This is a genomic window from Marinobacter pelagius, assembly GCF_900114925.1.
Classification (GTDB): Bacteria; Pseudomonadota; Gammaproteobacteria; order Pseudomonadales; family Oleiphilaceae; genus Marinobacter; species Marinobacter pelagius.
In genome coordinates this window covers 1-56,117 of sequence record NZ_FOUR01000011.1, presented here as the reverse complement: position 1 = coordinate 56,117, position 56,117 = coordinate 1, and the positions used below count along the sequence as shown (strand labels likewise).

General features: G+C 60.2%; 61 protein-coding genes (1 of these 61 running past the window's edge). 43 read left to right on the top strand and 18 right to left on the bottom strand.

Features of this window, described 5'->3' with window-relative positions; translation table 11 throughout:
• Together BM254_RS17265 and BM254_RS17260 are read right to left on the bottom strand one after the other, a co-directional pair.
• Positions 1-1,042: the 5' portion of a hybrid sensor histidine kinase/response regulator gene (locus tag BM254_RS17265; protein ID WP_092006801.1), read on the bottom strand. It extends 707 nt beyond the left edge of the window; the window shows 1,042 of its 1,749 coding nt (coding positions 1-1,042); its start codon is at positions 1,040-1,042; its stop codon lies off the left edge, out of view.
• Positions 1,043-1,052: 10 nt separating this feature from the next.
• Positions 1,053-1,556, bottom strand: coding sequence for a hypothetical protein (locus BM254_RS17260; protein WP_092006797.1), 504 nt, complete (start codon positions 1,554-1,556; stop codon positions 1,053-1,055).
• Positions 1,557-1,747: 191 nt separating this feature from the next.
• On the opposite strand from BM254_RS17260, the gene BM254_RS17255 reads away from it, so the two are divergent.
• Positions 1,748-2,581, top strand: coding sequence for a DUF6544 family protein (locus BM254_RS17255; protein WP_092006795.1), 834 nt, complete (start codon positions 1,748-1,750; stop codon positions 2,579-2,581).
• 37 nt (positions 2,582-2,618) lie between these two features.
• Here BM254_RS17255 and BM254_RS17250 read toward each other — a convergent pair whose 3' ends face one another.
• Positions 2,619-3,038 carry a universal stress protein gene (locus BM254_RS17250; protein ID WP_092006793.1) on the bottom strand — a complete coding sequence of 140 codons (420 nt, stop codon included), beginning with the start codon at positions 3,036-3,038 and terminating at the stop codon, positions 2,619-2,621.
• A gap of 162 nt (positions 3,039-3,200) precedes the next feature.
• On the opposite strand from BM254_RS17250, the gene BM254_RS17245 reads away from it, so the two are divergent.
• The 5 genes from BM254_RS17245 (at position 3,201) to BM254_RS17225 (ending at position 8,315) form a co-directional block, all read left to right on the top strand.
• Positions 3,201-3,533, top strand: coding sequence for an antibiotic biosynthesis monooxygenase family protein (locus BM254_RS17245; RefSeq protein WP_092006791.1), 333 nt, complete (start codon positions 3,201-3,203; stop codon positions 3,531-3,533).
• 79 nt (positions 3,534-3,612) lie between these two features.
• A complete protein-coding gene (locus tag BM254_RS17240; protein WP_092006790.1) occupies positions 3,613-5,109 on the top strand; it encodes a CoA-acylating methylmalonate-semialdehyde dehydrogenase in 1,497 nt (498 codons plus the stop codon).
• Positions 5,110-5,192: 83 nt separating this feature from the next.
• Positions 5,193-6,245 (top strand): TRAP transporter substrate-binding protein, encoded by a 1,053-nt coding sequence (locus BM254_RS17235; RefSeq protein WP_092006788.1) that lies wholly within the window; start codon positions 5,193-5,195, stop codon positions 6,243-6,245.
• A gap of 83 nt (positions 6,246-6,328) precedes the next feature.
• Positions 6,329-6,970: a TRAP transporter small permease subunit gene (locus tag BM254_RS17230; RefSeq protein WP_092006786.1), complete on the top strand. Its 642-nt coding sequence runs from the start codon at positions 6,329-6,331 to the stop codon at positions 6,968-6,970.
• A complete protein-coding gene (locus tag BM254_RS17225; protein ID WP_092006783.1) occupies positions 6,960-8,315 on the top strand; it encodes a TRAP transporter large permease in 1,356 nt (451 codons plus the stop codon). Before BM254_RS17230 ends, BM254_RS17225 begins: the two co-directional genes overlap by 11 nt.
• Here BM254_RS17225 and BM254_RS17220 read toward each other — a convergent pair.
• Positions 8,312-9,289, bottom strand: coding sequence for a ribonuclease Z (locus tag BM254_RS17220; protein ID WP_092006780.1), 978 nt, complete (start codon positions 9,287-9,289; stop codon positions 8,312-8,314). The genes BM254_RS17225 and BM254_RS17220 overlap by 4 nt on opposite strands.
• A 69-nt stretch (positions 9,290-9,358) precedes the next feature.
• Between BM254_RS17220 and BM254_RS17215 the strand changes: the two genes are divergently transcribed.
• Positions 9,359-9,994, top strand: coding sequence for a phosphoribosyltransferase (locus tag BM254_RS17215; protein ID WP_092006777.1), 636 nt, complete (start codon positions 9,359-9,361; stop codon positions 9,992-9,994).
• Positions 9,995-10,045: 51 nt separating this feature from the next.
• Here BM254_RS17215 and BM254_RS17810 read toward each other — a convergent pair whose 3' ends face one another.
• A complete protein-coding gene (locus tag BM254_RS17810; protein ID WP_175497302.1) occupies positions 10,046-10,549 on the bottom strand; it encodes a hypothetical protein in 504 nt (167 codons plus the stop codon).
• 273 nt (positions 10,550-10,822) lie between these two features.
• Here BM254_RS17810 and BM254_RS17205 point away from each other — a divergent pair, with 273 nt between their 5' ends.
• Both BM254_RS17205 and BM254_RS17200 read left to right on the top strand, forming a co-directional pair.
• Complete coding sequence (locus BM254_RS17205; protein ID WP_092006774.1) at positions 10,823-11,677, top strand: crotonase/enoyl-CoA hydratase family protein; 855 nt, start codon at positions 10,823-10,825, stop codon at positions 11,675-11,677.
• Positions 11,678-11,680: 3 nt separating this feature from the next.
• On the top strand, positions 11,681-12,277 hold the full coding sequence (locus BM254_RS17200) for a CPBP family intramembrane glutamic endopeptidase (RefSeq protein ID WP_175497301.1): 597 nt from the start codon (positions 11,681-11,683) through the stop codon (positions 12,275-12,277).
• 5 nt (positions 12,278-12,282) lie between these two features.
• Here BM254_RS17200 and BM254_RS17195 read toward each other — a convergent pair whose 3' ends face one another.
• The gene (locus tag BM254_RS17195; RefSeq protein ID WP_092006771.1) at positions 12,283-12,687 is read right to left on the bottom strand and encodes a DUF2721 domain-containing protein; all 405 of its coding nucleotides are present in this window, start codon (positions 12,685-12,687) and stop codon (positions 12,283-12,285) included.
• Between the two features lie 14 nt (positions 12,688-12,701).
• Positions 12,702-13,577, bottom strand: a complete 876-nt coding sequence (locus tag BM254_RS17190) for a LysR family transcriptional regulator ArgP (protein ID WP_092006768.1) — start codon at positions 13,575-13,577, stop codon at positions 12,702-12,704.
• 88 nt (positions 13,578-13,665) lie between these two features.
• Here BM254_RS17190 and BM254_RS17185 point away from each other — a divergent pair, with 88 nt between their 5' ends.
• The gene (locus BM254_RS17185; RefSeq protein WP_092006765.1) at positions 13,666-14,271 is read left to right on the top strand and encodes a LysE/ArgO family amino acid transporter; all 606 of its coding nucleotides are present in this window, start codon (positions 13,666-13,668) and stop codon (positions 14,269-14,271) included.
• Between the two features lie 26 nt (positions 14,272-14,297).
• On the opposite strand, the gene BM254_RS17180 is transcribed toward BM254_RS17185, so the two are convergent.
• Complete coding sequence (locus BM254_RS17180) at positions 14,298-14,801, bottom strand: C40 family peptidase (protein WP_245777471.1); 504 nt, start codon at positions 14,799-14,801, stop codon at positions 14,298-14,300.
• 95 nt (positions 14,802-14,896) lie between these two features.
• On the opposite strand from BM254_RS17180, the gene BM254_RS17175 reads away from it, so the two are divergent.
• The 3 genes from BM254_RS17175 to BM254_RS17165 are packed head-to-tail and all read left to right on the top strand — an operon-like array spanning position 14,897 to position 17,449.
• A complete protein-coding gene (locus BM254_RS17175) occupies positions 14,897-16,816 on the top strand; it encodes an intermembrane phospholipid transport YdbH family protein (RefSeq protein ID WP_175497300.1) in 1,920 nt (639 codons plus the stop codon).
• Between the two features lie 35 nt (positions 16,817-16,851).
• The gene (locus BM254_RS17170) at positions 16,852-17,073 is read left to right on the top strand and encodes a YnbE family lipoprotein (protein ID WP_175497299.1); all 222 of its coding nucleotides are present in this window, start codon (positions 16,852-16,854) and stop codon (positions 17,071-17,073) included.
• Between the two features lie 31 nt (positions 17,074-17,104).
• Entirely contained in the window at positions 17,105-17,449 is a 345-nt protein-coding gene (locus BM254_RS17165) for a YdbL family probable chaperone protein (RefSeq protein ID WP_092006756.1), read from the top strand.
• A 15-nt stretch (positions 17,450-17,464) separates the two neighbouring features.
• On the opposite strand, the gene BM254_RS17160 is transcribed toward BM254_RS17165, so the two are convergent.
• Entirely contained in the window at positions 17,465-18,136 is a 672-nt protein-coding gene (locus BM254_RS17160) for an SOS response-associated peptidase (protein WP_092006753.1), read from the bottom strand.
• Between the two features lie 8 nt (positions 18,137-18,144).
• Complete coding sequence (locus tag BM254_RS17155; protein ID WP_092006884.1) at positions 18,145-19,203, bottom strand: alpha/beta hydrolase; 1,059 nt, start codon at positions 19,201-19,203, stop codon at positions 18,145-18,147.
• A gap of 109 nt (positions 19,204-19,312) precedes the next feature.
• On the opposite strand from BM254_RS17155, the gene BM254_RS17150 reads away from it, so the two are divergent.
• From BM254_RS17150 to BM254_RS17105, 10 genes are all read left to right on the top strand, one after another.
• A complete protein-coding gene (locus BM254_RS17150; protein WP_092006750.1) occupies positions 19,313-19,630 on the top strand; it encodes a putative signal transducing protein in 318 nt (105 codons plus the stop codon).
• A 37-nt stretch (positions 19,631-19,667) separates the two neighbouring features.
• Positions 19,668-20,339: an SDR family oxidoreductase gene (locus BM254_RS17145; RefSeq protein ID WP_092006747.1), complete on the top strand. Its 672-nt coding sequence runs from the start codon at positions 19,668-19,670 to the stop codon at positions 20,337-20,339.
• A gap of 12 nt (positions 20,340-20,351) precedes the next feature.
• Complete coding sequence (locus BM254_RS17140) at positions 20,352-21,110, top strand: SDR family oxidoreductase (RefSeq protein ID WP_092006744.1); 759 nt, start codon at positions 20,352-20,354, stop codon at positions 21,108-21,110.
• 3 nt (positions 21,111-21,113) lie between these two features.
• Positions 21,114-21,683 (top strand): RNA 2',3'-cyclic phosphodiesterase, encoded by a 570-nt coding sequence (gene thpR / locus BM254_RS17135; RefSeq protein WP_092006741.1) that lies wholly within the window; start codon positions 21,114-21,116, stop codon positions 21,681-21,683.
• Positions 21,684-21,725: 42 nt separating this feature from the next.
• On the top strand, positions 21,726-23,294 hold the full coding sequence (locus tag BM254_RS17130) for a bifunctional GNAT family N-acetyltransferase/carbon-nitrogen hydrolase family protein (protein WP_092006738.1): 1,569 nt from the start codon (positions 21,726-21,728) through the stop codon (positions 23,292-23,294).
• A 107-nt stretch (positions 23,295-23,401) separates the two neighbouring features.
• Entirely contained in the window at positions 23,402-23,794 is a 393-nt protein-coding gene (locus BM254_RS17125) for a hypothetical protein (RefSeq protein ID WP_092006735.1), read from the top strand.
• A 17-nt stretch (positions 23,795-23,811) separates the two neighbouring features.
• Positions 23,812-24,420, top strand: a complete 609-nt coding sequence (locus BM254_RS17120) for an ABC transporter ATP-binding protein (RefSeq protein ID WP_092006732.1) — start codon at positions 23,812-23,814, stop codon at positions 24,418-24,420.
• Entirely contained in the window at positions 24,407-25,210 is an 804-nt protein-coding gene (locus BM254_RS17115; RefSeq protein ID WP_092006729.1) for an ABC transporter permease, read from the top strand. Before BM254_RS17120 ends, BM254_RS17115 begins: the two co-directional genes overlap by 14 nt.
• Positions 25,211-25,273: 63 nt before the next feature.
• Entirely contained in the window at positions 25,274-26,263 is a 990-nt protein-coding gene (locus BM254_RS17110; RefSeq protein WP_175497298.1) for a CobW family GTP-binding protein, read from the top strand.
• A 2-nt stretch (positions 26,264-26,265) separates the two neighbouring features.
• On the top strand, positions 26,266-26,919 hold the full coding sequence (locus BM254_RS17105; RefSeq protein WP_175497297.1) for a class I SAM-dependent methyltransferase: 654 nt from the start codon (positions 26,266-26,268) through the stop codon (positions 26,917-26,919).
• Positions 26,920-26,931: 12 nt separating this feature from the next.
• Here the strand turns inward: BM254_RS17105 and BM254_RS17100 are convergent, their stop codons facing one another.
• The 3 genes from BM254_RS17100 to BM254_RS17090 all read right to left on the bottom strand — a co-directional run bounded on the left by BM254_RS17100 (position 26,932) and on the right by BM254_RS17090 (position 29,477).
• On the bottom strand, positions 26,932-27,927 hold the full coding sequence (locus BM254_RS17100) for a PA2778 family cysteine peptidase (RefSeq protein ID WP_092006726.1): 996 nt from the start codon (positions 27,925-27,927) through the stop codon (positions 26,932-26,934).
• 12 nt (positions 27,928-27,939) lie between these two features.
• Positions 27,940-28,341 (bottom strand): PA2779 family protein, encoded by a 402-nt coding sequence (locus BM254_RS17095; RefSeq protein ID WP_092006723.1) that lies wholly within the window; start codon positions 28,339-28,341, stop codon positions 27,940-27,942.
• A 71-nt stretch (positions 28,342-28,412) separates the two neighbouring features.
• Positions 28,413-29,477, bottom strand: a complete 1,065-nt coding sequence (locus BM254_RS17090) for a hypothetical protein (protein WP_092006721.1) — start codon at positions 29,475-29,477, stop codon at positions 28,413-28,415.
• A gap of 156 nt (positions 29,478-29,633) precedes the next feature.
• Between BM254_RS17090 and BM254_RS17085 the strand changes: the two genes are divergently transcribed.
• From BM254_RS17085 to BM254_RS17075, 3 genes are read left to right on the top strand one after another with little or no spacing between them, the layout of a single operon-like run.
• Positions 29,634-31,229, top strand: a complete 1,596-nt coding sequence (locus tag BM254_RS17085; protein ID WP_245777470.1) for a serine/threonine-protein kinase — start codon at positions 29,634-29,636, stop codon at positions 31,227-31,229.
• Entirely contained in the window at positions 31,229-31,981 is a 753-nt protein-coding gene (locus BM254_RS17080) for a PP2C family protein-serine/threonine phosphatase (protein WP_092006718.1), read from the top strand. Before BM254_RS17085 ends, BM254_RS17080 begins: the two co-directional genes overlap by 1 nt.
• Before the next feature lie 11 nt (positions 31,982-31,992).
• Complete coding sequence (locus tag BM254_RS17075) at positions 31,993-32,343, top strand: FHA domain-containing protein (protein ID WP_092006715.1); 351 nt, start codon at positions 31,993-31,995, stop codon at positions 32,341-32,343.
• 18 nt (positions 32,344-32,361) lie between these two features.
• Here the strand turns inward: BM254_RS17075 and BM254_RS17070 are convergent, their stop codons facing one another.
• A complete protein-coding gene (locus BM254_RS17070; RefSeq protein ID WP_092006712.1) occupies positions 32,362-33,087 on the bottom strand; it encodes a glutamine amidotransferase in 726 nt (241 codons plus the stop codon).
• Between the two features lie 251 nt (positions 33,088-33,338).
• On the opposite strand from BM254_RS17070, the gene BM254_RS17065 reads away from it, so the two are divergent.
• Positions 33,339-33,833, top strand: a complete 495-nt coding sequence (locus tag BM254_RS17065) for a CAP domain-containing protein (protein WP_245777469.1) — start codon at positions 33,339-33,341, stop codon at positions 33,831-33,833.
• A gap of 21 nt (positions 33,834-33,854) precedes the next feature.
• Here the strand turns inward: BM254_RS17065 and BM254_RS17060 are convergent, their stop codons facing one another.
• The 4 genes from BM254_RS17060 to BM254_RS17045 form a co-directional block, all read right to left on the bottom strand.
• Positions 33,855-34,577 (bottom strand): YebC/PmpR family DNA-binding transcriptional regulator, encoded by a 723-nt coding sequence (locus BM254_RS17060; protein ID WP_092006709.1) that lies wholly within the window; start codon positions 34,575-34,577, stop codon positions 33,855-33,857.
• Positions 34,578-34,709: 132 nt separating this feature from the next.
• Positions 34,710-35,510, bottom strand: a complete 801-nt coding sequence (locus BM254_RS17055) for an oxygen-binding di-iron domain-containing protein (protein WP_092006706.1) — start codon at positions 35,508-35,510, stop codon at positions 34,710-34,712.
• 147 nt (positions 35,511-35,657) lie between these two features.
• Positions 35,658-36,086: an SRPBCC family protein gene (locus BM254_RS17050; RefSeq protein ID WP_092006703.1), complete on the bottom strand. Its 429-nt coding sequence runs from the start codon at positions 36,084-36,086 to the stop codon at positions 35,658-35,660.
• Positions 36,087-36,178: 92 nt separating this feature from the next.
• Entirely contained in the window at positions 36,179-37,099 is a 921-nt protein-coding gene (locus BM254_RS17045; RefSeq protein WP_092006701.1) for an AraC family transcriptional regulator, read from the bottom strand.
• Positions 37,100-37,214: 115 nt separating this feature from the next.
• Between BM254_RS17045 and BM254_RS17040 the strand changes: the two genes are divergently transcribed.
• The 16 genes from BM254_RS17040 to BM254_RS16965 all read left to right on the top strand — a co-directional run bounded on the left by BM254_RS17040 (position 37,215) and on the right by BM254_RS16965 (position 55,783).
• The gene (locus BM254_RS17040) at positions 37,215-38,708 is read left to right on the top strand and encodes a CoA-acylating methylmalonate-semialdehyde dehydrogenase (protein WP_092006698.1); all 1,494 of its coding nucleotides are present in this window, start codon (positions 37,215-37,217) and stop codon (positions 38,706-38,708) included.
• A 79-nt stretch (positions 38,709-38,787) separates the two neighbouring features.
• Entirely contained in the window at positions 38,788-39,954 is a 1,167-nt protein-coding gene (locus BM254_RS17035; RefSeq protein ID WP_092006695.1) for an acyl-CoA dehydrogenase family protein, read from the top strand.
• A gap of 121 nt (positions 39,955-40,075) precedes the next feature.
• Positions 40,076-40,855, top strand: coding sequence for an enoyl-CoA hydratase (locus BM254_RS17030; RefSeq protein WP_092006692.1), 780 nt, complete (start codon positions 40,076-40,078; stop codon positions 40,853-40,855).
• 20 nt (positions 40,856-40,875) lie between these two features.
• Positions 40,876-41,946, top strand: coding sequence for an enoyl-CoA hydratase/isomerase family protein (locus tag BM254_RS17025; RefSeq protein ID WP_092006689.1), 1,071 nt, complete (start codon positions 40,876-40,878; stop codon positions 41,944-41,946).
• 64 nt (positions 41,947-42,010) lie between these two features.
• A complete protein-coding gene (gene mmsB / locus BM254_RS17020; RefSeq protein ID WP_092006686.1) occupies positions 42,011-42,898 on the top strand; it encodes a 3-hydroxyisobutyrate dehydrogenase in 888 nt (295 codons plus the stop codon).
• Positions 42,899-43,255: 357 nt separating this feature from the next.
• Positions 43,256-45,202 (top strand): type VI secretion system Vgr family protein, encoded by a 1,947-nt coding sequence (locus BM254_RS17015; protein WP_092006683.1) that lies wholly within the window; start codon positions 43,256-43,258, stop codon positions 45,200-45,202.
• 68 nt (positions 45,203-45,270) lie between these two features.
• On the top strand, positions 45,271-46,374 hold the full coding sequence (locus BM254_RS17010; protein WP_092006680.1) for an AI-2E family transporter: 1,104 nt from the start codon (positions 45,271-45,273) through the stop codon (positions 46,372-46,374).
• 102 nt (positions 46,375-46,476) lie between these two features.
• Positions 46,477-47,619, top strand: a complete 1,143-nt coding sequence (locus tag BM254_RS17005) for an alcohol dehydrogenase catalytic domain-containing protein (protein WP_092006677.1) — start codon at positions 46,477-46,479, stop codon at positions 47,617-47,619.
• Positions 47,619-48,680, top strand: a complete 1,062-nt coding sequence (locus tag BM254_RS17000) for a proline racemase family protein (protein ID WP_092006674.1) — start codon at positions 47,619-47,621, stop codon at positions 48,678-48,680. Before BM254_RS17005 ends, BM254_RS17000 begins: the two co-directional genes overlap by 1 nt.
• Before the next feature lie 142 nt (positions 48,681-48,822).
• Positions 48,823-50,472, top strand: coding sequence for an AMP-binding protein (locus BM254_RS16995; RefSeq protein ID WP_092006671.1), 1,650 nt, complete (start codon positions 48,823-48,825; stop codon positions 50,470-50,472).
• Positions 50,469-50,894, top strand: a complete 426-nt coding sequence (locus BM254_RS16990; RefSeq protein WP_092006667.1) for a PaaI family thioesterase — start codon at positions 50,469-50,471, stop codon at positions 50,892-50,894. Before BM254_RS16995 ends, BM254_RS16990 begins: the two co-directional genes overlap by 4 nt.
• Positions 50,895-50,972: 78 nt before the next feature.
• A complete protein-coding gene (locus BM254_RS16985) occupies positions 50,973-51,779 on the top strand; it encodes an ABC transporter ATP-binding protein (protein ID WP_092006664.1) in 807 nt (268 codons plus the stop codon).
• Positions 51,776-52,498 (top strand): ABC transporter ATP-binding protein, encoded by a 723-nt coding sequence (locus BM254_RS16980; protein WP_092006661.1) that lies wholly within the window; start codon positions 51,776-51,778, stop codon positions 52,496-52,498. Before BM254_RS16985 ends, BM254_RS16980 begins: the two co-directional genes overlap by 4 nt.
• A gap of 81 nt (positions 52,499-52,579) precedes the next feature.
• Positions 52,580-53,791, top strand: coding sequence for an ABC transporter substrate-binding protein (locus tag BM254_RS16975; protein WP_092006658.1), 1,212 nt, complete (start codon positions 52,580-52,582; stop codon positions 53,789-53,791).
• A gap of 106 nt (positions 53,792-53,897) precedes the next feature.
• Positions 53,898-54,785, top strand: coding sequence for a branched-chain amino acid ABC transporter permease (locus BM254_RS16970; protein ID WP_092006655.1), 888 nt, complete (start codon positions 53,898-53,900; stop codon positions 54,783-54,785).
• 2 nt (positions 54,786-54,787) lie between these two features.
• Positions 54,788-55,783: a branched-chain amino acid ABC transporter permease gene (locus tag BM254_RS16965; RefSeq protein ID WP_092006652.1), complete on the top strand. Its 996-nt coding sequence runs from the start codon at positions 54,788-54,790 to the stop codon at positions 55,781-55,783.
• The last annotated feature ends 334 nt before the right edge of the window (positions 55,784-56,117 follow it).

Here is a 56,117-nt window from a genome sequence, read left to right as displayed (position 1 = left end):
AGCGGGTATACCGGATGGCGTTGGCAATCAGGTTGCGCATGACGCGTTCGAGGAGCGTCCGGTCCACCCTAACCACGGCAGGTCGGGTGTGGAGTCTGAGGATCAGGCCCTTCTGTTCCGCTTTCTCCTGGAATTCCTCCTTTAGCTGAACGAGAAAAAACTCGATATCAAAATCCACGGGCTCGGGCTGGATAATATTGGCATCGAGCCGGGACATGTCGAACAGGGCATCAAACATTCTGCGCATGGCATCCAGGGAGGCATCGATCCGGCCGAGAATGCGTTGTTCTTCCTGGGGGCTGCTGGCGCCCTTGAGCGCATCGAAGAACAGGGAGAGTGCATGCAGAGGCTGCCGGAAATCATGGCTCGCTGTTGCCAGAGTGCGGGACTTTGCCCGGATCGCGGTCTGCAGTTCCTGGGAGCGTTGCCTGAGCTGATCCGCGAGGTTGTCGGTCTCGAAGCGAAGGTGCATTTCCGACCGCACGATGGAGTTGAGCTTTTTGGCAAAGCTGTAGGATGCCAGAATCGCGAATGCGACCATCATTGCCAAGGCGAACCAGGCGACTTCGCCGAGGCTGATAAAGTATGCCACCAGGGCGCCCTTGATGGGCATGCCGTAGCTGTAATAGAGCGGAAGCCAATGGGTTCCCGCAGAGATGGAGCCAATGCCCAGGATCAGGGCCAGGGTGATCATGAACACCTGGTGCGGCACGGATTCGGTGCTGGCAAACAGAAAAACCGCGATTGCCCAGAGGGCTCCGAGGTAGATCTGTAACAAAAGGAGCTTACGATGCCAGGGTTCGGCACTGGCGTGGGTGACAACCTGCTTCTGATAGGCGGTGGTGAGGAGATAGCGGGCGCCAATGCCGGCGAGAACGAGGACGAACCACCCTGACAGCAATACCCGGTCCATCTGGTTCCACAGGACCAGAACGACGGTCAGGGGAACCAGGATGGTTATGGCGGCCCACTCGCGCATCTTGTTGAAGTGAGGGGCCAATGCTTCGAACGTGATGCGTTGCTCGATCTCCGTGGCATTCATGGGTGGCCGGTTACCTCAGCGCCTGTATGGTTCGCTGGTCTTCCTGGTGTCGTTCCACGAGAACCGAGAAGGTTTGCGGACGACACTGAACCCACCAGGAGCCGACAAAAGGCCTCTGGCGGTGCGGATGTGCCACTTCGCGACCGGTGTTAACGAATCCCCAGTTGGTTGCTTCATCCAGAAGCATGGCCCGTTGCCCGGAGAAAGCAAATGGCTGGGTTCTGGCGGGGCCACCCCGGGGATCGCTGGTTTTCATGTTGCCGCAGACCACCATGTCTCCGCCGGGGCCCGCGCCGGCAACGCCGTAGACGTTGAAAAACTCGACTTCTCCGGCATCCGCCAACAACTCGGCAACAGAGCTGGTGGCTGCGGCTTTCTGCTCGGAAGAGAGAACCACCAGCAGTGATTCCGAAGTATCGGAAGCCGGCGGGTCCAGTGATGCATAGCGCTGGGTATCGGTGCTCGCACAGCCGGTGATAGCGGCAAGCGCGAGCAGTAAGGGTAAGGTTTTCATTGTGATCTCCGCTATTCCCTGTTCGGGCTCTGGTTGAGCCGTCTCCCGGAACTGAGATGAGCTCCGGATCCTTGCGTGAAGCTGCAATGAGCGTCACATTTCAAGTATTGGGAATTGATAGCGGTTCTTGTATTACTCAAAAGAGCTAATTTCATGGCCCGGAACGAACAGACACGGAAAGTCCTGTAACCATGATCATCCACGTACTGAGCACATTGATCTTTCTCGTCCTTGCGGGACTGTCTGCCCGCCGGTGGGCAGACCACGGGGCAGATCGCCGGATTATGGAATCACTGGTCCGGAACCAGCCGCGGGATCCCGCCCGGTTTGACCCGGCCATGGTCGACCACCTGCCGGAACCGGCACGGCGTTACTTGCTTTACACCATCGCCCCAAAAACGCCGCTCTACACCGTGGCAACGCTTTCCATGCAGGGAAAATTCGGCATGGGAGACCGGGACAAGCCAAATTACCTGGCGATGTCGGCCCGGCAGACTCTGGCGGCGCCGGTCGGTTTCATCTGGAGTATGAGTGCCCGGCGCGGCTGGATCCGGATCTCCGGTTCGGACACCGCGCGCTGGACACGATTCTGGTTAATGGGTCTGCTGCCGGTGGCCCGCATGGGAGGTACGAAGGATCACGCCCGATCGGCGTTCGGGCGGTACGTGGCAGAAGCCGTGTTCTGGACACCCGCGGCGCTGCTGCCCGGGCCGAACGTGCACTGGGAACTGGTGGATGTGAACGCCGCCCGGGTAACGCTGCGCCATAACGGGTTATCCCAGTCGGTGGATGTGACGGTGGCAGAGGATGGCCGGCCGCTTCAGGTGCATTTTGACCGCTGGAGCAATGCCAATCCTGAAAAGGAATACCGCTGGCAGCCTTTTGGCGGCTATCTTTCCGAATTTCGGGAAGTAGAGGGCTTCCGGTTGCCGATGCACGTGGAGGCCGGCAACCATTTCGGAACCGAGCGCTATTTTCCGTTTTTTGTGGTGGATGTAACGGAGATTGCCTTTCCCCATGACTGAAATAACGGATCGCACGGGCAATCTCCGGGCCTGACCATCAACGGACCACAAACACCGAGATATCGCTGTGCTTGACGATGTTCGCGCCATTGGAGCGCAGCAGGTGCAGCTTGTCACCGATGCCCGGCGGGTGTGAGGCCATGATCACCAGGTCTGCACCCGTGTCCTTGATGGCCTCCAGCAGCTTGTCGTCCAGTTCGACTGCGGTGTCTACCGACTCCAGCACTTCCGCGTCGGTTTTGATGCCGTGGGCGTTGCCCTGTTCTTCGGCAAATTCCTTCATCTTGGCGCGAAGCTCGTCCGGGTTGTGGGCGGCGGCGCCGGGCGTGCTGTTGGTTACGGTGACATAGCAGAGGGTGGCGTTGTAATGCTTGGCCATGTCGATGGCAGTGTTCAGAGCCTTGGGCATTTTGTCCAGGTGGGACAGGTCTACCGGAACCAGGATTTTGTGATACACGGCGGTACTCCTTTTTTTGAGGGAGGAAATGAACGATGTGTTCCATACTTCAAGGGTGGCACTGAATGCCGGCTGGTGCCAACCTCAGTGGCGCAGGCTTGATTCCAGACAAGTTTGAGCAGATCCCGCCACTTGAACAGTGTTTCAAAGGAGGCAAGAACGATGAAGTATATTTTCGAAGTGCGAGTGCAGGAAGGACACACCGCGGAGGAGTACGCCGACGCCTGGGTGCGGGCCAGTGAGCTGATCCAGAAAGCGCCGGGTGCCCGCGGTACCATGCTTCATCGAAAGATTGGCGAGCCGAATACCCTGATTGCCATCGCATCCTGGGACAGCAAGGAAGCGCGGGATGCCATGGAATCCGACAAGGACCCCAAGATCACCGAGATCATCCGCAGCGCGGCCCCGTTTGTGGAGATCACGCCACTGGGGGAGTTCGAGGAACCTGAGTGGGTGGTGATGCCTCCGGACTCCGGGCAGGAATGGGGGATGTGAACGACAGCTGAACCGGCGAGGAACGATCAGGTGGTCTATATTTATCCGACGCCCAGTATCGTTCATCCGGAGGTCAGTCATGTCTGTTCGTGAAATACCCCTTTTCATTGATGGTAAGCCAGTCCGTTCGGAGAGTTCGGAGTGGCGCGATGTCGTCAACCCGGCTACCCAGGAGGTGGTTTCCCGGGTGCCGTTTGCCACCGAAGCGGAAGTAGAGCGGGCAGTCGCCTCTGCCAAAGATGCGTTCCGCGAATGGCGAAAGGTGTCGCTGGCTCAGCGCATGCGCATCATGCTCAAATTCCAGGCCCTGGTGCGTGAGCATACCAAGGAGCTGGCAGCCCTGATTACCGAGGAACACGGTAAGACTCTGCCCGATGCGGAAGGTGAGGTGGGTCGTGGCCTTGAGGTCATCGAGCATGCCTGTTCGATCACCTCCCTGCAGCTGGGAGAGATCGCCGAGAATGCCGCAGGTGGCGTGAATGTCTATTCACTGAACCAGCCGCTGGGTGTGGGCGCCGGTATCACCGCGTTCAACTTCCCGGTGATGTTGCCCTGTTTCATGTTCCCGCTGGCCATTGCTACCGGCAACACCTTTATCCTCAAGCCTTCCGAGCAGGATCCCAGCTCCACCATGCGTCTGGTGGAGCTGGCCCATGAGGCCGGCATTCCTGCCGGGGTATTGAACGTGGTTCATGGTGGTCCTGATGTGGCGAATATGATCTGCGACCACCCGGACATCAAGGCAGTCTCCTTCATTGGCTCCACCCACGTCGGTACCCACATTTACAGTCGCGCCGGTGCAGCGGGCAAGCGGGTGCAGTCCATGATGGGGGCGAAGAACCACTGCGTCATCATGCCCGACGCCAACCGCAGCCAGGCCATCAACAACATGATCGGTTCGGCGTTTGGTGCGGCGGGCCAGCGTTGTATGGCCAACTCGGTGCTGGTCCTGGTGGGCAAGGCCCGGGAATGGTTGCCGGAAATTATCGAGAAATCGAAAAACCTGAAGGTTGGCCCGGGCATCCAGCGGGATGCGGATCTGGGCCCGCTGGTTTCTCCCCAGGCGCTCAAGCGGGTCGTTGGTCTGATCGACAAGGGCGAGAAGGAAGGCGCTACCCTGGCGCTCGACGGTCGTGGTTGCACGGTTGACGGGTACCCGGAGGGCAATTTCGTGGGGCCGACGATCTTCACCAATGTGAAGCCGGAAATGACCATCTATAAGGAGGAAGTTTTCGGGCCGGTACTCTGTGTGGTGGAAGTGGATACCCTGGATGATGCCATCGAGTTCATCAACCGGAACCCGAATGGTAATGGCACCTCCATTTTCACCGGCTCCGGCTGGGCCGCGCGCCGCTTCGAGAACGATATCGATGTGGGGCAGGTGGGTATCAACGTGCCGATCCCTGTACCGGTCGCCTTCTTCAGCTTCACCGGGTCACGGGGCTCGAAGCTGGGCGACCTGGGGCCCAACGGCAAGCAGGCGATCCAGTTCTGGACCCAGACCAAAACCGTCACCGCTCGATGGTACGAGCCTGACAATTTGTCTGACGAGGTCAATACTACTATCTCGATGTAGTAGAAAAATCGGGCCGGGAAACCGGCCCATCGGTTCATGTTTCGATAACCAATGAACAAACCAACAAGAAAGGAAGAGAAACCATGAGTCAAAAATTCAATATACCTTTAGCGCTGACTGCCGGCTTCACCGCGCTGACGCTGTCTACCGCCATTCATGCAGCCGGTCCTGCCAAACTCGATGTTGCCAATACCTTCAATACCAATATTTTCATTGGTGAGGGCGCGCTGCGTTTTGCGGAAGAGCTGAAAACCGTCACGGATGGCAAGGTTGAGCTGGAAGTGCACAACCCGGGTGATCTGGTGCCTGCATTCGAGGTATTCAACTCGGTGTCATCCGGTGCCATTCCCGCGGGCTGGGACTGGATCGGTTACTGGGCCGGTACCGTCCCGGTGACCAACCTCTACGGTGCACTGCCTTTTGGTCCCACTCCGGAGGCGTTCATGTCCTGGATGTGGTCAGGCGAGGGTACTGAACTGCTCCAGAGTGCCTATGATGACTACAACGTGAAGGTGCTGCCTTGTTTTATTTCACCCCAGGAGACCGGTGGCTGGTACAACAAGGAAATCAACAGCATCAAGGACTTCGATGGCCTGCGTATCCGGATTTCCGGCCTCGGTGCCAAGGTGCTGAACAAATACGGCGCGTCCACCCAGCTGATTCCCGGCGGGGAGATCTACCTGGCCCTGGAGCGGGGGCGGATCGATGCCACCGAGTTCTCGGTGCCCCAGGTGGATCAGTTGATGGGCTTCGAGGAAATTACCAAGTACTACTACTTCCCGGGTTGGCACCAGTCGGCCAGCTGGTTCTCGTTCATCATCAACAAGGATGTCTGGGACGAGTATGACGACGCCACCAAGGCCAAGTTCGAGACCGCCTGCCGCGCCACCCTGCAGTGGTCCATGGCCGAGGCTCCGGCTGAGCAGATGCGTGTTATCGGCAAGCTGAAGGAGAAGGGCATCGAGGTCAAGCGCTTCCCGGATGAAGTTGTTAGGGAACTGCGCAAGGGCTGGGACGAGGTCCGCGCCGAGGAAATGAAGAACAACCCGCGCTTCAAGGAGGCTTACGAGTCCCTGATGGAACATACCCAGTTGGTCAACGACTGGTACGACCTGCAGGCCATCCCCCGGGATTGAGCTTGTAATGTTCCTGCCGGCGGTGATGTGTGTCACCGCCGGCTCTTCACTACTCATTCGGGCCTGACGGATACACCTGCAGTATGAACTCCAAAACTGGTCATTATTCCGATTCCCTCCCACCCTGGCGCAACGGACTCGCCAGAATTCTCGCAGCAATCGCTGTTCCCCTGATCGCTATTGGCGTCTGGCTTGGCCGGGTGTCGAGCTGGCTTGTGCTGGCCATCATGTTTGTGGTTCTGACCACGGTGGCCATGAATGCCGTGGGCTGGAATGAGCTGTTTCGCTGGGATGACGAGGTACTGTTGCTGGGCAACGCCATCACCATCAACTCTGTTACGGAAATGCAGTGGCATCTTTTCGGCCTGATGACGCTGATCGGTGGCAGTTACGCGCTTCATTCCGACACCCATGTCCGGGTGGACATACTGCATCATCGCCTTGGCCCTGCGGGCAGGCACTGGGTTGATATTATCGGCCACCTGATCTTCCTGATTCCTTTCTGTGTGCTGATCGCCTGGCTATCAAAGCACTTTGTCCAGATGTCCTACCTCTCGGGCGAACAATCCAACTATGGCGGCCTGACCGACCGCTACCTGATCAAGGGGGCCTTGCCTGCCGGTCTGGCGCTGCTGGCGATCAGCGGCGTGGGGCAGATCTTCGACCGCCTGGCCAGAATCCTGGATCCGCGCCGTGATGCAAAGGAGGCCGAGCATGCTCGATGAGTACGGTCTCGCCATTGCCATGGTGGTCGCCCTGTTGTTGGGCATTTTCAGTGGTTATCCGGTTGCCTTCCTGCTGGGTGGGCTCGGTATCGTTTTCGCGTTTATCGGTGATATTCCCCTACCGTTTCTGGGCACTGTAGGCTCACGGATTTTCGGGGGTGTCATCGAGAACTGGCTGTTGATCGCCATTCCCCTGTTCGTGTTCATGGGGCTGATGCTGGAAAAGTCCGGGGTGGCAAGGAACCTCCTGCTGACCCTGCAGAGATTGTTTGGCCGGGTGCGCGGTGGCCTGGCCATTTCGGTGGCGCTGCTGGGTATCGTGATGGCGGCGAGCACCGGCATTATCGGTGCGTCTGTGGTGATGCTCGGACTGCTTGCCCTGCCGGTAATGGCCCGTCAGGGTTACAAGCCGGAACTGGCTTACGGTGTGGTGGCGGCCTCGGGTACTCTCGGGATCCTGATTCCGCCCTCGATCATGCTGGTGCTGATGGGGTCCATCATGAACCTGTCTGTGGGCGCGCTGTTCAAGGCGGCCCTGTTCCCCGGGTTGCTGCTGGGCGGCCTTTATGCACTGTATCTATTGGTGATTGCACAAGTTAGACCCGACTGGGCGCCGTTAGCGGAAGAGGGCGGTGAAGCGCATCTTACCGAGGAGCACTCGCCCCTCGTGATCGCCCTGCTCAGGGACCTTGCCGGACCGGTGGTTTTGATCGTGGCGGTACTTGGATCAATTATGGCGGGTATTGCGACCCCGACTGAGGCTGCCGCGATCGGGGCCGCCGGCTCGCTGATCCTGGCCCTGGGCCTGAGGCAGCTCAACTGGGGCGCACTCCGGCAGGTGTGCCGGGATACCTCTCGAACCTCTGCCATGATCCTGTTTGTGGTCATTGGCGCCACCTGCTTCAGCGTGGTGTTCAAGCGCCTCGGCGGCGATGACATGATCGTGGACATCATCACCGGTACCGGCCTTGGCCCCTATGGCCTGTTGCTGCTGCTCATGGGCCTGATCTTCATCCTCGGGTTCTTCCTGGAGTGGATCGAGATCAGCTTCGTGGTGCTGCCGCTGTTGCTGCCGGTGGTAGAGGGGCTCGAGTTTGCCGGGGTGAGTAGTACCGGCCTGATGGTGTGGTTTGCCATCCTGGTGGCGATCAACCTGCAGACCAGCTTCCTGACGCCGCCGTTCGGTTATGCGCTGTTCTACCTGAAAGGCATTGCGCAGGGGAATGTCAGTATCGGCGTTATCTACCGGTCGATTATTCCGTTCGTGCTACTGCAGCTGACGGGCCTGATTCTGTGCATCGTCTTCCCATCGATTGCACTCTGGTTCCCCGGGTTGACGGACTAGTCCCCGGGGGCCGGTTCTGGCCGCAGGGTGAGATCCTTGTGCAGGCGGTAGCTGTGAAGATCCCGGGCCAGGTACAGAGTGCCCCGGTACAGACCCGTCGCTTCGGCTTCGACTTCGCCGATGTGCGGGTAGGCATCACGACTAAGCTGATAGCGGGAGCTGAAATGCGTCAGTACCAGGTTGGGAATGCCCACCGCCTCCGCAAACCGGGCGACCTGGGCTGCCGAGCTGTGCTGGGGCCAGGCGCCAACGCGGTCGGCCACTTCCTGGGTGTAGGTGGCCTCGTGGATCAGCACGTGGGCGTCCTGGCAGGTGGCTTCGAGTAATTCCGGGTTGTCGTTGTCGCCGCCCACCACGATTTTTCTGGGCTGCCGGGTAATGGCGGTGTACTGGTCGCTGCGAAGTACCGTTCCGTTCTCCAGCACCACATCCCGCCCTTGCTGTAACTCTCCCCAGGCCGGGCCGGGTTCGACACCGTCAGCCTCGAGTCTGTCCTTCAGCAGCTGACGCTCCAGGTTCTTCTCGGTAAAGGTGAAAGCACGGCTGGAGACCCGGTGGGAAAGCGGGGTGGCCATGACCTCCACGGCATCGTCTTCCCAATAGAACTCGTCGGCTTCCGAGTCGATGTATTTGAGCTCATAGCTCAGGCTGGAATCGCTGTTGCCCAGCGCGGTTTCCACAAAGGTTTTCACCGGCCTCGGTGCAACCAGGAACAGGGGCTCGGTGCGGCCCAGCATGGAGGCGCTGGTGAGCAGGCCGGGCAGGCCGAAGGTGTGGTCGCCGTGCACGTGGGTGATAAAAATCGCCTGCAGCTGCATCACCGAGTGGCGGGTGTGCAGCAACTGGTGCTGGGTGCCCTCACCGCAATCGATCAGGTACCAGTGTTTCGGTTTGCCATGCATCAGGGCCAGGCCAGTGACATTTCTGGCCTTTGTCGGCGTGCCGGCTGATGTGCCGAGGAAGGTGAAATCCATGGGGTTTCCTGTTGGGGCTTTTGAAAGAGTATAAAATTGAAAGACAGGATCACAAGGCAGGAGTCACTGATGGCAGAACCGACGATCATGCAGGTCCAGTTGCTCAGCCCGGATGAGGTGGTGGATGCCTGTGACGAAGTCGCGAGGCACATCCTGGCCAGCCGGTTCCGCCCGGATATGATCGTCGCTGTCGCCCGGGGTGGCTTCATGCCTGCCCGTTTCCTGTGTGATTTCCTGAACCTGGGTGCATTGTGTTCCATCCGCGTCCAGCATTACGAGGCTGGAGCCAGCAAGGGTGAGGAGGCCCGGGTGACCATCCCCCTGGCCACGGACATCCGCGGCGCCCGGATACTGGTGGTTGACGATGTCAATGACAGTGGCGATACCCTGCGGGCGGCGCGCTCTTACCTGGAGCCCCTCGGCCCGGCGGAGCTCCGGACTGCCGTACTCCATGAAAAACTGGTGACCACCTGCCCGGCGGATTTCAGTGCCGGCGAGGTGCGAAAGTGGCGCTGGATTCTCTATCCCTGGGCCATGGTGGAGGATATCGCCCAGTTTATCCGGGAAATGGCCCCGGCTCCCCATGACGCAGAGGAAACCCTGCAGCGTTTACAGGCCTGTTATGGACTGGAGCTGACGCCCACCCAATTGTCCCGGGTGGTCTATTTCGGTGGCTTATCCCACGCCCTTTTGCCGGATGCCTGAACAAAACGAACCCGCACCTGACTGGCGCGGGTTCGCGTCAAGCCAACGGCCTTACCAGCCCTGGTAGTACTGGCGCTGGCGATCCCGGAGCCGCTGACGTTGCTCGTCGGTCAGCACCTCGTCCATTTCCTGCTGGAATTTCTGGCGCCGCTCGTACATCTCCTGCATGCGTTCCTGCTGCTGTTGCCAGTGCCGGCTATGGATTTCCTCCATGCGCTTTCTCTGGTCATCCGTCAGGTCCAGACCGGCTCCTGGTCCCATGCCCGGGTAGCCGCCCATCATGCCCGGCCCCATTCCAGGGCCCATACCACCTTGCATGCCAGGCCCATAGCCCATGCCTGGTCCCATGCCGCCGTGCATGCCGGGCCCGTAGCCCATACCCGGCCCCATGCCGTGCATGCCGGGGCCGTAACCCATGCCAGGACCATAGCCCATGCCGGGGCCATACCCCATTCCCGGCCCGGGGCCGTATCCCATGCCGGGTCCCATACCTGGCCCCATGTAACCCTGGGCCGCCGCAAGGCCGGAAAGGCCGAGACCTAATATGGAAACCAACAATGTTTTCCTGAATGCTTCTGAAGTGCGCATTCCGGCTTCCTCCCTGTTGAATCAGATCATGAATCCCGAAGAGGGACTTTCTCACTTTTAAGCTTGGCACAAGTTTGGGTGTGAGCAAGGAGGGGCGGGGCGGAGTAGTAATGCGCCGCTTTCGTCTTTGGCAGTTGAGCGGTATATTCGGAGGCAATCACGGAAAATCATCAGAAAATAGCTGAAAATATTACGAAATTTCCCGTTCTTATCGCTTTCAATGACAAACGGAGACAAAACGTGACCGAACCCTTCTCCTACCAGAGTTTCTCGGTTGATGTGTCCAATCACATCGCCCATGTCCAGTTCAAACGGCCAGACGCCCTCAACACCATGAACAAGGCCTTCTGGCTGGAATTGCCACGGTGCATGCAGGATATTGAAGCCAACACCGATGCCCGCGTGATCGTGATCTCGTCTACCGGCAAACATTTCTCCGCTGGCATGGATCTGGGTGTGTTTACCGATTCAAAGGCCGTACCCATGGGGGGCGACCCGGGCCGGATGGCCGAGAACCTTCGCCGGGTGGTGTTGCAGCTGCAGGACACCCTGAGCTCGCTGGAGAAGGTTCGTCTGCCGGTGCTGGCGGCGGTGCATGGCGGTTGCATCGGCGGTGCCCTGGACCTGGTGTGTGCGGCAGACAGCCGGTACTGCACAGCCGATGCCTACTTCACCATCAAGGAAACCGAGCTGGGCATGACCGCGGATGTCGGCACCCTGCAGCGCCTGCCCAAGCTGATCCCTGAAGGTGTGGTGCGTGAGCTGGCCTATACCGGCCGGAAGTTTGGTGCGGATGAGGCCCACCGCCTGGGGTTTGTGAATACCGTATACGACAATCACGAGACCATGCTGGAGGGCGTGATGGAGATCGCCGCCCGGATCGCTGCCAATTCGCCGCTGGCGGTTACCGGCTGCAAGGAAATGATCAACTACAGCCGGGACCACTCGGTGGAAGACAGCCTGAAGTACATGGCCACCTGGCAGGCCGGCATGTTCCGCCCCAATGACATGATGAAGACCTTCCAGGCCAAGGGTCAGAAGCAGCCGCCAGAGTATGACGACCTGTTCCCCGTGAAAGATCTGTTCAGCCAGTAAGTCATGGCGAGAACGGGAGGTTCTTCCATCTCTACCCGGGCCGCCCTGGTTTTTCAGGGCGGCATCGGCGTCGTTGGCCTGTTGGCGATCTGGCTGTTCGATATTCCCGTGCAGTGGGGTGGTTTGGGCGGGTTCGAGATCGTGCTGTACGGCGCTCTTGGCGCTGTCGGCACTTATCTCACGCTGATTCTGATAACCCGGATCCCGGGCCTGTTCCCGGACAACCTGGAACAGCAGATGCGCGGGCTGCACCGTTTCGCCCGCAGCTTTTCCTGGACGGTGCTGGTGGCATTATCGGTGCTAGCGGGTGTCGGAGAGGAGCTCCTGTTCCGGGGAGCCGTCCAGGGTTGGCTGATTCAGCACACCGGGCCCTGGACCGCCGTTATTGCGTCGTCAGTCCTGTTTGGCCTGGTTCACTACGTGTCATTCACCTATTTCCTGGTGGCCACCGGGCTGGGTCTGGTTCTGGGCGCCGCCTACCATCTCTCCGCGAGCCTGGGCATGGTCATGCTCTGGCATGCGCTTTATGACGTGCTGGCCCTGTATTGCCTGCTGCGCTTCCCCCACTGGTTTGGAATCAACTCCACGGGCTCACGGTAGTCGCCTCAGCCCTGACTCTCGCTTTTTCTAGCCTCAAAGTTGGAGAGCTCCACGTTGATGGCGTTGGTGGAAATCTGGATCTCGTACAGCGAGTACAGCAGTGAAAGGGAGAGCAACACCAGGCTGATACCAAACGCCACAATGCCCGGCATTTCCGATCCCAGAAACAGCAGGAACATGGACACTGTGCACAGGAAGAAACTGAGCACGCCAAATGTCTGCATGCGTTTGGTCAGCACGATGCGCTTTCTCAGCATACCGATCTGGCGGGCAATCAGGGCGTGATCGTCTTCGGAGTCCATCTGCTTGAGCTGGCGGATTAGCTGGGCCAAAACCAGAAACCGGTTGGTGTAAGCCAGTAACAGCAGAGAAATGGCGGGGAACAGCAAGGCGGGGGTGGTCAGATCCAAATGTGAAAGCTCCTTTACCGATGGGAAATGCGGTTGGACTGCAGGGCCTGCGTGAGACGGTCCATGGCACCTCCGCCGTGGCGCCAGAAATGCCAGTATAGCTTCACTTCCAGTTGTTGCCCGGTGGCGATGCTGGTCAGTCTTCCCGCCTCCAGTTCCTCCCGCACCTGGATTTCCGGAATCATGCCATAGCCCATGCCAGTGGTTGCCAGCTTTACAAATCCTTCTGAGGATGGGCAGAGATGGTGGGGAAAGGAACCATGAAAGCCGCATTGTGCCAGAAAGCGATGTTGTAACTGATCGTTTGGTCCGAATACGATCGCTGGCGCGTCCCGCAATGCTGTCTCGGTCAATCCCTCGGGGAAATACCTTCTGATGTATTCGGGGGTTGCCAGCGGCAGGTAGATCATTGAACCCATGGGCACGCAGCGCGCGCCCGCGACCGGTTGTGGGCTGCTGCACAGGCAGGCGGCGACATCGCCCTCGCGCATTCGGCGCAGACCAATGTCCTGATCCTCTATCACAAGGTCAAGCAACAGCTCCTCGTCCCGGCAGAAGTCAGCGATGGCATCGGCCCACCAGGTGGCCAGGCTGTCGGCGTTCAAAGCAATGCGTAGCCGCGCCGAGGGCTCATTGAGGGTAGGCAGGGATTTCGCCAGATCCCGCTCCAGCAACTGCACCTGCTGTACGTGGTTGAGCAGCCGCTGGCCGGCGGGTGTGGCTTTCAGGGCTGGGCTGCGAACGAGCACCGGCTGACCCAGCCGAATCTCCAGCGTGCGGATCCGCTGGGACACCGCCGACTGACTGAGCCCGAGGGCAGCGCCGGCGCGCTCAAAACCTCCGCATTCGACAACCGTCGCCAGCGCTTCCAGCAATTTGTAGTCAATCATAAGTAAAACTGATGCAATATTACGAGTATGAATTTCAAGTATATAGCCGTCGCGTTATGCTTGCGCCAGTTTTTCAGGGAGATTGAGCGTGCTTGAGAGTTATCTGACCGGGTTGGTGGTTTGCGGCGGCATTATCGTGGCGATCGGCGCCCAGAATGCCTACGTGCTGAGCCAGGCCATTCGCCGTGAGCATCACTGGTGGTCGGCGGGGCTGTGCATGGCTTCGGATGTGATCCTGTTTACCCTGGGCATGTTCGGCGTGAGTGCGGCACTGATGGCCATGCCCCAGGCCCTTGAGCTGCTGCGCTGGCTGGGTGTGGCATTTCTCGGTTGGCTGGCACTGCAGGCGTTGGTGCGGGCAAGCCGGGGCAGGGCGGCGCTTGAGGCCGGGGAAGTTACCCGGCGCAGTCTGAAGGGGGTGCTGTTTACCACCCTGGCCGTCACCCTGCTCAACCCCCAGGTTTATCTCGACACCCTTTTGCTGATTCCGGCTGTGGGCGCCCAGCAGGAGGACGCCACCAGCTTTGTCGCGGGCGCGAGCAGTGCGTCGATCCTGTGGTTTGGCGGGTTGGCCTGGTGCGGGTCGGCACTGGCACCAGTCCTGTCCAGACCGACGGCCTGGCGGGTCATTGATGGCGTGATCGGTCTGATGATGGCCGCCATTGCCCTGCAGTTGGCCATCGGCGGCCTGTAACTCCGGGCAACCCCGGAAAAACCTGATCAGTCGTCCTCGAAACGTCGTGCCTCGGTGAAACGGTCGGCCCAGTAATAGCCGTCAAGTTCTGACAGGGTGACGCCGACGGAGGTGGAGGCATGAATGAACCGGTTCTCGCCCATGTAGATGCCGGCATGCTGTTCCTTCCCTCCAATCCTGAAAAACACCAGGTCCCCCGGTTCCACTTGGTCCGGCGATACCTCCCGGCCATGGCGAAGCATCTGGGCGGTGGTGCGGGGCAGAGTCTGGCCGAGCCCTTCCCGATAGGCGGTTAAGATAAACCCGGAACAATCGAACCCCCGGGCTGACATCCCACCGTATTCATAGGGGGTGCCCTGATAGCGCTCGAAGACCTGCCACAACCGGTCGACTTTCTCTGGCGAATCCGGCGTTTCAACCGGCGAAAACTGCCCGGTTTCGCCGGTCTGCAGGTGCTGATTACTGGCACAGCCGCCAAGAACAAGACCGAGCAATGTCAGAACCAGTATTTGCCGCAGCATTGACGCCATGCCGTTACTCCGCAACATTGAATCTGTATAAACCTTATTACTGATCGGGCCGGATGTCAGGTTACGGCTTGTTTGACGTTGGCAGGAAGCAATCTGTGGGAGCAGGAAAACGCACGAGGGCAAGCAGGATCGGCCGGTGGTTAGCCGCGGCCGTCGCTCTTCTGTTGCTGGTGGTAATCGGTGCCGGTGTCTATGCCCGGGACGCCTGGCAGCAGTTGATGGCGAACCAGGCGATCCAGCAGTTCGACTGGCAGGGAATGCACCTCTCGCTGGAAGGTATTCGTGCCGATGGCTTCTCCCTGGTCAGTTCCGATCCGGCGCGGCCATTCGCGGTAAACGGTTCGGGTTTTGTGCTGGGCTGGGACTGGCAGACTCTTTCGCTGGCCAGCGTCCGGGTTGAACAGCTCGACGTTGATATACCGGAATGGCCGGAGCCTGCAGCGGGTGGATCGGGGGCGGAACCATCGCTGTTGCCCGAGCAGTCGCCGACCTGGCTTCCGGACACCATTTCAGTGAGCAGTCTACGGGTTGATCTGCCCGACGACACCGAAATCCGCGGAAACCTTTACGTTGAGCTGGCGCCGGACCCGGAGCAGTGGCGTATGGAGACGACCGAACTCTGGGTCAACGGCTCGTTGCCGGACTCCGAGCCTGGAGGCTGGCGCATCGACGGCATCGAGGGGCGTATCGGACTGGCCGGAACCGCGGGTGTGGCGTCAGCCAGGCTGGAGGTTCTGGCCGGTTCAATCCTGACGATGAATGGAGTGGCTAGCCCGGATGGGGGCGAGACAGTCCGTCTGGAACAGGTGGAAGTGCGGCCAGGTGGTAGCACGCTCGAAGCCGGGTACAGCCTGAGCAACCGAAGCCTTGAGAAGGCGCGATTGGTCGGCCCCCTGACGCTTGATGTCGGGATGTTGCAGCAGGCCAATCTGAAACCACAGTCCTGGAACTTTGAAGGCGAGCTGGATGCGGATCTGAACCGGGTCGATATCCGTGGCGCGGCGAAGGGAGCTGCTGGGCTGGCGTTAGACGTCGAAGCCCGCTGGCCCTTCAGCGCAACTCCACGGGTGACTGTCAGCGCAGAGCTGGAAGGCAGCAATGCCAGTCGGATCCTGGCGGAAACCCTGGAACAATGGCCAGCCGGGATCGAGATCAGCGATGGGAGTCTTTCTGCGAACGCCAGCGTTCGCCTTCCGGACACGGGGCAGTCGCTTGAGGGCAAAATCATCGCCAGCGGGATGTCCGGTATTGTGGATCGAATGGCCTGGACCGGACTGAATGGCACACTGGAACTGTCCATGGAAGATGCCCTGGTAGTCCGTACCTCGGAGCTTCAGTTGGCACAGCTCAACCCTGGCGTGCCTCTGGGGCCGGTCTCTATAACGGGCAGCTACCGGGCACCGCTGCAGGCGCTGACGAAAGGAGCCATTTCTCTGGTCCGGGGGCGCGCCGGATTTCTGGGTGGAGAAGCCAGGGGCAAGCCGGGAGAGTGGAGCCTGGCTGATCTGCCTCTGACCGTCCCTGTGTGGCTCAATGACATACAGGTCGACCGCCTGATGACCGTCTATCCAGCCGAGGGCCTGGCAGGCAGTGGCACGCTTCAGGGTGAAGTGCCGCTGGTGATCAGCCGGGAAGGTGTGCGGGTTGCCGGAGGCAACATCAGGGCCGTGGCACCCGGAGGCACCCTGAAACTTCCCGCGGACCGGTTGCAGGCACTGGCCCGGAACAACGAAACCATGGATCTGGTGGTGCGGGCCCTTCAGAACTTTAACTATTCCGTACTGAACAGCACGATAGACTATGATCAGGAAGGAACCCTGAACCTCGGTCTCAGGCTCGAGGGCAGCAATCCGCAGGTGCGGGATGGTCACCCGATTGTGGTGAACATCAACCTGCAGGAGGATATTCCGGCACTGTTGACCAGCCTGCAGCTCAGCGGCCGGGTGAACGAAGCGGTCACGGAGAAAGTCCGGAAATTGATGGAGAAGCGTGAGGCCGGTAACGGGGAGAACTGATCCCGCTGTTCCGGCCACAATCAAAGGGGACATCTATGAAAGCGCAAAGCCGGACATCCGCCGGCACCGCCCGGTTACGACAGGGGGCAGTGATACTCGCCTTTGCCCTGCTGTCCGCAGCCTGCACACCAACCGTGCAGATGGCGGCGCCCAAGGAGCCCATCACCGTCAACCTGAACGTCAAGATCCAGCACGAGATCTACGTGAAAGTTGATAAGGAAGTGGACGAGTTGTTCGAAGACCAGGGCCTGTTCTGATGGTCGTGGACGCTTCAACGGGGAGAGAATCATGAGATTGTTCAGTAAATTCGGCGTGCTTGTGCTGGCCCTGTGTCTGAGTCTGCCCGCGCTTGCCATGAGTCTCGAAGAGGCCAAGCAGCAGCTCGATACTGCCAAGCAATCCGGGCTGGTCGGCGAGACCCCCACAGGCTATCTGGCGGTGGTCAAGGCTGACGGCAATGCCCGGGAGATCGTTGACGCCATCAACGAGGCCCGGCGGCAGGAGTACAGTCGCATTGCCGCGAAGCACAATATTCCGGTTGCCGAAGTGGAGGCTGTTGCCGGCAAGAAAGCAGTGGAAAAGACTCCCGCCGGCCAGTTTGTCCGGATCGGTGACAAGTGGGTGCGAAAATAGCCGGCCGATCCGTGTCTATTTTACCCTCTTCAGAAGTTCCGGGTCGTTGTGGCGGGGATTGTTGACCGCCTGGGATACTTCGTATTCCTCAAGACGCTCCGGGGGCAGCCGGTGGGTTGCCGCCCGGACTGCCGAGCGTTCGCTCAGCTCCGGGTTCAGCCAGTCCCGCAGGCAGTCGGGATCAAGCACCACCGGTTGCCGGTCGTGGATGTGTTTCAAAGTGTCGTGGGCTGGTTCGGTGATAATGGCGCAGGCGGTGGTTTCATCGCCTTCCATCGGCGTCCACACGCCCGCAAAAAAGATAGCCTGGTCCTTGTCCGGATCCTTGGGGGTGACGTAGTGGGGCTCCTTGCCGTGTTCCGTTGCCATCCATTCATACCACCCGTTGGCGGGGACCAGGCACCGGTGGTGTGCAAACGCTTCCCGGAAATATTTCGAGGTGGCCACGGATTCCGCCCGCGCGTTGATGGGCGAGGGGGCTTTCTCGCCGGCCCAGACCGGACGGAAGCCCCAGTGGGAGTGGGCCATGATCAGGGTGCCATTCATGGTCATGCGGATCATGGGAATGCCCACCCCGGGCGTGATGTTGTAGCTCGGGTCGAACTGCCCGTCCACCTCGAGTCCTTCCGGAAAATACTCCAGAATCAGGGTTTCCGGCGGGGTGTAAAAGGTGAAGCGTCCACACATGGGGCAACCTATTCGCTCTTGCCGGCCTCGACATCGGCCAGGAATTCCCGGATGTCCTCGAACGCTTCCTCGGCTTCCGGGAGCATGTCGCCAAAAATGTGCCACACATGCACCATGCCTGGCCAGGTGTGGAGCTCCACCACGGAGCCTTCGGACTGGGCCTTGGCCGCGTAGCGCCGGGCGTTATCCAGCAGCATTTCGGTATCACTGGCATGGATCAGGGTTGGCGGGAGGTTGGCGAGACTGCCCCGCAGCGGAGAGGCGACCGGGTTGGTCGGTGACACCCGGAAGGCCGCCAGGGTCCCCCACCAGATAATTGGCAGCGGGATCTTGGCCAGGCCGCCAAACACCGGGCCCAGTAACGGGTCGGTAGGAATGTTGTTGCGGTTGCTGGGGGCGGTCAGGGTCAGGTCGGTTGAGGGCGCCAGGGCAACTGCCGCATCGGCCTGCCTGAGTCCGTTATCCCGCGCCCAGGCCAACAGGCTCAGGGTATGACTGCCACCGGCGGAATCTCCCGCCACCACGACAAAGCTGGCGCGCTCCCGACCTTCCGGTCCGTGGTCCAGCAGCCAGCTGTAGGCCCTTTGGCAATCCCGTACCCCATCCATGAAACGGTATTCCGGCATCAGCCGGTAATCGACGGCGAAAACCGCAGCATTGGCTATCCTGGAGAACCGGTCGGTAATGGTCCGGTGACTCCTGGGGCTGCCCGCTGCCCAGGCCCCACCGTGGATATAGAGCACACGACGGCGGGTATCGACGCCGGGTGCAATCACCCATTCGCCCCGCGGATCTTCGTTGTGCCGGAATTCCGATACCAGCTCCATGCCCTCGCTGAGTGTGTCCATGTGCTGGCGCAGGGCCATCAGCCGGGCCTTGCCCTTGAGGTCTTTGGCAGCTTCCCTCAGCTCCCGGAGTTGACCCAGAACCTGTTGATGACCTTCGCTCGGGGTGCTTTTCCGCACCGGGTAATCCCTGTCGTCGAGGTGAGACAGGTCTTCAATCCTGAACAGGAAAAAGGTGGCGGCCACGATGAGCAGCACGATGGCCAGAACAATCCAGATAATATCCACTGCGTATCCTTGATGGCTCCCTGGAGCGGGTGGGTCTATGCTGAAATCATAACCGCGTTAACGGGCGGGTGCTGCCCCTGAATGTCACAGAAGGAGTAGGCCTTTGCAAATAGCCTATCGGGCCCGGGACATTACCGAAGCACACATTGTAGCCGGGTTCCTGGAGGTCCATGGTATCGAATCCCACGTTGGCGGCCATTACCTGCAGGGCGCTCTGGGTGAGATCGGTGCGGCCGGTTTCAGCAATGTCCACGTGGATGATGAAGACCTCTACCGGGCCCGCGAGCTGATCCGGGAATACGAGGAGGGGGGCTCCACAATAACCGCTTCATCCCCGGATGAAGACAAGCCCGACCAGTACGCCCGCTGGTTTCTGCTGGTACTGATCGTTACAGTGTGGCTGCTTGTCCAGATCTACTGATCCAATCAATTGAATCCAATAGTGAAACGGAGGAATCATGTCTGCATCCGGAGTAGTTGTCATTACCGGCGCCAACCGGGGAATCGGCCTGGAACTGGCACGGCATTATGCCCGTGAGGGCGGCGACGTGATCGGCGTATGCCGGCAATCTTCCGATGAGCTGGCGGAAATCGCCTCCGAGGTCATCGACGGGGTCGATGTTACCTCCGACGCCGGCATCGAAAAACTGAAATCGGCCCTGGCGGGCAAGAAGATCCGGCTGCTCATCAACAATGCCGGCCTGCTGCAGGACGAGCAGCTCGGCAGCATCGATTTCGATTCCATTCGAAAGCAGATGGAGATCAACGCCTACGCGCCGCTGCGGGTGGCCGAGGCACTGGTTCCGCAGATTGAAGAGGGCGGCAAGATCGCCAACATCACCAGCCGCATGGGCTCCATTGCCGACAACGATTCCGGCGGCCGTTATGGTTACCGCGCCTCCAAGGCGGCCCTGAACGCTTTCGGCAAGTCCCTGGCGGTGGACCTGAAGCCCAAGGGTATTGCCGTTGCCCAGTTGCATCCCGGTTACGTGAAGACCCGCATGGTGAACTTCGGGGGGATGATCACGCCCGAGGAATCGGCCCGTGGGCTGGCGGATCGGATTGCCAACCTGAACCTGGATAACACCGGCTCGTTCTGGCACAGCAATGGCGACGAGCTGCCCTGGTAAGCGGAGGTCAATGTGACAAACGAAGCCCGAGTGGTCCTGGTAACCGGCGGTGCCCGGGGAATTGGTCGTGGCCTGGTGCAGTTCCTGGCCGATCGCGGCTGGCAGGTGGCCTTCTGCGATGTTGACCGGGAGCAGGGCGAGTGGTTGCAGGAGCGGCTAGGCGACCAGGTGCGGTATTTCCAGGCCGATGTGGCCAGTGAAGCGGAGGTTGCCGGTATGATCCGCGCGGCGACCGACTGGCACGGCCGACTGGATGCGGTGATCAACAACGCCGGGCTGGCCGGCCCGGAGAGCGGGCCCGTTGAGGAGCTGGACCTGGCTGTCTGGCAGCGTCGGCTGGATGTAAACCTGACCGGTCCGTTCCTGGTTACCAAGCATGCGGTGCCCCATCTCCGGAAGAACGGCGGTGCCGTCGTCAACATCGCTTCCACCCGGGCCCTGCAATCGGAGCCTGACACCGAGGCCTATGCCGCCACCAAGGGCGGCATCGTTGCCCTGACCCATGCCCTCGCCATGAGCCTGGGGCCGGAGATTCGGGTCAACTGCATCAGCCCCGGCTGGATCGACACCCGTGCGTGGCAGGATATGGAGGAAAAGGCTCCGCCACTGTCGGAGAGCGATCACCGTCAGCACCCTGCCGGTCGGGTGGGAGAGCCTCGGGATATTGCCAGCCTGGCGGCCTTCCTGATTTCCGAAGAAGCGGGCTTCATCACCGGCCAGAACTATGTGGTGGACGGCGGTATGACCCGCAAGATGATCTACGAGGACTGAGCCGTGCCCCGGGTGTTTTTCGGGGTGGAAATCCCGTCGGAGGTCAAAAAGCGCTTGCTGGCGCTCAAGACTCCGATCAACGGAGCCCGATGGCAGAGCCGTAATCAGCTGCACATGACCCTGGTCTTTATCGGAAGCGTAAAGGATGAGGACCTGGATACGTTGAGCTACGTCGCTTCCCTGGTTTCCATGCCTGCTTTCGAAGTGGAAGTGACCGGTTTGGGCGCCTTTGGCCGCCCGGAGCACCCCCGGAACCTCTGGGCCGGGGTCTCCCCCGAGGCACCGGTGGCGGAGCTGTATGGTCAGCTGTCCGCCCAGGTGGCGGCTGCCGGGTTCGAGACCGAGCACCGCGGGTTCCGGCCACATATCACAGTATCCCGGTTCCGCAAGCAGGCCGCCTCGATTGTGAGCCTGCTGGAAGAGCACGGGCAGGACCGGTTCGGGGTTCTTCCGGTGACGGAATTTGTCCTGTTCGGAAGCGCCCCGGGAGCCGGCGGATCGGTATATACCGTGATCGAACGTTTCCCGCTGCAGCCACCGCTTGACGAAACGGATCAGCCCGACCAAATATGAGTGCATGCCCCCGCGCATTTCCGCGCCTGCTTCGAGGTATGTATGTGCCCACCGTTTTCCGATCCCGACCAGCGCCTTTTTGTTCGCAACGCCACCCTTGATGATATTCCCGGCATCATCGAACTGAGCCGCCGGGTCTACGAGGGTACCGGCATGTACGGCTACACCAAGGGGCCGCTGACCGGGCAGATCAATACCTTTCCGGAGGGGCAGTTTGTCGCCATGCTGGGAGACCAGGTCGTGGGCTACTGCGCCACTTTCCGGATTGCCGGCGAGGTGGCCCTGGCCCGCCATGACTGGACGTCGATCACCGGCAATGGTTACGCCTCCCGCCATGACCCGGAGGGCGACTGGCTTTACGGCATGGAGGTGTGTGTTGATCCGGAGTGCCGCGGGTACCGGATAGGCGAGCGTCTTTATAACGAGCGAAAAAACCTGTGCCAGACCCTGAACCTCCAGGGCGTGGTGTTTGCCGGGCGTTTGCCTACCCTGCGCCAGAAACCGAAGAAATACGGTACGGTGGAGGCCTATGTCGATGCCGTCCGTAACAAGGAACAGAAAGACCCTGTGCTGTCGTTCCAGATGCATCAGGGCTTCGAAATCCACGACATCATTCCCCACTACCTGGATGCCGACCATGATTCCATGGGCTATGGCATTCACCTGGTCTGGCGCAATCCCAAGGTTCCCCAGAGCGGCCAGGATGAAAAGCGCAAGCGATACGGGCACCGGATGCCGGACACCGTGCGCATCGGCACCGTCCAGTACCAGCAGCGGCCGGTGGCTTCGTTCGATGAGTTCAGCGAGATCGTTCGTTACTTTGTGGATGTCGTCTCCACCTACAAGGGCGATTTCGTGGTCTTTCCCGAGCTGTTCACCCTCCAGTTGCTGTCCATCGAGGCCCGTGGCGGCAGTCCGGCGGAGGCGTTCTCGGCGGTGACCCACTACGCCGAACGCTACCGGGAGCTGATGCGGGATCTGGCGCTGCGCTACAACATCAACATCGTGGCGGGCTCGACACCGGTACGGGAAGAGGATGGCACCATCCGGAACATGGCCCATGTGTTCCTGCGGGATGGCCGGGTATACACCCAGCCCAAGATTCACCCGACACCCAATGAGGCCTACTGGTGGAATGTGCGTGGCGGCAACCGCGTGAATGCCATTGAAACCGATTGCGGCACCATCGGGGTGCTGATCTGCTATGACGCGGAGTTCCCGGAACTGGCCCGGCACCTGGTGGATCAGGGGGTGAGCATCATTTTCGTGCCTTTCTGCACCGATGAACGTCAGAGTTACCTGCGGGTTCGCTACTGCTGCCAGGCACGGGCCGTGGAGAACCAGGTCTACGTGGTGTTGTCGGGCAACGTTGGCAACCTGCCCAACGTGCCGAATATGGAGATCCAGTACGGCCAGAGCTGCATCCTGACCCCCTGTGACTTCCCCTTTGCCCGGGACGGCATCGCGGCGGATACCGAGCCCAATGTCGAGACGGTGGCGTTCGCAGACCTGCGGCCGGAGACCCTCATCACTGCCCGGAACAGTGGAACGGTGAAGAACCTGCAGGATCGCCGGCACGATCTCTACAGCGTGAACTGGCGGGGCGAATAGCCCCGGTTGGCGGTTGTGGCTGGTACTCGAAGCCGGTCTCTGCCATATTGTTGGCCGACTATGGCCGCTGGCCAATCCGCTTTTAAAACAACAAGTTCAGGGGCTCCATGGAAAAGACCCGGATTACCATTGTCGCGATCACAGGCATTGTCCTGTTCTTTCTTGCCAACTACCTGTGCCGGTTCCTGCTCGGTTTCAGTGGCCTGCTGGCCTCGCTGATCATTGCCGCGGCCATTGCCGCCTACATGGGTTTTTCGGTGGCCAGGGCGCTGGAACGCATGCCCATGGCCGAGGAAAAATCCCGGCTGCTCTGGATCTATGGCGGTTTCCTCGGGGCCTTGTTTGCCGCCTTTGCAGCCTGGCTGTTCCTGGGCGAGGGCTTTGATGCGGTGGTGTTGGCAACCCTTTTCCTGCATTACCTGCCGTATCCCGCCCTGGCACATGTTTTCCTTTCCGAGGGGCTGATGCGCCGCTTTCTCGGCAACAAGCACAAACCCTGATCACCGGAGCCCCGGATTTGAGTGAGCTACGCCTGGACACGGTATCGGTTGGCACCTTGAAAGAAGTCTCGTTGCAGGTTGGAAGCGGGGCGGTGGTGTGCATCTCCGGTGCCTCCGGAAGCGGCAAGAGTCGTTTGCTGCGGGCAGTGGCCGATCTGGAACCCCATGACGGCCGGGTCTACCTCGATGATACCGAACAGGGTTCCTTGCCGGCCCACGAATGGCGCAAACGGGTGGTGATGATTCCGGCGGACAGCCAGTGGTGGTTTGATGAGGTCGGCGCCCACTTCGCCGAGGATGCCCGTCACACCATGCCCGAAGCCCTCGGTTTTCCTCCCGGGGTGATGGACTGGGCGGTGAGCCGGCTGTCCTCCGGTGAACGCCAGCGCCTGGCCCTGTGGCGTGCGCTGGCAATGGCGCCGGAAGCACTGTTGCTGGACGAGCCAACGGCGAACCTGGATGAAGACATGACGGCCGCCGTGGAAGCCTGGTTACTGGATGAAATCCGGCGCCGGAACCTGGCCGTGCTCTGGGTGGCCCATGATCAGGGGCAGATCCGTCGGGTCGCGAACCACCACTACCGCATCAGCGGGTCGCAGCTGGAGTGGGTGAATGGAAGTCATTGATCTTGCCTGGTGGAAGCTGGGGCTGGCCGCCTTGCTGGTGCTGGCGCTTGCCGGCGTCAGCCTGTGGGCCAGGCTGGGTATCACCCGCAGCCTGCTCATCGCCAGTGCCCGTACCGGCATCCAGCTGGCCCTGATCGGGCTGGTGCTGGAAGCGCTGTTCGCCTCGGCCAGGCTGTACTGGATAGCCCTGTTGGCCACGGTCATGCTGCTGGTGGCGGGCAGGGAAGTGATGGCTCGACAGCAGCGGCGGCTGCGGGGTATCTGGGCGTTCGGGATCGGCACCGGCGCGATGTTTGTCTCCTCCTTTGCCGTCACCGTACTGGCCCTGACGGTGATTATCGGTCCATCGCCCTGGTATGCCCCTCAATACGCCATCCCCCTGCTGGGCATGATGCTGGGCAACACCATGACCGGGGTGGCCCTGAGCCTGGATCGCCTCAACGAATCCGTCTGGCACCAGCGGGCGGTCATCGAAAACCGGCTGATGCTTGGGCAGACCTGGCGTCAGGCGGTGGAGGATATCCGCAAGGATGCCATGCGGGGAGGCATGATGCCGTCGATCAATGCCATGGCTGCCGCCGGCATCGTCAGCCTGCCTGGCATGATGACAGGCCAGATCCTCGCCGGCAGTCCACCCGCGGTCGCGGTGAAGTATCAGATACTGGTGATGCTCATCATCACAGTCGGCACCGGTTTTGGTGCCCTGATGGCGGTGTCCTGGGGCAGCCGTCGGCTGTTTGACGAGCGCGAGCGGCTCCGGCTGGACCGGCTGGTGAAAGTGGGTAAGTGAATCGAGGCTGGTCAACGCCGCAGCGAGGTTGTTATATTATAACAATTTCGAGGCCCATAACCGATGCCGGACATTTCCCGCCCCATTCCAACCAATCTGATCCTGGGTTTCCTCGGTGTTGGCAAGACCACCGCCATTCTCGATCTGCTCCGGCAAAAGCCGGAACACGAAACCTGGGCGGTACTGGTCAACGAATTTGGTGAAGTCGGCATCGATGGCGCGCTGCTGGAGACCGAAGGGGCGTTCGTCAGGGAAATACCGGGCGGGTGTATGTGTTGCGTGGCGGGTTTGCCCATGCAGATCGGCCTGAATCAGCTGATCCACAAGGCCCGACCGGACCGGCTGCTGATAGAGCCGACGGGGCTCGGCCACCCTTCCCAGATTCTGGATACCCTGACCAGCGAGCACTACCGGGACATCCTGGCGATCGGCCCGGTGATTACCCTGGTCGATCCCCGCAAGCTGGAAGATCCGCGGGTACTGGAGAATGTGCAGTTCCGGGACCAGGTCGCCGCCGCCGATATTCTCGTGGCCAACAAGACCGACCTGTGTACCGACGCCCAGCTTGCGCACTTCGATCAGTGGGCCGCAGCCCTGAAGCCCGCCAAACAGCAGGTGTTCCATACCCGGCATGGGCAACTGTCACCTTCCTGGCTGGATGGCAAGGCGGAGCCCCGGGAAGTGAGCGATCCCCACGCCCACCATCACCACCATGGCAAGGCTGCGACGCCGGTGCCGGATATCGAAGAGGAACCCTGGCAACTGGTCAGTAACCGGGGGCAGGGGCATTACAGTCTTGGCTGGCGGGTTCACCCGAAACTGGTGTTCGACGAAAACCTGCTGATGGCCCTGGCCATGGATGAGCGTATCGTGAGATTCAAGGCCGTGGTGCATACCCTGGACGGCTGGCGGGCGATCAACATGGTGGATGGGGCGCTGTCGGTATCGCCGTCCGAGCCCCGTGAGCTCACCCGGATCGAGCTGATCAGCGCGGTTGAGCCCGACCGCCGGGAGTTCGATCAGGCGCTCCGGTCTGCAGCGGGGCTGGACTGACCATGGCCAGCGCCGAACTGTCCCGTTGCCCGGTCTGTCTCGAGGGCCATCCGGAATTTTTCCGGCAGATCGGCAAGCAGGTCTACCTGCGGTGCCCCACCTGCCTGGCGACAATCATGGCGCCGCAATCCCGGCTGACCGCAGGGGAAGAAAAGCAGATCTACGAACTCCATGAAAACGACCCGGAAGACGCAGGTTACCTGCGATTTCTTTCGAAACTGGCCGATCCGCTGACGGAACGACTGCCACCCGGGGCAGAGGGACTGGATTTTGGCTGCGGGCCGGGCCCGGCCCTGGCCGGAATGCTGGAGGAGGCCGGTTTTGCCATGGCGCTTTACGATCCCTTCTTCCACCCGGGCATGGCGAGTCTGGACCGATCCTACGATTTCATTACCTGTACCGAAGTGGTGGAGCATCTTTACGAGCCGGCCGAGGTTTTCAGTCTGCTGGGCCGGTTACTCAGGCCCGGCGGCTGGCTGGGTATCATGACCTGTTTCCAGACTGACGATGAGCGGTTCGATAACTGGCACTACCGCCGGGACCCGACCCATGTGGTGTTCTACCGGCAGGCTACTTTCGAATGGCTGGCACGGAAGTACGGCTGGGCGCTGGAAGTTCCCGTGAAGGATGTGGTGCTGCTGAGAAAAGGCCGGTAATCACCGGCCTCTTCACTGCGTGGGTACCGGGCAGGATGGCAGCGCCGGGCAGTTCTCGCCGTCGCCGGTTTGCCCGGTACCGAAGGCTGCCTCTTCCTTGCCAAACCGTTCCGGTGACAGGCTCCGGGCGCAGGAAAGGGCGGCGGTTGCCTGTACAGGGCAATCCGCCTGCTCCAGGGTATACGCCAGATTGTTCCAGCCCTCGGCGTAGTCCGGAAATTGCTCTACCACCCGCCTGAAATGGACCACCGCCCCGGACCACTGCTGTTGGCCGTAGGCCAGGTTTCCCTGGGCCATGATGGGCGCCGGTTGTTTCGGCCAGGTCTGCTCCGCGGTCTGGTAGGCACTGAGTGCCGCCCGGGTATGCCCGGTGGACTCCAGGTCGTGCGCGGCCCTGAGGAACGTGAGGGGTTCTGCCGTGGCGGGTATCTGCTCCGGAGGCAGCACCACGACGGCCCAGCGCTCGGCCCGGCTCCAGGTGGCATGGAAAGCCTTGTAGGGCATGGCGTGCTGTTTGCGGGTATCCGTGTTTAGGATGATGGTTTCATCGTCACTGTCGAAGCCCACTACAACGGCAAAATGCCATTGGGGCCACCAGTCGATGAGCAGGTTCTGCATGACCAGCACCGGATTACCGGCACTGACTTCCTCGAGAACGGCCTCCAGTTTCGGCTCCAGCGGGTACACAACCATGTTGTGGGAACGGGCTCCCGCCACCATCTCAACCTGCAGCGAGCCTTCCCGGGCGGGAATGTACACCAGCTCGTTGAGCACATCAGGGTCGGTTTCGAGTCCCTGGCTGTTCAGCATCATGGCCAGGGAGGCGGGGCCGCACTGGTATTTCTCCTGGGCGTAGAAGGGCACATCTTCCAGGAGAACACGGTTGGGCAGTACAGGCTTGCCAGCCTCGGATTCAGGTTCCGGCCAGGGCGGTGTGGAGGCACAGCCTGCCAGCAGGACCAGCCCGGTCAGGGCCAGGAGCCTGCTGGCAATCCTCAGTCGATACATCAAAACGTTCGATCAGCGAATACAGTTGATGAACGAGAAGATGTTGGTGGCACAGAGCATGTCGGTGATGATGAACACCAGCAGGAACAGCACGATAATCCCCACCACATCCTGGCCGGCGGGCGCTTCTGCCAGCTGTTGCTCGAAATCGGCCAGCTCGGTCGGTGTCAGGTTCTGGATCCGATCCGCCACCTGATCCTTGCTCACCCCCATCTCTGCCAGCTTCTCCTGCACTTCCTGTTTTTCCAGCATGTTCAGGAGTTGTTGCCGGTCCAGTTCGGTCTGTTGCTGCTGAATGATCTCTCCGGTCCCGACCATGCCGGCATGGGCGGTGGTCGAGAAAGTAGTGGCCATGGCCATGAGTACGGCCATCACCAGTGAAACCTGCTTCAGATAATTACGTATCTCGGACATTCCAGGCTCCTTCTTGTGTTGTTCTCTAAAACAGTAGGTTCAGATATGTATTCGTTCAACATACAAAATTGTCATGGTCGCCGGACTTCAAGGCGCCGCTCGGGCCAGTGGAGGATCGCTGACCGGCGAATCATCTTGCTCGCAAGCTGGGGAAAGGCCTCTTGAATCACCCCGGCTGCGAAGTCCCCCAGAAAGTCCGACTTGAGAACAGCACGTGCTTTCTGGGGCCCGGGTTCCGTATAGGGTGCTGACGAGAGTAGTAAAAAACCGTCATCGGGAATCCGGCCGCTGTCCATGTTGTTCTGGATGATGCCGGCAGCCTGGCGGATTGGGTGGGACAGATCCGGGCTATACGGGCCAATGATCAGGGCCAGGTTGGGGGCATGCAGGAAATCGAAGCCGCGCCCGAGGCAGATCACCCACTCCCGGTGTTCGATATCCAGTTCCCGGTCACTCTGGCGAATCTTGTGGATATGGCGGATATTGCCCTGGACCAGTGGTAGCAGGTCCCGCTGAACCGGCGCGGGCATGTCCGGGCAGAGTGCTGCGATCTCTGCATCCACAGTATCGATGCGGTCCAGGGGTGCATGAGCCAGATCCAGGGTGCGCTCGTGCCGGCCATGGAGAATCAATGCATCCTCGTCGGTTTCAAAACCGCAGACCAGTGGATAGACGGTCTGGTGATCCCTGCCGAACAGGGTTTCCAGTTGGTCGCGAATCCTGAAGGCATGGGCCCGGGCCTCGTTGGTATCGCAGTCGAAACCGGCGCACCCGCGCTCCCGATGCCCCCGTGAAAAATGGTAGGTGATGATGACCAGGGCGCGCCGGCCCTGTTTGACCGCTTCCTGCACGGTGTCTGCCAGCAGGTCGCCCAGGTAGGGCCAGCCGAGTTCGAAGATGCCCCCGAGGTTGCGGAACGGGTGAATGACACCCAGAGGAGTCTGCGTCGCGTAGGGCAGGTGAATGCGCCCGTCCATGCACTTCATGGCAATGATCAGGGTGTCGTGTTCTGCCAGGTAGCGCTGACGGGACAGGTAGTTGTCAGGGCTGCAGAAACTGGCGGAGTGTTTGCGGCTGAGCTCCATCAGCCAGTCGATGCGGTCACTGATCGGTCGCGTGTGTATTGCCGTGGTCATTGGCTGGGGCCCTGATGCTCAAGGTTTTTAAACTCTACTATACGTGACCTCGCTCGCAGGTAAACAAACCCTTACAAAAAACGCCGGCCGGCAACTGTCCCATCATTGGTTCGCTTTCTAAACTAGTCGGATCAATCATTTACAACGAAGTTGCCTGTGAATCCGTTATCACATCCGTTATCGAGCCTGTTCAGTCTGCGTTCGCTCGTGGTCGCCCTTGCGGCTGTCTTTATCGTGGCCGGCGAACAGATCCCCTGGGTGGCCTGGCTGGACAGGGAGCTCCTCGAATTTCTGGGTTCTGAAGAGTCTGGTGGTCTCGATCTGCCAGTCTGGGGCCGGCTTGCAGTTGATGCCGGCCTGGTAGTAACCGCGGGCTACCTGGTCTTTGCCATCCCCCGGATGGGTGCCGCTGTTTCGTTGCCGGTGACCCTGCTGCTGGGCGGTGGCCTGCTGGTGCTCCAGGCGGCGCTGATGTTCTATCACAGCCTCTGGCTACCCCTGGGAGAGATCAACACCCTGCTGGCGGTCGGGTATGTGATCATGCTGTTCTGGTTGCAGCCATACCGGCAGATTCGTTCGCTCACGGAAAACGCCAGGGAGGCCCGGCTGAGGCTGGGCCAGCTATTGCTGGACCAGGGGCAGACGGATGAAGCCCTCGGGGCTATCGCCCGCTGTCCCGAAGGGGAGGAGAGCCTTGATCTGCGCTACCGAATTGCCCTGCAGCAGGAGCGCAAGCGTCAGTACGACAAGGCGATACAGACCTACCAGGCCATCGTCTCCCGCAAGAAAAAATTCCGCGATGCAGCCGAACGCCTGGCCGCACTGGAGAATCTTGCCTCCGGGTCGGCAGGAGCGGCAGCCGGCAGCTTCGACGCTACCCAGACTCTGGTGATGCCGGACCAGTCGGTCAGTCGGCCAACGCTGGGGCGCTATGAAATCCAGCGGGAACTGGGCCGTGGCGCCATGGGAGTGGTGTACCTGGGCCGGGACCCTGCCATTGCCCGCACCGTTGCTATCAAGACCCTGAGCTACCAGGCCTTTGAAGGTGAGGAGTTACAGGCTCTCAAAAGCCGCTTTTTTCGTGAGGCGGAAGCCGCAGGCCGGCTCAGCCATCCGGCCATCGTTACCGTTTACGATGTGGGGGAAGAGGCGGACCTGGCCTATATCGCCATGGATTACGCCCGTGGCCGGCCCCTGAGTGAATTTGGCCGGGCCGGGCGACTGCTGCCGCTGGCGACGGTGCTGGATGTGGTCGCGCAGGTGGCGGATGCCCTGGCTTATGCCCACGAGCAGAAGATCATTCACCGGGACATCAAACCGGCGAACCTGATCTACGATCCGGACAGCGGTGATATCCGGGTTACCGATTTCGGAATCGCCCGGATCGCTGATGATTCCGTCACCCGGACCGGAAGCGTGATGGGCAGCCCCCTGTACATGTCGCCTGAACAGTTGAAAGGGCAGAAAGTGACGAGTGCCTCGGACATCTACAGCCTCGGGGTTACCCTGTACAAACTGGTGACCGGGGAAACCCCATACCAGGGCGATACCCTGGCCAACCTGACTTACCAGATTCTGAACAAGCGCCCGCGCAGCGCCCGTTCGTTCAACCCCGATCTGCCCGGTGGTGTGATCAGGCTGATCAACAAGGCCATCCAGCGTGAGCCGGACAAACGTTTCGCCACCGCTTCCGAGATGGCCGAAGCACTCAGACGCCAGGCACAGCGCGAGGCAAGGGAGGTAACCTCCTGATGGACTATGACATTGCCGGCGACTCCCACGTAGGGTCGGTGCGCCAGACGAATCAGGACAGGGTGGATTGGCGGCGCGGCCATGACGGTCGCCAGGTTTTACTGGTGTTGGCGGATGGTATGGGAGGCCACCAGGGCGGCGAAATGGCCAGTCAGCTTGCGGTGGCGGCGGTGCTGGATTCATTACTGCCCGCGCTGTCAGCCTCCGTGGTTCCGGACTCGGTGGCGGTCCGGGAAAGGCTCGACGCTGCTTTTTCTCTCGCTGCGGCGAGGATACAGGAGGAGCAGGCCAGGGAACCCCGGCTGGAGAAAATGGGCACGACCCTGGTGGTGGTCTGGGTCATCGACAGTACCGCCTTTATCGCCCATATCGGTGATTCCCGCTGTTACCTGATCGCGGACACCGGCCCCCGGTGCCTGACCCGGGACGATACCGTGGTCCAGAACATGATCGAGGATGGCAGCATCAGCGCAGCTGAAGCCCCGAGGGTGCCGTTCCGGAACGTGCTCACCCGGGCCGTGGGTGCCTCCGACGACGCCACGCCCAGCTTCCGGGTGCAGGAGCTGGCACCGGGGGAGGGGCTGCTGCTGTGTTCCGACGGGCTCACCGGAGCGCTGCCGGAGGCCCGGTGGGCCGAAATCATGGGGCAGGGCGCGGAGGCAGATGATGCGGTGCAGGCGCTGATCGACCAGAGCCTGGAAAACGGCGCCGGAGACAACGTCTCCGTTGTTTTAATGATGTTGAAGGACTGAGGAATACGAGAATGGCATCACTTTCACAGCTGGTGGACAACGTGGTGGTCCACACCTTTGAGCTGGAACAACCCCTGACCCGGATCGGACGGCGACCGGACAATGACATCCGTATCGACGAGATTTCCGTGAGTGGGCAGCACGCTGTCATTGAAGCGTCACCCAATGCCTATCTCGAGGGCACGATTGATTTCTATATCGTCGACAGCAACAGCACCAATGGCACCTTCGTGAACGATCTCCCCGTGGAGGGGAGGCAACGTCTCAACAGTAACGACATGATCCGGGTTGGCTGGAACGAATTCCGGTTTATCGATGAGGATGAGAACACCCTGGAGAAGACCGCCTATATCCTCGACTGACCGGCGGTCTTCCATCCGTCAGGCCCTATTCTTCAGGACCAGCTCGGAGAAGCGCTGCAGAAGCCCGCTTGCCTCGGGAGCCGGCGCGACTTCATTGAGCAGCGCCTGCGCATCCAGCCCTTCCCGGTCCAGATCCGGCGCCTGGACTTCCAGGTAGGCCCGCATGATGGTGTCGGAAAACTCCGGGTGGAACTGCACACCCCATGCGCATTCACCCACCCGAAACGCCTGGTGCGGCTCGAAATCGGACTTGCCCAGCAGCACGGCATCAGGGGGCAGTCTCAGGACCGACTGCTTGTGGGTCAGTTGCGCCCGGAAGCGCTTGGGCATCGAGTTGAACAAGGGATCCTGCCCGGCCTCGGGATACAGTTCGACGATTCGGGTGCCGGTTTCGCGGCCCTTCGGATGGTAGCCCACCTCTCCGCCGAGGGCATGGGCCAACAACTGGTGGCCGTAGCACACGCCCAGCACTGGCACGCCGGCGTCTACGGCCTTTGCCAGCCACGCTGCTGCGTTCTCGCTCCAGTCTTCCCGGTCACTGACCATCGCAGGTGAGCCGGTCACCACGATTCCGTCCCATTCCGTTGGATCCCCGGGTTGTTCACCGTCGGGAAGATTCACCACGGTAAGATCGAGGTCGGGGACCAGGCCCCTGATGAACCAGTCCTCGAAATCGCCGAACCGGGCCCGGATATCGGCGTAGGTGGTCCCGGTTTTCAAAATCAGAACTCGTGTCTTTTCCATCTGTCAGTTCACTGGTAGTGCAGGGTAAGTGGATACATGTCGGTTCGGGCAAGCTTTGTAAGGAATTGTAGTTTCGTGGATCCAATCCCGGGAAGCATTCGTTAATTTGCGTACTTTTCCACAATTTAACCGGAACGGCGGTCCAGAATTCAATGAGTACATCCTCAAGGTTGTTGTTTTTAGTTCTTTCGACGGTTTTGATTGCCGGTTGCGGCGGCGGATCCGGTGGCGGTGGGTCATCGGCGTCGACTGTGTCGGACAGCACCGAGAGGAACCGGTCTGCCCCCGAAGAACCGGTCACGATCCTGGTGAACGGTTGCGAGGTGCAGGAATACCAGGCGGCGATGCTGGAGTATGTCAACGCGGCACGCAGCCAGGGCCGCCAGTGCGGATCCGAGTTCTTTCCTGCGGTCGAGCCGGTGGTCTACAACTGCCCGGTTGAAGGGGCGGCGAGCAAACACAGCAATGACATGGCTAAGAACAATTTCTTCAGCCACACCGGCTCGGATGGTCTGCGAGTCGGGGGGCGAGTTACCGAAACCGGCTACGAGTGGTCCGTGGTCGGCGAGAACATTGCCGCAGGATTTGACGATGTGGAGTCGGTCATGACCGGCTGGCTGGAGAGCCCGGGCCATTGCCGGAACATCATGGACGGCCGGTTCACGGGCGTTGCCGTTGTCAGGGTGGATAGCCGGACAGCCGACTATCCGAATTACTGGACCCAGGTCTTCGACAGGCCCCGGTAACGGGGCCGTCATTCCGCCCGGTTAGTCGTTGACTTCGGCGTTGTGGTAAACGTTCTGGACATCGTCCAGTTCGTTCAGCATGTCGAGGAATTTCTCGAACATGGCCACGTCGTCGCCCTCCACCGGGGTGGTGGTTTTCGGCAGGAACTGGATTTCGTCCACGTCGAACTCGATGCCCTCGAAAGCGGCTTCCAGGGCCTGCTTGGCCTTGGCATATTCCGTGTTCGGTGTGAATACGGTGATGCGGCCGTCCTCGTTCTCGATATCCGTCACGTCCACGTCCGCTTCCATCAGGGCTTCAAGCACCGCTTCCTCGTCCTGACCGGTGAAGGCGAAAATCGCGCAGTGATCGAACATGTGGGCAACGGCGCCCGGGGTGCCGATCTTGCACTTGGTCTTGGTGAAGGCCAGACGGACATCGCCAAAGGTGCGGTTCGGGTTGTCGGTGAGGCAATCCACGATCACCATGCAGTTGCCGGGGCCGTAGCCTTCGTACCGGGCCGGAGAGTAGTCCTCGCCGCCACCGCCCTTGGCCTTGTCGATGGCCTTTTCAATGACGTGGCTCGGCACCTGATCCTTCTTGGCGCGGTCGATAAGGCCGCGTAGCGTCAGGTTGGCCTGGGGGTCAATGCCGCCGGACTTGGCGCACATGTAGATTTCGCGCCCGTACTTGCTGTAGACCTTGGTTTTTGCCGCAGCCGTCTTGGCCATGGACTCTTTTCGGTTCTGGTAGGCTCTGCCCATCTGACCTGCCTCTTCTTGCTGTTCAGGAAAACGCAGGATTTTACTCAACAAAACGGTCGGGGGACAGGTTTAATGCCGTTGTGCTGGTTCGAGAGGGGAAACGGGCGGCGACAGGGCCGCCGCCCGGAGGGATCAGATGTAGTCGGTCGGTGGGGTGTAGTTGTCCGGGCCCATCAGGTCGATGCCGCACGGAACATCCGAAACCCAGTTCAGGAACCGCTCCACCATCTCGGGACCTTCGAAGCGTTTGCCATGCTGGGGCACGATCATGCTTACTTCCAGTCCGCGAACCATGTCGGCCCAGAGGCGGCAGACTTTCTGGGAAGCGATATAGCGCTTGTGGAAGCCGATCATGCTGGGAATGTGACGATCGAAATCCTGCACCGGCTTGTGATCGTCCTCGCCCCCCATGGACGCACCGAGATCGCCGGAGAACAGGATCTTGGACACCGGATCGTAGAACTGCAGGTTGCCGACCGAGTGCATGAAGTGCGCCGGCAGGCAGGTCAGGTAGGAATCGCCAAAAGGCACCTTCGCTCCGGCATCCGGGATGCTGACAATCCGGTCGTAGACGCTGCCGGTGAGCTGGTTGGTCACGTAGCTGGAAACCAGGTGCGGCAGGAATCGTGCCCACAGTCGTGAGGTAACAATCTTGGCGCGGGTGTGGACGATCCAGCGGTCGATGGCGCCGATGATGTCCGGATCCTGGTGGGACGCAAATACGTAGTCCATGTCCTTGATGTTCATATAGCGCGAAGCAGCCACGGAGAGCGGGGTGTAGGTCAGGTCTCCGCCCGGATCAATCAGGGCTTCGTGCTTGCCATCGACGACCAGGAACTGGTTGGACTGGACGCCCTCACCGGTTACCAGGGAATCGAACATCAGGCATTTGTGGTGTCCGTCATCGAACAGGACAATGGGCTCTGCTGCCATTACTGTCTCCCGCCAGGATATTGTTTTCGGCCGATTAGCCGGATATTGCAAACCTGGCGGAAGATTACAGAATTGATAAATGCAAATTTTTGCCTCAGGTCAATTCTGTGACATTCATCAAGTAACGGTTTGTTGCCGGCCGGAGTTTCAGGCCAGATCCGGCACCCGTTTGATTCCCCGGCGAATTCCCTGTTCCAGAGCGCTGGAGACCACTTTGCCGGTGAACGGTACAATGTCCTCGAAGCTGATGGTGTAATGCACCCGGGTCTGACCGTCCGGGGTGTCCTCGAAGCGAATCCGGCCCAGGTGATTGCGTATCGGGCTCATGCTGGTGACCGTGTATTCGATCAGCGTTTCCGGCTCGAAGCTGAGGACGGTTTCCTCCAGGCCAATGGGTCCGATGCCGATCTTGCGGACCGAACCGATGCCGTTGGGATCGGCCTGGTCGCTGTCCCGGATCCGCTTTATGGGAGCACCCAGCAGCTTGCCGAAGCGCTGGTGGTCGGCAAACAGGGCGAACACCCGTCGTCGCGGGATGTTGAAGGTTTCGTCGATTTCTATCGTGTACTGTGCCATGGCGCAATCTCTTGTTATTGGCTATGGCCCCAGAGTAACGGTTCGGCGTATTCAACGAAAGTCGTAGACGGGCCGCCTGCCCACTCTGGCCTTCAGTGACGGGCGGTGTGCCGGTAATCCCTGGGCGACTGGCCCATTACCTTCTTGAACAGGCGGGAAAAATAGTAGGCATCGTCGTAACCCAGGCGGCGGCTGATGTCGGCAAAACTCAGGCCGGTGGTATCCAGCATCTGGCAGGCCCGTTCCACTTTCAGGTGCAGAAAATGCTGGATCGGCGAGGTGCCGGTCTGTTCCCGGTAACGGGTGGCAAAGTGTGCCGGGGAAAGGCCCGCCAGATCCGCCAGTTGTTCCAGGGTAAGGCGCTCCTCCAGATGTTCACGCATGTAGTTGTGGATGGTGTCCAGTTCGGACTGGCGTTCGTGGCTGGTTTCATCCGCGTTCAGAGGAACCGCTGCCAGTAGCTGACGCAGGCGGTTGGCGGCATGGATCAGACCACGGGTGCGGAAGCCGGTCTGGCGTACCGAGAGCAGACCGTTGAAATCCACCAGCAGCCGGGGCTGGCGACCCAGGTGCCGGATGCGGGTAGGGCCATCAAATCCCATGTAATTACGGAAGTCCTCGGCCAGCGGGCCGGTGTAGTGCACCCAGTGGATAGTCCAGGGATTGTCCGGATCGGCGGTATAGCGATGGCTGGCCCCGGCCGGCAGCAACAGCAGATCGCCGGCCTCCACGGTATAGGGCTCTCCCGCGACGTTCAGGAAAGCCTTGCCTTCCGTGCAATAGATCAAAAGATTGTCGCGATGGTGCTCCCGGTGCATGTGGTGGCCGGCGGCCTTGCGATAGTGACCGAAGGCCAGTGGATAGAGCTCCCGGGTCAGTGGATGGCTGGCCAGCAGGCGGACGATGGGGTCTGGTACCACGTAACGGACACTGTCTGGCGGTACCGGCCACTGCGAGGTTTGTGCTGTGGATTTGCTGTTCTGAAGTCTGCTCATCGAAAAATAATCCATCATGGGCGAAATTTAGTCAATCACCTCCGGCCAAAGCTCGTGCTAGGATTTTTCCAATCGTGGCCGAACCCCGACGGGCGAGGCTGTTCCCACATAACAACAAACCAGGGATTCCAACATGAAGAATGTTCCCCAGTACATTGCCGGTGAATTCGTCCAGAGCCAGACCAGCAACTGGATCGACGTCACCAATCCTGCCACCAACGAAGTGATCGCCAAGGTGCCGTGCGCGACCGAAGAGGAAATGCGCAAGGCCATCGACAATGCCGGTGAGGTGTTCAAGACCTGGAAGGAAACCCCGGTATCCGAGCGGGCGCGGGTCATGCTCCGTTATCAGGCGCTGCTTAAAGAGCATCACGATGAAATCGCCGAGATCCTGTCCCAGGAAACCGGCAAGACCTTCGACGATGCCAAGGGCGACGTCTGGCGCGGTATCGAGGTGGTTGAGCATGCCGCCAACGTGGCCTCCATGATGATGGGCGAGACCGTCGAGAACGTGGCCCGTGAAGTGGATACCCATTCCTGGATCCAGCCGCTGGGCGTGTGTGCGGGCATCACCCCGTTCAACTTCCCGGCCATGATTCCGCTGTGGATGTTCCCGATGGCCATTGCCTGCGGTAACACCTTTATCCTGAAGCCGTCCGAGCAGGATCCGCTGACCCCGATGCGTCTGGCCGAGCTGTTCGAGGAGGCGGGCGCACCCAAGGGCGTCCTGCAGGTGGTCCACGGTGCCAAGGAACAGGTTGATACCCTGCTGACCGACCCGGCCATCAAGGCCATTTCCTTTGTCGGCTCTGTCCCGGTTGGCCGCTACATCTATGAAACCGGCACCCGTCACATGAAGCGCGTACAGAGCTTTGCCGGTGCCAAGAACCACATGGTGATCATGCCTGATGCGGACAAGCAGCAGGTCATCAACGCCCTGGTGGGTGCCTCCGTGGGTGCCGCCGGCCAGCGCTGCATGGCGATTTCCGTCGCCGTATTCGTGGGCGAGGCCCAGCAGTGGATTCCGGAACTGAAAGAAGCCATGGCCAAGGCCCGTCCGGGTGCCTGGAACGATTCCGGCGCCAGCTACGGCCCGATCATCAGCGCCAAGGCCAAGGACCGTATCGAGTCCCTGATTGCTACTGGCGAGGCCCAGGGCGCCAAGCTGATGCTGGACGGTCGCGGCTGCACCGTTGACGGCCTGCCGGACGGCAACTGGGTAGGACCGACCCTGTTCAGTGAAGTCACTCCGGACATGGACATCTACAAGGAAGAGATCTTCGGGCCGGTACTGTCCTGTGTGAACGTGGACAACCTGGGCGAGGCGATCGACCTGATCAACCAGAGCCCGTACGGCAACGGTACCTCCATCTTTACCAACCACGGTGGTGCGGCGCGCCGGTTCCAGCACGAGATCGACGTGGGTCAGGTGGGTGTGAACATCCCCATTCCGGTGCCCCTGCCGTTCTTCTCCTTCACCGGCTGGAAGGGCTCCTTCTACGGTGACCAGCATGCCTACGGCAAGCAGGCAGTTCGCTTCTATACTGAGACCAAGACGGTAACGTCCCGCTGGTTCTCCAGTGAAGCGACCTCCTCTGAAGCCAATTTCTCCATTCAGCTTCGTTAAAGCGTTGAGGGTGAGGTCTTGGGCCGGAATCTTTTCCGGCCCCTTCTTTTTACCCTTTTGACATGACAGGAGCCTGGTAATGGACTTTAACCTGACCGAAGACCAGCTGGCGTTCCGGGATGCGGCCCGGGCCTTTGCCGAGAAATCCATGGCCCCCCATGCCGCCCAGTGGGATGAGGAGCACATCTTCCCGGTCGACGTGATGAAAGAAGCCGGCGAGATGGGCTTCATGGGCCTTTATACCCCGGAATCCCTGGGTGGCATGGGGCTGTCCCGGCTGGACACCTCGGTGATCGTGGAAGAGCTGGCGGCAGCCTGCCCGTCCACCGCCGCCTTCATCACCATTCACAACATGGCGACCTGGATGGTGGCCAGTTTTGCTTCCGATGATCTGAAGCAGGAGATCGTACCCAAACTCGCCAGTGGCGAATGGCTGGCCTCCTATTGCCTGACCGAACCCGGTGCCGGTTCCGACGCGGCCAGCCTGCGTACCAAGGCCGTTCGCGATGGCGACAGCTACGTGATCAACGGCAGCAAGATGTTTATCTCCGGCGCCGGCAGTACCGACATCCTGGTACTGATGGCCCGCACCGGGGATGCCGACAGTGGTTCCAGGGGCATTTCCACCTTTGTGATTCCCGCCGATGCCGAGGGCGTTTCCTACGGCAAGAACGAGGACAAGATGGGCTGGCACAGCCAGCCGACCCGTCTGGTCAGCCTGGAGAATGTGCGCATTCCCGCCAGTAACCGGGTGGGCGAGGAAGGCGACGGTTTCGCCATCGCCATGAAAGGCCTCGACGGCGGCCGCCTCAATATCGCCACCTGCTCGCTGGGCGGTGCCCAGGCCGCATTGCTTCGCGCCCGCAACTACATGCACGAGCGCGAGCAGTTCGGCAAGCCACTGGCCGCTTTTCAGGCCCTGCAGTTCAAGCTGGCGGACATGGCCACCAACCTGGTGGCGGCCCGGCAAATGGTGCGCCTGGGTGCGTTCAAGCTCGACAGCGGCGACCCGGAAGCAACCCTGCACTGTGCCATGGCCAAGCGCTTCGCCACTGACGCCTGTTTCGACGTGGTCAATGAGGCGCTGCAGCTGCATGGTGGCTATGGTTATATCCGGGAATACCCGCTGGAGCGCTATGTCCGGGATCTGCGGGTGCACCAGATTCTGGAAGGCACCAACGAGATCATGCGCCTGATTATTGCCCGCCGGTTGTTGGACGACGGCGTGGCTGAGGCGATTCAGTGAGTTGAACGCGAAAACGGGGTCAGAAGAAGGCGTTCTTCAGACCCCTCGTGCAAGTTCGAGTCAAACCCCGGGGTCTGATGAAAGCCTTCATCTGACCCCATCTTCAGGAAGGAAAAACAACATGAGCGACCTCATCCAGCTCGAAAAACGCGGACACATCGCAATCCTGACCATCGATAACCCGCCGGCCAACACCTGGACCGCGGAATCCCTGCAAGCCCTGACCAAAACCATTGAAGAGCTCAACGAGGACCGGCATATCTTCGCCCTCGTCGTTACCGGCCAGGGTGAAAAATTCTTCTCCGCCGGTGCCGATCTGAAATCCTTCGCCGACGGCGACAAGGCGAATGCCAACTACATGGGCCAGCTGTTCGGCCAGGCCTTTGCCGCACTGACCGCCTTCCGCGGTGTATCCATCGCCGCCGTCAACGGCTACGCCATGGGTGGCGGCCTGGAATGCGCCATGGCCTGTGATATCCGCATTGCCGAAGAGCATGCCCAGATGGCGCTGCCGGAGGCCAGTGTGGGACTGCTACCCTGTGCCGGTGGCACCCAGAACCTGCCCTGGCTGGTAGGTGAGGGCTGGGCCAAGCGCATGATCCTCTGTGGTGAGCGGGTTGATGCCGACAAGGCCCTGAAAATCGGTCTGGTGGAGGAAGTGGTGCCCGCCGGCAAGGGCCTGGAAAAGGCGCTTGAGCTGGCCGAGGGTGCCTGCAAACAGAGCCCGTCTGCCGTGGCGCGCTGCAAGAACCTGATCATGAGTGCCCGGGATGGCCGCAGTCACACCGATGGCTGGCGCATGGAGCGGGAGCTGTTCGTGGAGTTGTTCTATACCGAGGACCAGCGGGAAGGCGTGAACGCGTTCCTTGAGAAGCGCAAACCGCAGTGGAAGAACCGGTAACCGCCGGGGCGAGGACTGTTATGAGCGATCAACCTATTGTCTTTGAGGAGTGGAAAACCGCGGACGGTTCCATGATTGCCGTGGCCCGGCTGAACACTCCGAAGAATCTGAACTCACTGTCCATGGACATGATTCACCTGCTCAAGCCCCAGCTCCAGCGTTGGGTGAAGGATCCGCAGGTGTGTGCCGTCTGGCTCGAGGCCGAGGGTGACAAGGCGTTCTGCGCAGGGGGCGATATCGTCTCCCTGTACCGCAGCATGACCGAACCGGGCACTGCCAGTGAGGGCGAGCGTTTCTTCACCGAGGAGTATGAGCTCGACTACCAGATCCATACCTTCCCGAAACCCCTGATCTGCTGGGGCAACGGTATCGTGATGGGCGGCGGTATCGGACTCATGGTCGGCGCCTCCCACCGGGTGGTGACCGAGAACTCGAAAATGGCCATGCCCGAGGTGAACATCGGTCTCTATCCCGATGTCGCCGGTGGCTGGTTCCTTAACCGCATGCCGGGGCGCACCGGGCTGTTCCTTGGCCTGACCGGAGCCAGGATCAACGCCTCTGACGCGCTCTTCGTGGGTATGGCAGACCGTTTTGTGAAGCACAGCCTCAAGGAGCGGGTGATCGAGGCGCTCACAGCCAGTGAGTGGCGCGATGACAATGCCCACGCCGTGGTTGGCCGGGTGCTCCGCCAGTATGAGCAGCACAGCCAGGACGCCCTGCCGGAGTCACCGGTTCGGCAAAACTTTGACGAGATCAATCGGGTAACCGATGCCGACTCCCTGGAGCAGGTAGTCAATCAGCTGACCGAGCTGGGCAGCCGCGAGGACTGGATGGGTAAGGTCACCAAGGGCCTTGGCAATGCCTCGCCAACCTCTCTTGCGCTGGTGTGGCGACACCTGCATGGCTGCCGGCACGACAGCCTGAAGGAAGTGCTGGACAAGGAACTGGTTCTGTCCTGCAACTGCCTGAAGAAGGGCGAGTTTGCCGAAGGTATCCGGGCACTGCTGATCGATAAGGATCTGCAGCCCCGTTGGCGCTACGCCTCGCTGGAAGAAATGGACAGCGACTGGATCGACGACTTTTTCAACTGATTGCCGGATCGGCCGCAGGGAACTGCGGCCCACTCATCGGAATACAACAACAAGGGGAAGAGATATGGCAAAGATTACATTCATCGGTCTGGGCAACATGGGTGGCCCCATGGCCTCAAACCTGGTCAAGGCCGGCCACGACGTGACGGTATTCGATCTGTCCAAAGCGGCGGTCGAAGCCCTGGTGGGCGAGGGCGCCAAAACCGCGGACACTGCCGAAGCGGCCGCCCAGGGCGCGGAGTGCGTTATCACCATGCTGCCGGCTGGCAAGCACGTGGAAGCGGTTTACCTCGGCGACGACGGCCTGCTGGCCAAGCTGCCGGCAGGAACCCTGGTCATCGATTCCTCCACCATCGCGCCGGAAACGGCCCGTGGTGTGGCCGAAGTGGCTTCCGCAAAGAACCTGGATTTCATTGATGCCCCGGTTTCCGGTGGCGTCGGTGGTGCCAAGGCCGGAACCCTGACTTTCATCTGCGGTGGTGAGGAAAGCACCTTCAACCGCGCCAAGCCGATCCTCGAGGCCATGGGCAAGAACATCTTCCACGCCGGCCCCCACGGCTCCGGCCAGGTCGCCAAAATCTGCAACAACATGCTGCTGGCAATCCTGATGGCCGGCACCAGCGAGGCACTGGCCCTGGGCGTGCGCAACGGCCTGGACCCTGCCGTGCTCTCCGAGATCATGAAGCAGAGCTCCGGCGGCAACTGGGCCCTGAACGTCTACAACCCCTGGCCGGGTGTCATGGAAGGCGTACCCGCCTCCCGCGACTACCAGGGCGGCTTCCTGGTCAACCTGATGACCAAGGACCTGGGCCTCGCCTTCGACAACGCCGTCAAGAACCAAGCCTCCATCCCCATGGGCGCCCTGGCCCGCAACCTGTTCCAGCTGCACGCGGGGCAGGGCAATGGCGAGCTGGATTTCTCCAGCATTCAGAGGCTTTATAAGCCGGAGTGACCAGAGACTGCGACCCGGTGAAAACGGGGTCAGAAGAAGGCTTTCTTCAGACCCCAAGGTCATGCTCAGGGGTCTGATGAACTTGTTCATCTGACCCCATCCTCAGTCCAGCCTCAGGGGTCTGATGAAAACCTTCATCTGACCCCAAGTTCACTTTCCCGCCAAGCTCCCGGTTAAAATCGGGGTCAGATGAAAGCTTTCATCTGACCCCATCTTCACGCTCATCCCCCCAACTCTGGATTTTCTCCAAACGCGCTGGTACCTTTCCCAACTTCGCGGGCGCCCCATCAAGGATCCGATGGCCAAAATACCCGCACCGATTCAACGGACCGAATCAACCCTTCAAGGACTGAAGACATGCCCCAGGCAAGCGGATTGCAGTTCACCGCCCGCGTCGGTGACTTCCCCTCTGATCATTTCGCCGTGGTCGCCTTCGCGCTGACCGAGAGCCTCTCCGAGCTTTTTCGGGGCCGCCTCGAGCTGGCGAGCACCGATCCCGACGTACCTGCCGAAGCCATGCTGGAACAACCCGTCGACCTGGTGGTCTGGCAGGACGGCCAACCCCTGCGCCAATTCACCGGCGTGGTCAACGAATTCGCCCGGGGCGATACCGGCCACCGCCGCACCCTTTACGAAGTCGTCTTCCAACCGCCGCTCTGGCGCCTCGGCCTGATGCACAACAGCCGCATCTTCCAGGGCCAGAGCCCGCAGGCCATTATCCGAACCCTGCTGGAAGAGCGGGGCATCGTGGACACCATCTTCGATCTCAAACGCGCTCCGGAAGAACGGGAATACTGCGTCCAACACCGGGAAAGCGATCTGGCCTTCATCGAGAGGCTGGCGACGGAAGAGGGCTGGCATTACCACTACCAGCACGGCGGTGTGAATGGAGAACAGCAACCGGCGTTGGTCTTTGCCGATCACCACGGCGATGCCCCGAAGCTGGAGCCGGCACCGTACAACGGCCGGGCCGGAGGCAGTACTCGTCAGCCCTGTATTTTCCGATTCAAGTACCAGGAACGCGTCCGCGTCGCCTCCGTCGCCCTCAAGGACTACACCTTCAAAAACCCCGCCTATGCCCTGATGCACGAGCAGGCGAGCGCCGACCTGAACCATCGCGAAGACTACCAGCACTACGACTACCCCGGCCGCTACAAGGTCGATGCCAGTGGTCAGCCCTTCACCCAAGCCCGCCTGGACGCCCTGAGAAACGATGCCTCCACCGGCTACGGCGAAAGCAACCGGCCGGACTTCACCCCCCGCGCCAAACTCCCGCTCATTGACCACGACAACGAGGCCCTGAACCGGGATTGGCTGCTCACTGCCGTCACCCACACCGGCAAACAGCCCCAGGCCCTGAAAGAGGAGGGCGGCCAGGAGCCCACTACCTACCACAACTTCTTCAACGTGGTCCCGGCGGACAGAACCTGGCGTCCGAGGTGTGAACACAAGCCAATGATGGACGGCCCCCAGATCGCCATTGTCACCGGTCCGGAGGGTGAAGAAATCCACTGCGACAAACACGGCCGGGTGAAGGTCCGTTTCCCCTGGGACCGCTATTCCAACAACGATGACCACAGCAGTGCCTGGCTCCGCGTCAGCCAGGGCTGGGCCGGTGGCCAATACGGTTTGATGGCACTGCCCCGTATCGGCCACGAAGTGATCGTCAGCTTCCTGGACGGTGATCCGGACCAACCCATTATCACCGGTCGCACCTGCCACGCCACCAATCAGCCACCGTACGAACTACCGGCGCACAAGACCCGCACCACCCTGAAAACCAAGACCCACAAGGGTGAGGGCAGCAACGAACTGCGCTTCGAAGACGAGGCCGGAGAAGAACAGATCTACATTCATGCCCAGAAAGACCTGGATCTGCTCACCGAACACAACCGCACCGAGGTCATCAAAAATGACAGCCACTGTACAGTCGGCAACAATCACTTCAGTCACATCAAAGGCGACAGCCACCTCACCGTGAACGGTGAACATCGGGAGAACCTTGGTGCCGACTACAGCCTGACCGCCAACGGCAATCACTACAGCAAACAGGGCAGCAGTCAGCTGGTGGAAGCGGGCACCGAGATTCACCACAAGGCCGGGCTGAAAATCATCATCGAGGCCGGAGCCGAAGTGACCCTCAAGGCCGGAGGCAGTTTTGTGAAGGTAGACCCAAGTGGTGTAACAGTCTCGGGTCCCCTGGTACGGATGAATTCCGGGAGTGCACCGGGTAGCGGCAGCATCGTTGAGGCCCGATCACCGGATTTGCCGGGCCCTGATGCAGGCTGCCGCCGGGCAGGTTAGACTGGTGGTTTTCATGACGGCCCGGATATCACCCGGGCCGGTCGTTGTTTAAGGGCTCGGAGCTCCTCATGGAAGGCCACTCGAAACAGAACCAACCGGCGGGCAATGAAAAGCGTCCGCTGATTTCCTCGGACCTCGCGACTCCGATCTACGGCCTGTTCGGTCTCGGCATCCTGTACACCCTTTATGTCGCCCACCAGATCATCCTGCCCATCGTTCTGGCGGTAATGACCAGCCTGCTGCTGTCGCCGCTGGTCAAAAAAGCCTACGTGAAGTGGCGCATTCCCCGGATGGTCAGTTCCATGGTGTTTGTGTTGCTGGTGCTGGCCGGAATTGTGGGGATCACGCTGGCAGTCGCCACGCCGGCCCTGAAGTGGGTCGAAGAGGTGCCGGGAGCGGTTTCCCGGGTGTTGGTGGGGGAAAGTGAACTCAGTCGTCAGATTGCCAAGGTCACCGAATCGGCCGAGCAAGTGGAGAAATCCGTCGAGCAGCTCTCCGATGGCGAGCGGCGGCAGCCAACGGCGGTGGTTTTGCAGACCGATTCCTGGCGCAGCCAGCTGATGAACAAGATCCAGAACGGCATTGTCGGCCTGGCCCTGGCTCTGGCGCTCACCTACTTTCTCCTGGTAAGCGGGGATCGTCTGATCCGGAACTTTGTGCGTCAGCTGCCCATGGGCCAGCGCAAGACGGTGCTGCGAATAACCCATGACTCCCAGCACCTGATTGCCCAGTATCTTGGCGTGCTGGGCCTGAGCAACATCTTTGTCGGTACGTCCACGGGGTTGATCTGCTGGGCGGTGGGCCTGCCAGATCCCGCGGTTTGGGGACTGGTGGCGGGGCTGGCCCGGTTTGTTCCCTACCTGGGTGTGGTGATTTCCGTCTCGATGCTGTCCGTGATTTCGGTGATCAGTCTGGAGGAGTTCTGGATGATGGCCATCGCCCCGCTGGGTTTCCTGGCGCTGACCACCCTGGTAGGGGCCTTTATCGAGCCCTGGATTCATGGCTTCCGCATGGCCATCAATCCGGTCATCATTTTCGTGTCCATCTTCTTCTGGGGCTGGCTCTGGGGCCCGGTGGGCGTGTTGCTGGCGGTGCCGCTGATGACGGTCATTCAGGTGGTGCTCAAGCAGATTCCCAGGCTGCGCCCGGTATACCGGGTAATCGCCCGCTAAGGCAAATAATGGATACCCGCAACACGCCCTGACACGCCCGGGAATCTCACCTATCCTGACTGGATACCCCAAATTCAGCAGACCAGGGAGGATTCCCCGTCCATGATCCCGAACACCATGAAAGCCATGGTTCTTACCGGTCACGGTGATATCGACAAGCTCGAATATCAGGACGTTCCCACCCCTCAGCCCGGCCCGGGCCAGGTCCTTGTTCAGGTGACGGCAACCGCCAAGAACAACACCGATCGCAAGGCGAGGGAAGGGCTCTATCCCACCAAAAAGGGCGAGATGACATCGTTCAAGATGGGGGGCAAGCCAACCCTGACCTTTCCCCGCATCCAGGGCGCCGACATTGCCGGTCGGGTAGTGGCTGTCGGTGATGGCGTTGATGAGAGCCGCATCGGCGAACGCGGGCTGCTGGATTTCAACATCTACGCCAATGGCAGACGGGACATCAATCTGACGCCCGACTACTACGGCCACGGCGCGGACGGCGGTTTTGCCGAATACGTCGTGCTGCCTTCCGACCAGTTCCATCACATCCCGAATCCCGAGTTGTCCGATGCGGAGTTGGCGGCCATGGGCATGTGTTCCTACCAGACCGCCATGCACATGCTCACCTCGGCCAATGTCCGGGCCGGGGAACGGGTTCTGGTCACCGGCGCCAGCGGCGGTGTGGGTACTGCGCTGATCCAGTTGTGCCGGATCATGGGTGCCATTCCCTACGCGCTCAGCAAGAAGGACAAGGCGGATGCGCTGATGGCCCTGGGTGCCGAAGCCGTTCTGGATCGTTCGGACATGGACACTTTCGAGGATCGGGTGAAAGAGCAGACCGGGGACAAGCCCATTGATGCGATCATGGACCTGGTGGGCGGCGAGATGACCGACCGCTTCATCGACACCATGATCTTCGATATGAATGCCCGCGCCACCTACCCACGCCTGAGCATTGCCGGCGCCAGTGGCGGCAACATCAGCGAAATACTCTGGACGCGAATCTACCTGTACCAGGTTCAGATTTTCGGTGTCTCCCACGGCACCCGCGAAGAGGCGGAACAGCTGATGACCTGGATTCGGGGCGGCCAGCTCAAACCGGTTCTGCACGGAGCCTTCAGGCTCTCGGATCTGCATCGGGCCGAGGAGTACTTTGTTAACCGGGGCAGCAATTATCTCGGCAAGATCGTGATCGTTCCCGACGCCCAGTGGGAAGAACACGGCAAACCCTACGCCCTGGAGAGCGCCTGATGAAGCCGGAACTCACCATTCAGTTGATGGATACCCATGCCGGCGGCGATGTCAGCCGGATCGTGACCGGCGGCATAGACCTGTTGCCAGGAGACACCGTGCGCGCCCAGATGGAGTACCTGCGGGATGACGCCGACGGTCTCCGGAAACTGCTGCTCGAAGAGCCCTATGGCATCCCGGAGATGTCGGTGGACCTGCTGGTGCCGGCCACGGACCCGCGTGCGGCAGCCGGTTACATCATCATGGAAGTGATGGGTTACCCGATCTATTCCGGTTCCAACACCATCTGCACCGCCACCGCCGTGCTTGAGGCGGGTATCGTGCCCAAGCAGGAGGGCAAGCAGAACTTCATGCTGGAGTCGCCGGCCGGGCTGGTCCAGATCGAGGCCACTGTGCATGACGGCGTGGTCGAAGCAATCACCTGCGAGGGGCTGCCCAGCTATATACACACCTATAAGGCCAGCATCGAAGTGCCGTCGCTCGGCAAGGTGACCTACAGTGTCGCCTACAGTGGTGGTTTCTATGCGTTGGTGGATGCGAAGGAGCTGGGCTTCGATCTGACCCTGGATGAAGAGCGGAAACTGGCAGAAACCGCCCATGCCATCGTCGAGGCAATCCAGGCGGAGCGGGGTTTTTCCCATTACACCCTGGGGGATGTTGGCCCGCTGCCGTTCCTGCACTTTATGGGGCCGGAGGAGCACGTTGCGGAGGGCTATTACCGCTCACGCTCGGCCACGTATGTGCATCCGGGGGTCATCTGCCGCAGTACCACGGGCACCGGCACCTCGGCCCGCCTGGCACTGATGAATTACGAAGGCAGGATCCGCCCTGGCGACAAGCTGGAGACTGTCTCCCTGAGGGAAACCGGCTTTATCGGCGAGTTCACCTCGGTGGAAACCGAGGGCGAGTACCAGGTAGTGAAAAACAGCATTACCGGCAAGGGCTACGTGATCGCCCGCTCCGATATCGTGGTGAACTGCGATGACCCGTTGGTGGAGTGTGACGGCCTCCATCATATCCTTTCAGCCCGCCACAAAGGTGATATTACGCCAAAGTCCTGATCTCCCGGCCCGTTTGCGGATGACGTGATAAAACGACCGCAAAAGGGGCGGTTATTAGTCTAAGGTTTACCTTTACGTAAAGTGAAGCCTGTGCTAAACCTTGGACCTGTGCATTCAAAGATAAAAACAACAGGAGTTCACGATGAGCCTTCCGAAATACACCGATGTGTACAACAACTTTGATGCAGCCGCTCTGGAAGCGGACATCCTGGACGGACGTCTTGATAGCGGCTTGAACGTATGCCACGAGATCTGTGACAAGTGGGCCACCGACCCACAGAAGGTAGCCCTGTTCTACGAAACAGCAGATGGTGGTGATGGCACCCTGACATTCGCGGAGCTCAAGGCTGCCTCCGCCCGCTTTGCCAACTACCTGAAATCCCAGGGAATCGGCAAGGGCGATCGGGTTGCCGGCCTGCTGCCCCGAGGCCCGGAACTTCTGATTGTCATCGCCGGCGCCCTCCGGGCCGGCGCGGTCTACCAGCCACTGTTTACTGCGTTTGGCTCGGGCGCCATCGAGTACCGCCTTGAGCGTGCCGGTACCAAGCTTGTAGTTACTGATCCCGCCAACTACCCGAAGCTCACCGAAGTGAAGGACTGCGCCCCGGTGCTGTGCGTCAATGCCAGCGAGACCGGCGCCGATGTCCAGGATTTCGAGGAGACCCTGGCTCAGCAGTCCGACCAGTTCGAGCCGGTGATGATCAAGGGTTCCGATCCGTTCCTGCAGATGTTCACCTCCGGCACCGTCGGCAAGGCGAAAGGCGTTGCGGTACCGGCGAAGGCGCTGCTGGCGTTTTATGTTTACATGAAGTACGCCATCGACCTGCGTGAGGACGATGTATTCTGGAACGTGGCCGATCCAGGCTGGGCCTACGGTCTTTACTACGCGGTGGTCGGCCCGCTGATGATGGGCCACGCTACCCACTTCAACCCCGGTGCATTCACCCCCGAATCCACCTACGACATGATCCGCAAGCACAAGATCACCAACCTGGCGGCGGCCCCAACGGCCTATCGCCTGCTCAAGGCCAACGACCAGGTGCTGCCGGAAGGTGAGAACCTGGGCCTGCGTGTCTGCAGCAGTGCCGGTGAACCTTTGAACCCGGAGGTGGTCAACTGGATCAGGAATCGTCATTTCTGTCCGGTGAAGGACCATTACGGCCAGACCGAGACCGGCATGACCTGCTGCAACTTCCATGGTCTCGAGCATCCGGTGCGGGAAGGCTCCATGGGTTATTCCTCACCAGGCCACAAGGTGGTTGCGCTGAACGAGAAGAACGAGGAAGTAGGCGAGGGCGAGATCGGTCAGCTGGCCGTGGACGTGAAAGCATCTCCGCTGTTCCACTTTGATGGCTACACCTGGGGTGAGAAAGACCCGTTTGTGAACGGTTACTACCTCACCGGTGACATGGTGATCTGCCACGGTGACGGCAGCTTCTCCTTTAGTGGTCGTGACGACGACATCATTACCACCGCCGGTTACCGGGTTGGCCCCGCCGACGTGGAGAGTACTCTGCTTGAGCACGCCGCCGTCGCCGAATCGGGTGTGGTGGCGAAGCCGGATGAGAAGCGGGGTGCTATTATCAAGGCTTACGTGGTCATCAAGAGCGGTCAGGAGCCGGCGGATGATCAGGCCCTGAAAGACGAGCTCCAGGAACTGGTCCGTCGTCGCCTGTCCACCCACGCCTTCCCGCGGGAGATCGAGTTTGTGGATGAGCTGCCGAAGACCCCGAGCGGCAAGATCCAGCGATTCGTGCTCCGTAACCGTGCCAAGGACGAAGTCGACGCATGATCATCACCTTCGAAGAGCTCCAGGCGTTCCTCGAAGAGCAGTTTCCGCAGGGTGAGGCATTTGGCACTCTGCAGAAGCTCGGGGACGGCTGGGCCGAGATGCGGCTGGAGGTGGATGAGGAGCACCTGCGGCCCGGAGGCACTGTGTCCGGGCCGGCGATGATGGGACTGGCGGACGTAACCATGTACGCCGCCCTGTTGAGCAAGATCGGATTGGTGCCCCTTGCGGTGACTACCAACCTGAACATCAACTTCCTCAGAAAGCCGGCGGCCCATGCCGCGATATGGGCCCGTGCGAACCTTCTGAAGGTGGGGCGGACCATGGGAGTCGGGGAAGTGTTTGTCTATTCCGAGGGGGTGGAAGAGCCGGTGGCGCACTCCACTATGACCTATTCGATTCCCCCGGAAAAATACAGAAATTAGGTATTGACGTTTACGTATACGTCAATCTACTCTGTAGTTAATTCAGAAGTACAACAATAACAAAGGGTATAGTGGCTCATGAGTGAACAGTACGTTCTCGAGACCCGTAACCTGGTCAAGGAGTTCAAGGGGTTCGTCGCCGTAGACGACGTGAACCTCAATATCCGGAAAGGCGACATCCATGCGTTGATCGGCCCCAACGGTGCCGGCAAGACCACGGTTTTCAATCTCCTGACCAAGTTCCTGATCCCGACCAGGGGAAAAATCCTCTATAAAGGCGAGGACATCACCTCCCTGAAATCCGCCGCCATCGCCCGCAAGGGTGTGGTTCGCTCCTTCCAGATATCGGCAGTATTCCCGCACATGACCGCGCTGGAAAACATCCGCGTTGCATTGCAGACCTTCGAAGGGAACTCCTTCAGCTTCTGGCAAGCCGGAGCCCGACTGAACAAGCTCAACGAACGCGCCATGGAGTTACTGGACGCGGTCGGGCTGACCAGTTTTGCCAACACCACCACTGTGGAGCTTGCGTACGGCCGGAAGCGGGCACTGGAGCTGGCGACCACGCTGGCGATGGAGCCGGAAATCCTGCTGCTCGATGAACCGACCCAGGGCATGGGCAGCGAGGATGTGGACCGTGTGGTCGAGCTGGTGCGCAGTGCCGCCAAGGGCCGGACGGTGCTGATGGTGGAGCATAACCTGAGTGTGGTCAGCAAACTGTGTGACCGCATCACCGTGCTGGCCCAGGGGGCCGTTCTGACCGAAGGCGACTACGAAACCGTGTCTGCCGATCCCCGTGTGCGCGAGGTTTACATGGGATCCGACGGTAGTGGCGAGCGAGGCGCGACCGAGACGAATCCCGCCAGTGCGGAGGCCGCCCAATGAGTCACGGACCGGACAAGGAATACGAACAGCTGCGGGTTTCCGGACTGCACGCCTTCTATGGCGAGTCCCATATCCTGCATGGCATCGACATGGTGGTTAACCGGGGTGAACTGGTCACCCTGCTCGGGCGTAACGGCGCCGGCCGCACTACCACCCTGAAAGCGATCATGAACATGGTGGGTCGCCGTACCGGCTCCATCATGATCAACGGGGAGGAGACCATGTCCTGCGCTCCCCATCATATTGCCAGGTTGGGTGTCGGGTATTGCCCCGAACATCGGGGCATTTTTTCGTCACTCAACGTCCAGGAAAACCTGACCCTGCCACCGGTGGTGCGCAGCGGCGGCATGAGCCTGGAAGAAATCTACACCATGTTTCCCAACCTCTACGAACGCCGATTCAGCCAGGGCACCAAGCTCTCCGGCGGTGAGCAGCAGATGCTGGCGATGGCGCGCATCCTGCGTACCGGTGCCAATATGCTGTTGCTCGACGAAATTACCGAGGGCCTTGCCCCGGTGATCGTGGAGAAGCTGGGAGAGGTGCTGACTGCCCTGAAGAAGAAAGGGCTGACGATTGTCCTGGTGGAGCAGAATTTCCACTTCGCCAAGCCGCTGGCTGACCGCCATTACGTGGTCGAGCATGGCCAGATCGTGGAAGAGATACGCGCCGACGAGCTTGAGGCCAAGCAGTCGCTGCTAAACGACTATTTGGGTGTGTAACACCGGATAGAAGAGAGCAACAACCAAAAAAAGCAACAACAACCCGAACAACCAACGCAAGACAGTAGCGGAGATACAACAATGACAATGATGAAAAAGCTTCTGACATCAGCCGTTGCATCAGCCCTGATGGTGGGCGGCGCCCAGGCCGAAATCACTGATAACACGGTGAAGATCGGTTACCTGGCTGACATGTCCGGTACCTACCGTGACCTGGCCGGCCCCAACGGCCTGAAGGCCCTGGAAATGGCGATTGCCGATTTCGGTGGCAAGGTCAAAGGCGCGAAAATTGAAGTGGTCAGTGCCGACGACCGGAATAGCCCGGATGTAGCCTCAAGCACCGTGCGCAAATGGGTCGAAAACGATAACGTGGACATGGTAAGCGGCCTGGTTGCTTCTTCCGTCACTATCGCGGCCACCAAGATCCTTGAAGAGAGCAACAAGCTTGGTCTGGTTAATGGCTCTGCGGCTTCCAGTATTACCAATGAGCACTGCACGCCGAACCACATCCACTATGTGTATGACACCTATGCACTGTCCATCGGTACACCGACGGCCATCGTTCAGGAGGGCGGCAAGTCCTGGTTTATCCTGACCGCCGATTACGCCTTCGGCCATGCCATGGAAGCGGACGTGACCCGCGTGGTGGAATCCAATGGTGGGGAAATTGTCGGCAGCATCCGTCATCCGTTCCCGACCGACGATTTCTCATCCTACATTCTTCAGGCCCAGGCCTCCGGTGCTGACGTTATCGCCCTGGCCAACGCCGGTGCCGATACCACCAACGCCATCACCACCGCCGGTGAGTTCGGTGTAACCCAGGCAGGCCAGACCATTGCCGGTCTCGTCGTCTTCCTGAGTGATGTTCACGCCCTCGGTACCGAAGTGGCGCAGGGTCTCCAGCTCACCACCGGCTGGTACTGGGACATGAACGACGAGACCCGCGAGTGGTCCGATCGCTTCATGGAAGAGACCGGTGCCCGTCCGACCATGGTCCACGCCGGTATCTATTCCAGCGCCATGCAGTACTTCAAGGCCGTTGAAGCTACCGGCTCCGACGACTCCCAGACTGTGCGCAAGTGGATGATGGAGAACCCGGTCAACGACATGTTCGCCAAGAACGGCATCGTTCGCGAAGATGGCCGCATGGTACATGACATGTACCTGGCACAGGTCAAATCCCCTGAAGACTCCACCGGCGAATGGGACCTGTACGACATCGTTCGTACCATCCCGGCCGATGAAGCCTTCCGTCCGCTCTCCGAGAGCAAGTGCAAGCTGGTTAACAAGTAAGTAAAACCGCAAGCAACAGGGCTCTCCGCCACCAGGCGGAGAGCCCTCAGGAACCTGCAAAGACGAAAAGCGCAATTGCGTCTGTGCTGCTTTTGGAGTTAGCAACATGTCCATGATTTTCGGTGTCCCGTTTGCCGTACTGTCCGGCCAGCTGCTGATCGGGATTATTAACGGTGCCTTCTACGCCCTGCTGAGCCTGGGCCTGGCGGTGATCTTTGGTCTGCTGAAGATTATCAACTTTGCCCATGGCGCCATGTACATGCTGGGTGCCATGGTCACCGTGATCATGTTTGATGCACTGGGCGTCAACTACTGGGTAGCCCTGTTTCTGGCGCCACTGACCGTTGGCGTGTTCGGGGTGGTTATCGAATATTTTCTCCTGCGCCGGATTGCCGGTCAGGATCACATCTACAGCCTTCTGCTGACTTTCGGCGTCGCCCTGCTGATCCAGGGTGTCCTGACCAATATCTATGGCGTGTCCGGCCTGCGCTATTCCATGCCCGATATGTTCAAGGGTGGTATGAACCTGGGTTTCATGTTCCTGCCTTATTACCGGGCCTGGGTCATCGTTGTGGCGCTACTGGTCTGTTTCGGCACCTGGTTCATGATCGAGAAAACCAAACTGGGCTCCTACCTGCGCGCCGGAACGGAAGATTCCCAGCTGATGCAGGGGTTTGGTATCAACGTGCCGTTGTTGGTCAGCCTGACCTACGGGTTTGGTGTCATGCTCGCGGCGTTCGCCGGTGTTCTGGCGGCGCCCATCTACTCGGTCACGCCGGTCATGGGCTCGAACCTGCTAATCGTCGTGTTTGCGGTGGTGGTTATCGGCGGGATGGGGTCGATCGGTGGCGCCATTCTCACGGGTATAGCGATGGGGGTAATCGAAGGCCTCACCAAAACCTACTATCCGGAAGCCGCATCCGCCGTCATTTTCCTGGTCATGGTGGTCGTTCTGATGTTCCGTCCCAGTGGCTTGTTTGGTAAGGAGGCGTAACCATGAATCAGCCTATCACTCAGACCGACATTCAAAAAGCCATTCTGGAACAGCAGAACGCAGAAAACCGGAAGAAAATGATAGTGAACGCGGTTCTGCTGATTTTGCTGTTGGCAGCACCGTTCGCGATGTATCCGGTTTTCCTGATGAAAATCCTGTGCTTTGCGCTGTTTGCGGTGGCCTTTAACCTGTTGTTCGGCTTTACCGGGTTGCTTTCCTTTGGCCACGCCGCCTTCCTGGCGACCGGCGGTTACACCACCGGATACCTGCTGACCAACTATTCCGGATTGACCACCGAGATGGGCATCATTGCCGGCACCGCCGTTGCCACGTTGCTGGGTCTCGGCTTCGCGTTGCTGTCGATCCGCCGGCAGGGCATCTACTTCGCCATGGTCACCCTGGCTTTGTCGCAGCTGGTGTTTTTCTTCTTCGTCCAGTCGGAATTTACCGGCGGTGAAGACGGCATGCATGGCATCCCGAGAGGCCAGCTGTTTGGCTTCATCAACCTCGAAGACAACCTGAACATGTACTACTTCGTGCTGGCTGTTTTCATCGCCTGCTACCTGCTGGTGCAGCGTATCGTCAACAGTCCGTACGGACAGGTGCTGAAGGCCATCAAGCAGAACGAACCCCGCGCGGTCTCTCTGGGTTACAACGTGGATCGTTACAAAACCCTGGCCTTCGTGATCTCTGCAGCGCTGGCCGGCCTGGCGGGCTCCATGAAGTCGGTAGTGTTCCAGCTGGCCTCCCTCAACGATGCCCACTGGCACATGTCCGGTGAGGTCATCCTGATGACCCTGGTGGGCGGCATGGGCACTCTGCTGGGCCCAGTTGTAGGTGCGACCTTCGTGGTGAACGTGGAGTACCAGCTCTCCCAGGGCCCGCTGCGGGACTGGGTTGATCCCATCCTTGGGGGTATCTTCATCATCACGGTACTGGCGTTCCGGAGCGGTATTGTCGGGGAAATCCAGAAGTTCATGAAAAAGAACCTGGGGTGAACTGAAAATGGGGTCACCCATTAGCCAGCCGTAGTCAACAGGCAATACCAATCCACCACAACCGCCGGTTGTGGTGGCTCCTCCCTTCCAATACGCACCCGTTGTTCTCAGTGGTGGTTGCGGACTGATCCGCACCAGACACCCATCAGGATCAAGACCGCTGGTCGCGAACAGCGAGGCGGCCCCTGGCCGAAGCCCCAGAAAACCGTCGGTGCCTGATCGTGTCCAAGTGGATACAGATGTCGTGGTTTGCCAACGTGTGGCACCAGTCTCTTGATGGTTCACGACCAGGGCGCATCAGTGCACCTTTGGTGCTTGGGAGAATGGGCGGGGA

Coding starts and splice junctions, on each gene's coding strand:
- BM254_RS17255 (WP_092006795.1), top strand. CDS start 1,748: ATGATCATCCACGTACTGAGCACATTGATCTTTCTCGTCCTTGCGGGA.
- BM254_RS17075 (WP_092006715.1), top strand. CDS start 31,993: ATGGCATCACTTTCACAGCTGGTGGACAACGTGGTGGTCCACACCTTT.
- BM254_RS17100 (WP_092006726.1), bottom strand. CDS start 27,927: ATGTATCGACTGAGGATTGCCAGCAGGCTCCTGGCCCTGACCGGGCTG.
- BM254_RS17010 (WP_092006680.1), top strand. CDS start 45,271: ATGGAAGGCCACTCGAAACAGAACCAACCGGCGGGCAATGAAAAGCGT.
- BM254_RS17105 (WP_175497297.1), top strand. CDS start 26,266: ATGGCCAGCGCCGAACTGTCCCGTTGCCCGGTCTGTCTCGAGGGCCAT.
- BM254_RS16990 (WP_092006667.1), top strand. CDS start 50,469: ATGATCATCACCTTCGAAGAGCTCCAGGCGTTCCTCGAAGAGCAGTTT.
- BM254_RS17045 (WP_092006701.1), bottom strand. CDS start 37,099: ATGATGGATTATTTTTCGATGAGCAGACTTCAGAACAGCAAATCCACA.
- BM254_RS17215 (WP_092006777.1), top strand. CDS start 9,359: ATGGCAGAACCGACGATCATGCAGGTCCAGTTGCTCAGCCCGGATGAG.
- mmsB (WP_092006686.1), top strand. CDS start 42,011: ATGGCAAAGATTACATTCATCGGTCTGGGCAACATGGGTGGCCCCATG.
- BM254_RS17235 (WP_092006788.1), top strand. CDS start 5,193: ATGAGTCAAAAATTCAATATACCTTTAGCGCTGACTGCCGGCTTCACC.
- BM254_RS17040 (WP_092006698.1), top strand. CDS start 37,215: ATGAAGAATGTTCCCCAGTACATTGCCGGTGAATTCGTCCAGAGCCAG.
- BM254_RS17030 (WP_092006692.1), top strand. CDS start 40,076: ATGAGCGACCTCATCCAGCTCGAAAAACGCGGACACATCGCAATCCTG.
- BM254_RS17170 (WP_175497299.1), top strand. CDS start 16,852: ATGAAAGCGCAAAGCCGGACATCCGCCGGCACCGCCCGGTTACGACAG.
- BM254_RS17000 (WP_092006674.1), top strand. CDS start 47,619: ATGAAGCCGGAACTCACCATTCAGTTGATGGATACCCATGCCGGCGGC.
- BM254_RS17125 (WP_092006735.1), top strand. CDS start 23,402: ATGGAAAAGACCCGGATTACCATTGTCGCGATCACAGGCATTGTCCTG.
- BM254_RS17050 (WP_092006703.1), bottom strand. CDS start 36,086: ATGGCACAGTACACGATAGAAATCGACGAAACCTTCAACATCCCGCGA.
- BM254_RS17190 (WP_092006768.1), bottom strand. CDS start 13,577: ATGATTGACTACAAATTGCTGGAAGCGCTGGCGACGGTTGTCGAATGC.
- BM254_RS17200 (WP_175497301.1), top strand. CDS start 11,681: ATGGCGAGAACGGGAGGTTCTTCCATCTCTACCCGGGCCGCCCTGGTT.
- BM254_RS17025 (WP_092006689.1), top strand. CDS start 40,876: ATGAGCGATCAACCTATTGTCTTTGAGGAGTGGAAAACCGCGGACGGT.
- BM254_RS17055 (WP_092006706.1), bottom strand. CDS start 35,510: ATGGCAGCAGAGCCCATTGTCCTGTTCGATGACGGACACCACAAATGC.
- BM254_RS16980 (WP_092006661.1), top strand. CDS start 51,776: ATGAGTCACGGACCGGACAAGGAATACGAACAGCTGCGGGTTTCCGGA.
- BM254_RS17095 (WP_092006723.1), bottom strand. CDS start 28,341: ATGTCCGAGATACGTAATTATCTGAAGCAGGTTTCACTGGTGATGGCC.
- BM254_RS16985 (WP_092006664.1), top strand. CDS start 50,973: ATGAGTGAACAGTACGTTCTCGAGACCCGTAACCTGGTCAAGGAGTTC.
- BM254_RS16970 (WP_092006655.1), top strand. CDS start 53,898: ATGTCCATGATTTTCGGTGTCCCGTTTGCCGTACTGTCCGGCCAGCTG.
- BM254_RS17035 (WP_092006695.1), top strand. CDS start 38,788: ATGGACTTTAACCTGACCGAAGACCAGCTGGCGTTCCGGGATGCGGCC.
- BM254_RS17180 (WP_245777471.1), bottom strand. CDS start 14,801: ATGGCGTCAATGCTGCGGCAAATACTGGTTCTGACATTGCTCGGTCTT.
- BM254_RS17080 (WP_092006718.1), top strand. CDS start 31,229: ATGGACTATGACATTGCCGGCGACTCCCACGTAGGGTCGGTGCGCCAG.
- BM254_RS17245 (WP_092006791.1), top strand. CDS start 3,201: ATGAAGTATATTTTCGAAGTGCGAGTGCAGGAAGGACACACCGCGGAG.
- BM254_RS17160 (WP_092006753.1), bottom strand. CDS start 18,136: ATGTGTGGACGCTTCACCTTTTACACCCCGCCGGAAACCCTGATTCTG.
- BM254_RS17015 (WP_092006683.1), top strand. CDS start 43,256: ATGCCCCAGGCAAGCGGATTGCAGTTCACCGCCCGCGTCGGTGACTTC.
- BM254_RS17070 (WP_092006712.1), bottom strand. CDS start 33,087: ATGGAAAAGACACGAGTTCTGATTTTGAAAACCGGGACCACCTACGCC.
- BM254_RS17225 (WP_092006783.1), top strand. CDS start 6,960: ATGCTCGATGAGTACGGTCTCGCCATTGCCATGGTGGTCGCCCTGTTG.
- BM254_RS16995 (WP_092006671.1), top strand. CDS start 48,823: ATGAGCCTTCCGAAATACACCGATGTGTACAACAACTTTGATGCAGCC.
- BM254_RS17220 (WP_092006780.1), bottom strand. CDS start 9,289: ATGGATTTCACCTTCCTCGGCACATCAGCCGGCACGCCGACAAAGGCC.
- BM254_RS17145 (WP_092006747.1), top strand. CDS start 19,668: ATGTCTGCATCCGGAGTAGTTGTCATTACCGGCGCCAACCGGGGAATC.
- BM254_RS17115 (WP_092006729.1), top strand. CDS start 24,407: ATGGAAGTCATTGATCTTGCCTGGTGGAAGCTGGGGCTGGCCGCCTTG.
- BM254_RS17130 (WP_092006738.1), top strand. CDS start 21,726: ATGTGCCCACCGTTTTCCGATCCCGACCAGCGCCTTTTTGTTCGCAAC.
- BM254_RS16975 (WP_092006658.1), top strand. CDS start 52,580: ATGACAATGATGAAAAAGCTTCTGACATCAGCCGTTGCATCAGCCCTG.
- BM254_RS17090 (WP_092006721.1), bottom strand. CDS start 29,477: ATGACCACGGCAATACACACGCGACCGATCAGTGACCGCATCGACTGG.
- BM254_RS17260 (WP_092006797.1), bottom strand. CDS start 1,556: ATGAAAACCTTACCCTTACTGCTCGCGCTTGCCGCTATCACCGGCTGT.
- BM254_RS17230 (WP_092006786.1), top strand. CDS start 6,329: ATGAACTCCAAAACTGGTCATTATTCCGATTCCCTCCCACCCTGGCGC.
- BM254_RS16965 (WP_092006652.1), top strand. CDS start 54,788: ATGAATCAGCCTATCACTCAGACCGACATTCAAAAAGCCATTCTGGAA.
- BM254_RS17240 (WP_092006790.1), top strand. CDS start 3,613: ATGTCTGTTCGTGAAATACCCCTTTTCATTGATGGTAAGCCAGTCCGT.
- BM254_RS17060 (WP_092006709.1), bottom strand. CDS start 34,577: ATGGGCAGAGCCTACCAGAACCGAAAAGAGTCCATGGCCAAGACGGCT.
- BM254_RS17165 (WP_092006756.1), top strand. CDS start 17,105: ATGAGATTGTTCAGTAAATTCGGCGTGCTTGTGCTGGCCCTGTGTCTG.
- BM254_RS17005 (WP_092006677.1), top strand. CDS start 46,477: ATGATCCCGAACACCATGAAAGCCATGGTTCTTACCGGTCACGGTGAT.
- BM254_RS17110 (WP_175497298.1), top strand. CDS start 25,274: ATGCCGGACATTTCCCGCCCCATTCCAACCAATCTGATCCTGGGTTTC.